The 47,888-nt window shown below is 55.4% G+C and carries 38 protein-coding genes, 3 tRNA genes and 1 pseudogene (1 of these 42 only partly in view); 27 read left to right on the forward strand and 15 right to left on the reverse strand.

What is annotated here, in order from left to right; all coding sequences use genetic code 11:
* A protein-coding gene (gene recD / locus M8370_RS08950; RefSeq protein WP_058650446.1) for an exodeoxyribonuclease V subunit alpha crosses the window boundary here: on the forward strand, nt 1–1,580 show its 3' portion. The gene continues 241 nt to the left of window position 1, outside the view; only the last 1,580 of its 1,821 coding nucleotides appear in the window; the start codon falls outside the window, past its left edge; the stop codon is at nt 1,578–1,580.
* 54 nt (nt 1,581–1,634) lie between these two features.
* Here recD and argA read toward each other — a convergent pair whose 3' ends face one another.
* Nucleotides 1,635–2,966 carry an amino-acid N-acetyltransferase gene (argA, locus tag M8370_RS08955; protein ID WP_013098542.1) on the reverse strand — a complete coding sequence of 444 codons (1,332 nt, stop codon included), beginning with the start codon at nt 2,964–2,966 and terminating at the stop codon, nt 1,635–1,637.
* Between the two features lie 227 nt (nt 2,967–3,193).
* Between argA and amiC the strand changes: the two genes are divergently transcribed.
* The gene (gene amiC / locus M8370_RS08960; protein WP_250020789.1) at nt 3,194–4,447 is read left to right on the forward strand and encodes an N-acetylmuramoyl-L-alanine amidase AmiC; all 1,254 of its coding nucleotides are present in this window, start codon (nt 3,194–3,196) and stop codon (nt 4,445–4,447) included.
* 88 nt (nt 4,448–4,535) lie between these two features.
* Here amiC and M8370_RS08965 read toward each other — a convergent pair.
* The 3 genes from M8370_RS08965 to M8370_RS08975 all read right to left on the reverse strand — a co-directional run bounded on the left by M8370_RS08965 (nt 4,536) and on the right by M8370_RS08975 (nt 4,833).
* Nucleotides 4,536–4,612 (reverse strand) — tRNA-Met (locus M8370_RS08965).
* Between the two features lie 33 nt (nt 4,613–4,645).
* Nucleotides 4,646–4,722: transfer RNA gene (locus M8370_RS08970), tRNA-Met, on the reverse strand.
* 34 nt (nt 4,723–4,756) lie between these two features.
* Nucleotides 4,757–4,833: transfer RNA gene (locus tag M8370_RS08975), tRNA-Met, on the reverse strand.
* A gap of 209 nt (nt 4,834–5,042) precedes the next feature.
* On the opposite strand from M8370_RS08975, the gene mltA reads away from it, so the two are divergent.
* The gene (gene mltA / locus M8370_RS08980) at nt 5,043–6,140 is read left to right on the forward strand and encodes a murein transglycosylase A (RefSeq protein WP_013098540.1); all 1,098 of its coding nucleotides are present in this window, start codon (nt 5,043–5,045) and stop codon (nt 6,138–6,140) included.
* 76 nt (nt 6,141–6,216) lie between these two features.
* Nucleotides 6,217–7,023, forward strand: coding sequence for a tRNA cyclic N6-threonylcarbamoyladenosine(37) synthase TcdA (gene tcdA / locus M8370_RS08985; RefSeq protein ID WP_014833111.1), 807 nt, complete (start codon nt 6,217–6,219; stop codon nt 7,021–7,023).
* Here the strand turns inward: tcdA and csdE are convergent.
* Nucleotides 7,014–7,460 (reverse strand): cysteine desulfurase sulfur acceptor subunit CsdE, encoded by a 447-nt coding sequence (gene csdE, locus M8370_RS08990; RefSeq protein ID WP_250020791.1) that lies wholly within the window; start codon nt 7,458–7,460, stop codon nt 7,014–7,016. The two genes, tcdA and csdE, sit on opposite strands and share 10 nt — an antisense overlap.
* Nucleotides 7,460–8,665, reverse strand: coding sequence for a cysteine desulfurase CsdA (gene csdA, locus M8370_RS08995; RefSeq protein ID WP_250020792.1), 1,206 nt, complete (start codon nt 8,663–8,665; stop codon nt 7,460–7,462). Before csdA ends, csdE begins: the two co-directional genes overlap by 1 nt.
* Before the next feature lie 192 nt (nt 8,666–8,857).
* Between csdA and M8370_RS09000 the strand changes: the two genes are divergently transcribed.
* From M8370_RS09000 to rlmM, 4 genes are all read left to right on the forward strand, one after another.
* A complete protein-coding gene (locus M8370_RS09000) occupies nt 8,858–9,085 on the forward strand; it encodes a YgdI/YgdR family lipoprotein (RefSeq protein WP_008499648.1) in 228 nt (75 codons plus the stop codon).
* Between the two features lie 349 nt (nt 9,086–9,434).
* Nucleotides 9,435–10,352 (forward strand): glycine cleavage system transcriptional regulator GcvA, encoded by a 918-nt coding sequence (gcvA, locus tag M8370_RS09005; RefSeq protein WP_023622031.1) that lies wholly within the window; start codon nt 9,435–9,437, stop codon nt 10,350–10,352.
* 39 nt (nt 10,353–10,391) lie between these two features.
* The gene (locus M8370_RS09010) at nt 10,392–10,787 is read left to right on the forward strand and encodes a DUF423 domain-containing protein (RefSeq protein ID WP_003862756.1); all 396 of its coding nucleotides are present in this window, start codon (nt 10,392–10,394) and stop codon (nt 10,785–10,787) included.
* Nucleotides 10,780–11,880: a 23S rRNA (cytidine(2498)-2'-O)-methyltransferase RlmM gene (gene rlmM, locus M8370_RS09015; RefSeq protein WP_013098534.1), complete on the forward strand. Its 1,101-nt coding sequence runs from the start codon at nt 10,780–10,782 to the stop codon at nt 11,878–11,880. Before M8370_RS09010 ends, rlmM begins: the two co-directional genes overlap by 8 nt.
* Before the next feature lie 42 nt (nt 11,881–11,922).
* Here the strand turns inward: rlmM and xni are convergent, their stop codons facing one another.
* The 5 genes from xni to queF all read right to left on the reverse strand — a co-directional run bounded on the left by xni (nt 11,923) and on the right by queF (nt 18,354).
* Nucleotides 11,923–12,678, reverse strand: coding sequence for a flap endonuclease Xni (gene xni, locus M8370_RS09020; RefSeq protein ID WP_094084744.1), 756 nt, complete (start codon nt 12,676–12,678; stop codon nt 11,923–11,925).
* 112 nt (nt 12,679–12,790) lie between these two features.
* Nucleotides 12,791–14,158: an L-serine ammonia-lyase gene (locus M8370_RS09025; RefSeq protein WP_020689323.1), complete on the reverse strand. Its 1,368-nt coding sequence runs from the start codon at nt 14,156–14,158 to the stop codon at nt 12,791–12,793.
* 65 nt (nt 14,159–14,223) lie between these two features.
* On the reverse strand, nt 14,224–15,519 hold the full coding sequence (locus tag M8370_RS09030; RefSeq protein WP_013098531.1) for an HAAAP family serine/threonine permease: 1,296 nt from the start codon (nt 15,517–15,519) through the stop codon (nt 14,224–14,226).
* Between the two features lie 511 nt (nt 15,520–16,030).
* The gene (gene ppnN, locus M8370_RS09035) at nt 16,031–17,395 is read right to left on the reverse strand and encodes a nucleotide 5'-monophosphate nucleosidase PpnN (RefSeq protein WP_013098530.1); all 1,365 of its coding nucleotides are present in this window, start codon (nt 17,393–17,395) and stop codon (nt 16,031–16,033) included.
* Nucleotides 17,396–17,511: 116 nt separating this feature from the next.
* Nucleotides 17,512–18,354, reverse strand: coding sequence for an NADPH-dependent 7-cyano-7-deazaguanine reductase QueF (queF, locus tag M8370_RS09040; RefSeq protein ID WP_040021633.1), 843 nt, complete (start codon nt 18,352–18,354; stop codon nt 17,512–17,514).
* A gap of 68 nt (nt 18,355–18,422) precedes the next feature.
* Here queF and syd point away from each other — a divergent pair, with 68 nt between their 5' ends.
* From syd to M8370_RS09080, 8 genes and pseudogenes are all read left to right on the forward strand, one after another.
* Nucleotides 18,423–18,968 (forward strand): SecY-interacting protein, encoded by a 546-nt coding sequence (gene syd, locus M8370_RS09045; RefSeq protein ID WP_013098528.1) that lies wholly within the window; start codon nt 18,423–18,425, stop codon nt 18,966–18,968.
* Between the two features lie 630 nt (nt 18,969–19,598).
* Entirely contained in the window at nt 19,599–19,928 is a 330-nt protein-coding gene (locus tag M8370_RS09050; protein ID WP_013098527.1) for a YqcC family protein, read from the forward strand.
* Nucleotides 19,925–20,706 (forward strand): annotated as a pseudogene (gene truC / locus M8370_RS09055) (tRNA pseudouridine(65) synthase TruC). Before M8370_RS09050 ends, truC begins: the two are co-directional and overlap by 4 nt.
* A 15-nt stretch (nt 20,707–20,721) precedes the next feature.
* Nucleotides 20,722–21,168, forward strand: a complete 447-nt coding sequence (locus tag M8370_RS09060) for a flavodoxin (protein ID WP_013098525.1) — start codon at nt 20,722–20,724, stop codon at nt 21,166–21,168.
* A 334-nt stretch (nt 21,169–21,502) separates the two neighbouring features.
* Entirely contained in the window at nt 21,503–22,858 is a 1,356-nt protein-coding gene (gene gudP, locus M8370_RS09065) for a galactarate/glucarate/glycerate transporter GudP (RefSeq protein WP_013098524.1), read from the forward strand.
* A complete protein-coding gene (locus tag M8370_RS09070; protein ID WP_013098523.1) occupies nt 22,858–24,198 on the forward strand; it encodes an enolase C-terminal domain-like protein in 1,341 nt (446 codons plus the stop codon). The genes gudP and M8370_RS09070 overlap by 1 nt, the downstream gene beginning before the upstream one ends.
* 15 nt (nt 24,199–24,213) lie before the next feature.
* Nucleotides 24,214–25,551 carry a glucarate dehydratase gene (gudD, locus tag M8370_RS09075; RefSeq protein ID WP_038420507.1) on the forward strand — a complete coding sequence of 446 codons (1,338 nt, stop codon included), beginning with the start codon at nt 24,214–24,216 and terminating at the stop codon, nt 25,549–25,551.
* A gap of 77 nt (nt 25,552–25,628) precedes the next feature.
* A complete protein-coding gene (locus tag M8370_RS09080) occupies nt 25,629–26,768 on the forward strand; it encodes a glycerate kinase (protein ID WP_040021628.1) in 1,140 nt (379 codons plus the stop codon).
* Between the two features lie 70 nt (nt 26,769–26,838).
* Here M8370_RS09080 and barA read toward each other — a convergent pair whose 3' ends face one another.
* Nucleotides 26,839–29,598, reverse strand: coding sequence for a two-component sensor histidine kinase BarA (gene barA / locus M8370_RS09085; RefSeq protein ID WP_013098520.1), 2,760 nt, complete (start codon nt 29,596–29,598; stop codon nt 26,839–26,841).
* 57 nt (nt 29,599–29,655) lie between these two features.
* On the opposite strand from barA, the gene rlmD reads away from it, so the two are divergent.
* The 5 genes from rlmD (at nt 29,656) to eno (ending at nt 37,336) form a co-directional block, all read left to right on the forward strand.
* Complete coding sequence (rlmD, locus tag M8370_RS09090; protein WP_013098519.1) at nt 29,656–30,954, forward strand: 23S rRNA (uracil(1939)-C(5))-methyltransferase RlmD; 1,299 nt, start codon at nt 29,656–29,658, stop codon at nt 30,952–30,954.
* 51 nt (nt 30,955–31,005) lie between these two features.
* A complete protein-coding gene (gene relA / locus M8370_RS09095; protein ID WP_013098518.1) occupies nt 31,006–33,237 on the forward strand; it encodes a GTP diphosphokinase in 2,232 nt (743 codons plus the stop codon).
* Nucleotides 33,238–33,303: 66 nt separating this feature from the next.
* Entirely contained in the window at nt 33,304–34,095 is a 792-nt protein-coding gene (gene mazG / locus M8370_RS09100) for a nucleoside triphosphate pyrophosphohydrolase (protein ID WP_058679587.1), read from the forward strand.
* A 223-nt stretch (nt 34,096–34,318) separates the two neighbouring features.
* Nucleotides 34,319–35,956: a glutamine hydrolyzing CTP synthase gene (gene pyrG / locus M8370_RS09105; RefSeq protein ID WP_013098516.1), complete on the forward strand. Its 1,638-nt coding sequence runs from the start codon at nt 34,319–34,321 to the stop codon at nt 35,954–35,956.
* A gap of 81 nt (nt 35,957–36,037) precedes the next feature.
* On the forward strand, nt 36,038–37,336 hold the full coding sequence (gene eno / locus M8370_RS09110; RefSeq protein ID WP_013098515.1) for a phosphopyruvate hydratase: 1,299 nt from the start codon (nt 36,038–36,040) through the stop codon (nt 37,334–37,336).
* A 53-nt stretch (nt 37,337–37,389) separates the two neighbouring features.
* Here the strand turns inward: eno and M8370_RS09115 are convergent, their stop codons facing one another.
* On the reverse strand, nt 37,390–38,499 hold the full coding sequence (locus M8370_RS09115) for an SDR family oxidoreductase (protein ID WP_028027975.1): 1,110 nt from the start codon (nt 38,497–38,499) through the stop codon (nt 37,390–37,392).
* 356 nt (nt 38,500–38,855) lie between these two features.
* The gene (locus M8370_RS09120) at nt 38,856–39,680 is read right to left on the reverse strand and encodes a MurR/RpiR family transcriptional regulator (RefSeq protein ID WP_013098513.1); all 825 of its coding nucleotides are present in this window, start codon (nt 39,678–39,680) and stop codon (nt 38,856–38,858) included.
* A 166-nt stretch (nt 39,681–39,846) separates the two neighbouring features.
* Between M8370_RS09120 and M8370_RS09125 the strand changes: the two genes are divergently transcribed.
* Genes M8370_RS09125 through queE form a run of 3 tightly spaced genes read left to right on the forward strand, consistent with a single transcriptional unit; the run spans nt 39,847 to nt 42,839 of the window.
* Nucleotides 39,847–41,406, forward strand: coding sequence for a maltose/glucose-specific PTS transporter subunit IIC (locus M8370_RS09125; RefSeq protein ID WP_250020793.1), 1,560 nt, complete (start codon nt 39,847–39,849; stop codon nt 41,404–41,406).
* On the forward strand, nt 41,406–42,113 hold the full coding sequence (locus M8370_RS09130) for an N-acetylmannosamine-6-phosphate 2-epimerase (protein ID WP_023620545.1): 708 nt from the start codon (nt 41,406–41,408) through the stop codon (nt 42,111–42,113). Before M8370_RS09125 ends, M8370_RS09130 begins: the two co-directional genes overlap by 1 nt.
* A 54-nt stretch (nt 42,114–42,167) precedes the next feature.
* Nucleotides 42,168–42,839 carry a 7-carboxy-7-deazaguanine synthase QueE gene (gene queE / locus M8370_RS09135; RefSeq protein ID WP_013098510.1) on the forward strand — a complete coding sequence of 224 codons (672 nt, stop codon included), beginning with the start codon at nt 42,168–42,170 and terminating at the stop codon, nt 42,837–42,839.
* Nucleotides 42,840–42,927: 88 nt separating this feature from the next.
* On the opposite strand, the gene queD is transcribed toward queE, so the two are convergent.
* Nucleotides 42,928–43,290, reverse strand: a complete 363-nt coding sequence (gene queD / locus M8370_RS09140) for a 6-carboxytetrahydropterin synthase QueD (protein ID WP_010434567.1) — start codon at nt 43,288–43,290, stop codon at nt 42,928–42,930.
* 306 nt (nt 43,291–43,596) lie between these two features.
* Here queD and cysJ point away from each other — a divergent pair, with 306 nt between their 5' ends.
* Genes cysJ through cysH form a run of 3 tightly spaced genes read left to right on the forward strand, consistent with a single transcriptional unit; the run spans nt 43,597 to nt 47,864 of the window.
* Nucleotides 43,597–45,402, forward strand: coding sequence for an NADPH-dependent assimilatory sulfite reductase flavoprotein subunit (cysJ, locus tag M8370_RS09145; protein ID WP_250020794.1), 1,806 nt, complete (start codon nt 43,597–43,599; stop codon nt 45,400–45,402).
* On the forward strand, nt 45,402–47,114 hold the full coding sequence (gene cysI / locus M8370_RS09150) for an assimilatory sulfite reductase (NADPH) hemoprotein subunit (RefSeq protein WP_020689304.1): 1,713 nt from the start codon (nt 45,402–45,404) through the stop codon (nt 47,112–47,114). Before cysJ ends, cysI begins: the two co-directional genes overlap by 1 nt.
* A gap of 15 nt (nt 47,115–47,129) precedes the next feature.
* Nucleotides 47,130–47,864, forward strand: a complete 735-nt coding sequence (gene cysH, locus M8370_RS09155; protein WP_020689303.1) for a phosphoadenosine phosphosulfate reductase — start codon at nt 47,130–47,132, stop codon at nt 47,862–47,864.
* The last annotated feature ends 24 nt before the right edge of the window (nt 47,865–47,888 follow it).

The following is a 47,888-nucleotide window of genomic DNA, read 5'->3' on the forward strand; positions in this document are numbered from 1 at the left end:
AGAGCGTTTTGCTAAGCTCTCCTGCTGTCAGCAGAGCTGATACCCAGACGCCCATGATCCTTATTGGCGACCGGTTGTACCTTAACCGGCTGTGGCGTAATGAACTGACGGTAGCGCGTTTTTTCAGCGAGACAAACGCGCCGCTTCCCTGTGAAGAAGCGCGGCTCCGGCAAACGCTGGATGCCCTGTTTACCTCAGATGAGGCGACAGACTGGCAGAAAGTGGCGGCGGCCGTCGCCTTAACGCGGCGGATCTCGGTGATCTCGGGCGGACCGGGCACGGGTAAAACCACCACCGTGGCAAAACTGCTTGCCGCGCTGATTCAGCTGTCGGGTGAGCAAAAATGCCGTATTCGCCTGGCGGCGCCCACCGGCAAAGCGGCGGCCAGGCTGACGGAGTCGTTAGGTGGCGCGCTGCAAAAACTGCCGCTCACGCAGGAACAGCTTGCGCTTTTCCCCAGTGAAGCCAGCACCCTGCACCGGCTACTGGGTGCCCAGCCGGGCAGCCAGCGCCTGCGTTACCACGCCGGAAACCCGCTGCATCTTGACGTGCTGGTGGTGGATGAAGCGTCGATGATCGACCTGACGATGATGTCGCGGCTGATTGACGCCTTACCTCCCCACGCGCGCGTAATTTTCCTGGGCGATCGTGACCAGCTTGCCTCGGTGGAAGCCGGGGCCGTGCTGGGCGATATCTGCACCTATGCGAGTCTTGGGTATACCGCGGAACGTGCTGAGGAGTTAGCCCGCCTCACCGGATGTTCGCTCGCAGCCGAAAGTCAGTCTCTCGCGGCGGCGCTGCGAGACAGCCTCTGTCTGCTGCAAAAAAGCTACCGGTTCGGGAGTGATTCCGGCATTGGCCAACTGGCGGCGGCCGTGAACAGAGGGGATCGGCATGCGACCAGTGCCGTTTTTGACGGCAGCTTCAGTGATATTGAGAAGAAATCGCTGCAAACCGGGGAAGAGTATCAGGCGATGCTGGATGATGCCCTGCTGGGCTATCAGCACTTCCTGACGAGCGTGCAGCAGCAACATACGCCTGCGCAGGTCATTGCCGCGTTTGGCGAATATCAGCTGCTGTGTGCGCTGAGAGAGGGGCCTTTTGGCGTCAGCGGCCTCAACGACAGGCTTGAGCAACTGCTTGCGCAAAAGCGCAAAATCACCCGCACGCCGCATTCACGCTGGTACGAAGGTCGGCCAGTGATGATCTCCCGTAACGATAGCGCGCTGGGGTTGTTTAACGGCGACATTGGCATTGCGCTTGACCGTGGACAGGGGCTGCGCGTCTGGTTCCTGATGCCGGACGGAAGCGTGAAGTCTGTGCAGCCCAGTCGCTTGCCTGAACATGAAACAGCATGGGCGATGACGGTACACAAGTCCCAGGGCTCGGAGTTCAACCATGCGGCGTTGATCCTGCCCACCCAGCTTTCACCCGTGATAACCCGCGAGCTCATCTACACCGCCATCACCCGCGCGCGTCAGCGCTTGTCGCTCTATACCGACGAGCGTGTGCTTGTGCAGGCGATTGCCACCCGTACAGAACGGCGAAGCGGCCTGAGCGCGATATTTGAGTCCCTCTGAATGAGGTGAGAAAGAGAGGCCGGGTCGGCGCAACGCCACCCGGCGAAGGATCTGTTATCCCAGGTCGGCCATCAGCACCTTTGAGCGGCGTTGATAGTTGTACATCTCTTTTTTACTTTCAGGCAGCAAATCAATATCCACAGGCGTAAATCCGCGCTCCTGGAACCAGTGAATGCTGCGCGTGGTCAGGACGAACAGCTTGCTCAGGCCCATCTGGCGCGCCTGAGCCGCCACGCGCTCAAGCAGCATCTCGCCGCGTGAAGAGCTGCGGTAGTCTGGATGGACGGCAACGCAGGCCATTTCGCCGATCTTCTCCTCCGGGAACGGATAGAGCGCGGCGCAGGCGATGGTCAGATTATCGCGCTGGATAATCGTAAATTTGTCGATCTCCATTTCCAGCTGTTCGCGGGAACGGCGTACCAGGATCCCTTGCTGCTCCAGCGGGCGAATTAACTCCAGAATACCGCCGATATCGTTAATGGTGGCGCGGCGGATCTGCTCCGCACTCTCCATTACAATCTGGGTGCCGATACCGTCGCGGGAGAACAGCTCCTGCAGAAGGGCACCGTCTTCCTGATAGCTGATCAGGTGGCTGCGACGCACGCCGCTGCGGCAGGCTTTCACAGCACCGCGCAGGAACCGGACGGTACCAGAGTAGTAATCTCCCTCGGCTTCCAGCGCTTCCACGCGGGCCTGGGCCTCATTCGGGAAGAGCTCTGGCACGATCACCCCTTCTTCGTTCACGACGCCCTGAGAGGAGCAAAACCCAATCATTTTCTCCGCCTTCAGTTTGATCGCCAGCTGGGTGGCAATCTCTTCTGAAGTGAGGTTAAAGCTCTCGCCGGTTACGGAAACGGCCACCGGCCCCATCAATACAATGGCCCCGCTGTCCAGCTGACGATGAATGGCTTCCTCATCAATACGACGAATGCGTCCGCTGTGGCAATAGTCCACCCCGTCGTCCACGCCAAGAGGCTGAGCAATGATGAAGTTACCGCTGACGACGTTGATATGTGCCCCCTGAAGCGGCGTGTTGTTCAGGCTCATGGACAGACGCGCGGTGATATCAAGCTGCAGCAGACCCGCTGCCTGTTTCACCAGCTCAAGGGTTTTGGCATCCGTAACGCGGGTATGCTTGTGATAAATCGGCTCGTGATGGTGTGCGGCCAGGTTCGCATCGATCTGCGGACGCGCACCATACACCACCACCAGGCGGATGCCGAGGCTGTGCAGCAGGCCAATGTCATTGACGATGCTGGAAAAGTTTTCATGCTCAATGGCTTCGCCGCCGAGCATGATGACAAACGTTTTTCCCCGATGGGCGTTGATATAGGGAACAGAATGGCGGAATCCCTGGACCAGTTCGGTTCTACGTTCCTTCACCATGGCACAACCCTTAATGAATGTTTATTCGTAATTTCTGTATTTTTATTCGATTGTAGCCGCATGTGCAAGCCTAAATTTTCTGCGACCCACAGAAAATAATAAGTAATCCGTGCGTTAACGTATGATTGTTTACCCTTTTATAGATGACAGTTTATGCGTCATTCGTTAAAGTTTTCGGTCAATTTTGATGTTTTGTCTGTCAATCAGATTTCTTGCTCGGGAGAAGCATGTCGGGATCCAATTCAGCAATAAGCCGCCGCCGTTTGTTAAAAGGGGCAGGGGCGATGTGGCTGCTCAGCGTCAGCCAGGTGGGTCTTGCCGCCACAAGTCAGGTGGTGGCGGTGCGCGTCTGGCCGTCGTCAACCTATACGCGCGTGACGGTGGAATCCAATCGGGTGCTGAAATATAAGCAATTTGCCCTGAGCAACCCTGAGCGTGTGGTGGTAGATCTCGAAGGCGTTAACCTGAACTCCGTTCTGAAGGGGGTGGCGGCGCAGATCCGCGGTGACGATCCGTTTATCAAATCGGCGCGCGTTGGGCAGTTTGATCCGCAAACCGTGCGCATGGTGTTTGAACTCAAGCAGAACGTGAAACCGCAGCTGTTCGCCCTTGCGCCTGTGGCATCGTTCAAAGAGCGTCTGGTGATGGATCTCTATCCGGCGAATGCAACGGACATTCAGGATCCGCTCCTGGCGTTACTGGAAGACTACAACCAGGGCAATCTGGAGAAACAGGTTCCGCCTGCGCAAAGTGGTCCGCAGCCCGGAAAAGCAGGGCGCGATCGCCCGATTGTGATCATGCTCGACCCTGGCCACGGCGGAGAAGACTCGGGTGCGGTAGGCAAATACCGGACGCGGGAAAAAGATGTGGTGTTGCAGATTGCCCGCCGTCTGAAGGCGTTAATCGATAGAGAGGGCAACATGCGCGCCTACATGACGCGTAATGAAGACGTCTTTATTCCGTTGAAAGTCCGCGTGGCAAAAGCCCAGAAGCAGCGGGCGGATCTCTTCGTCTCTATCCATGCTGATGCTTTTACCAGCCGTCAGCCGAGTGGATCGTCAGTATTTGCGCTCTCAACCAAAGGGGCAACCAGTACCGCGGCGCGTTACCTCGCGGACACGCAGAACGCCTCGGATCTCATCGGTGGTGTGAGCAAAAGCGGCGACCGCTACGTCGATCACACCATGTTCGACATGGTGCAATCGCTGACCATTACCGACAGCCTGAAGTTTGGTAAAGCGGTACTGGGCAAGCTGGGGCGGGTCAATAAGCTGCACAAAAACAGCGTCGAGCAGGCCGGGTTTGCGGTGCTGAAGGCACCGGATATTCCGTCTATCCTGGTTGAAACGGCGTTTATCAGTAACGTGGAAGAGGAGCGTAAGCTCAAGACGGCCAAATTCCAGCAGGAAGTGGCTGAGTCGATTCTGGCAGGGATCCGGGCGTATTTCTCTGACGGGGCGACGCTGGCACGACGTGGATAATGCTGAACGCCGGGTTAACCCCCGGCAAATTCACAAACGACAGATACAAAAAAACACCCTTAAGGGTGTTTATTGTTTTTAGAAGTATTGGTTGCGGGGGCCGGATTTGAACCGACGACCTTCGGGTTATGAGCCCGACGAGCTACCAGGCTGCTCCACCCCGCGGCACCGTACTGCTTTTACTTCATCAAATTTGATTGGTTGCGGGGGCCGGATTTGAACCGACGACCTTCGGGTTATGAGCCCGACGAGCTACCAGGCTGCTCCACCCCGCGTCACCGTACTGCTTATACTTCATCAAATTTTAATTGGTTGCGGGGGCCGGATTTGAACCGACGACCTTCGGGTTATGAGCCCGACGAGCTACCAGGCTGCTCCACCCCGCGTCCGTGGAAGCGCACTATACTCGGTTAGGTTTGTGATGCAACCCCTTTTTCACATAATTCATTAATTTTGTATGTAAATTGAACGACGTTGAAACCTTTGGACTATTTTTTGCTCAGAATTTGCCAAAGGGCATGTGATTCCGTTTCATTAGAACAGTGGGTTTGTTATCTTCATCACGCGGAAATGGGCAACTTAAAGACGAGATATAATGAAAGGACGTTGGGCAAAGTATCTGATCACGGGCGCAATGGTAGCCATTCTTGCGGCCTGTTCTTCTAAACCGACCGATCGCGGTCAACAGTATAAAGACGGGAAGTTATCCCAGCCTTTCTCTTTAGTTAACCAGCCGGATGCTGTCGGCGCACCGATCAACGCCGGTGATTTCTCCGAGCAGGTTTACCAGATCCGCAATGCGTCGCCGCGCCTGTATGGTGCCCAGAGTAGCGTCTATAACGCGGTGCAGGACTGGCTGCGCGCGGGCGGCGATACGCGCAATATGCGTCAGTTTGGTATCGACGCCTGGCAGATGGAAGGGGCGGACAACTACGGCAACGTGCAGTTTACCGGCTATTACACCCCGGTTATCCAGGCGCGACATACGCGTCAGGGCGAATTCCAGTATCCTATTTATCGTATGCCGCCAAAACGTGGTCGCCTGCCGTCCCGCGCAGAGATCTACGCCGGTGCGCTTAGCGAAAACTACGTCCTGGCTTACAGCAACTCCCTGATGGATAACTTCATCATGGACGTTCAGGGCAGCGGCTACATCGATTTTGGTGACGGTTCTCCGCTGAACTTCTTTAGCTACGCCGGTAAAAACGGCCATGCCTATCGCAGCATTGGTAAAGTGCTGATCGACCGTGGTGAAGTGAAAAAAGAAGATATGTCGATGCAGGCGATCCGCGAGTGGGGCGAAAAACACAGTGAAGCCGAGGTACGCGAGCTGCTGGAGCAGAACCCGTCGTTCGTCTTCTTCAAACCGCAAAACTTTGCGCCGGTGAAAGGGGCGAGCGCCGTGCCGCTGATTGGCCGTGCGTCGGTAGCATCGGATCGTTCCATCATTCCTGCGGGCACCACGCTGCTGGCAGAAGTGCCGCTGCTGGATAATAACGGTAAATTTAACGGCCAGTACGAGCTACGTCTGATGGTGGCACTGGACGTTGGTGGCGCGATTAAAGGCCAGCACTTCGATATTTATCAGGGAATTGGTCCGGATGCCGGTCACCGGGCGGGCTGGTATAACCACTATGGCCGCGTATGGGTGCTGAAGACAGCGCCTGGCGCCGGAAACGTATTCAGCGGCTGATTGTGGTATTCTGAGCGGAATACGGATTACTGTTCAGGGTGAGGAAAAACCTCACCCTTTTTACATCTGAGGTTTTATGTCTGTGGTAATCAGCGACGCCTGGCGCCAGCGTTTTGGCGGTACGGCACGTCTCTATGGTGAAAAAGCCCTGCAGCTGTTTGCGGATGCGCATGTCTGCGTCGTGGGCATTGGTGGTGTGGGCTCGTGGGCGGCAGAAGCGCTGGCGAGAACCGGTATTGGCGCAATCACGCTGATTGATATGGATGACGTGTGCGTCACCAATACCAATCGTCAAATCCATGCCCTGCGTGACAACGTCGGACTGGCAAAATCTGAGGTCATGGCAGAGCGTATCCGCCTGATCAACCCGGAATGTCGGGTCACGGTGATTGATGATTTTGTGACGGCGGATAATGTCGCAGACTATATGAGTAAAGGCTACAGCTACGTGATTGACGCGATCGATAGCGTGCGTCCAAAAGCGGCGCTTATTGCGTACTGTCGTCGTTACAAGGTGCCACTGGTGACCACCGGTGGCGCAGGCGGACAAATCGATCCCACACAGATCCAGGTGGCCGATCTGGCTAAAACCATTCAGGATCCGCTGGCGGCCAAGCTGCGTGAACGTCTGAAAAGCGATTTTAACGTGGTGAAAAACAGCAAGGGCAAGCTGGGCGTCGACTGTGTTTTCTCGACCGAAGCGCTGGTGTATCCGCAGGCGGACGGCTCGGTGTGTGCAATGAAAAGCACGGCGGAAGGGCCAAAAAGGATGGATTGCGCCTCAGGATTTGGCGCGGCCACTATGGTGACCGCCTCTTTTGGCTTTGTGGCGGTGTCTCACGCACTGAAAAAGATGATGGCGAAGGCGGAACGTCAGGCCTGAGCCTGACGGGCGGCGTCCTGCACCGCTTCGCTAAGGGCGACCAGGCCCTGACCGCGTGAGGCGCTCAGCTGCGCGCGCAGCCCTAACTCATCGAACAGAGCCAGCGGCGAGTGCGCCAGTAGCGTCGCCGCGCTTTTCCCTTCGATGGCGGTTAACAGCACTGCCAGCAGACCGCGCACGATACGTCCTTCGCTGTCGCCAAAGAAATGCAGTTTCTCACCGGATACGCTGAACCCAAGCCAGACGCGGTTTTCACAGCCCGCGATCTCTTTTGCCTGCGCTTTGAGATCGTCAGAAAGGGCCGGAAACTGCTTACCCAGCAGGATCAGTTGACGATATTTATCTTCCCATTGTGTGAGCGGCGCGAAGGTCTGTTTTAAAGTTTCTTCGGTGATCACTGTGCCAAACGGATGTCCGGCTAAAGCTGAGCTAGTCATTAATCCACCAGGAGTTCAAGGGCGCGGTCAACCGCGGAAATCAGCGCTTCGACATCGCTTTGGGTATTGTAAGGCGCAAACGAGGCGCGCAGTGTACCACTCACGCCAAGCGCTGCCAGCAGCGGCTGGGCACAGTGCTGCCCGGCACGCAGCGCAATGCCATATCCTGCCAGCAGGGTCACCATGTCGCTATGGTGTACGCCCGCAAAATCAAAGGCTAACAGGCTTGAATCCTGCACGCGGAACGAACGGAAGCCAGGGCGTTTTTTAAGCTCCTCTTCAGCCAGCGTCGCCAGACCCCGGCTCCAGCTCTCCGCCTGGACAATGTCCGTTTCGGCGAGCCATTCGAGCGCGGCGCTCAGGCCAATGACGCCCGCCACGTTTGGCGTACCCGCTTCCAGCCGGTAAGGGACGTCCTGGGTTTTAAAGCCCTCGAAAGAGACTTCCGCGATCATCTTGCCGCCACCGAGCCACGGCGTCATTTTTGCCAGCAGCTCAGGCTTACCGTACAGCGCCCCGATACCGGTTGGTCCGTAGAGCTTATGCCCTGAGAAGGCATAAAAATCGATATCCAGTTTTTGCACATCGGCCGGGAAATGGACCACGCCCTGCGCGCCGTCAACCATCACTATGACGCCGTTGGCATGCGCGATGCGGATAGCCTGCGCCAAATCCGGGCAGCCACCGGTGACGTTCGACATCTGTCCAAGCGCCAGAATGCGGCTGCGCGGTGTAATCAGCTCCGGTAACTGTGCTACGTCCGGCAGGTAATCTGTCCCCAGCGGGAGCTTCACCACCCGTGCCCCTGTTTGCTCTGCCACCATCAGCCATGGGACCAGGTTGGCGTGATGTTCCGCTTCACTGACGATGATCTCGTCTCCGGGCTGAAGCAGTGGGCGGGCATAACACTGGGCCACCATGTTTATGGCTTCGGTGGTACCCCGCGTCCAGACGATGTTTTTCCCGCTTTCGGCATTGAGCAGACGAGCAACCTGATCGCGTGCCGCTTCGTAGCGTGCGGTTAAGCGCTGGGCCTCGGCAAACTGGCTACGATGCACATTGCCTGCGCTCAGGCTATAAAACTGCTGCGTTGCCTCAATAACCGCCTGCGGCTTTAAGGCTGTGGCAGCGCTATCGAGATAAATACCGGCATCGGCCAGCGCCGGAAACTGTGCGCGAAACTGCGCAGGACTGAAAGCGTTCATGGAATTCCTCATTGCATTACTGAGATCGTCGCGCAATTTCAGCGGCAGGGCAAGGAGGTTGATATCTATCAGAATTGTCTGCTTATCCCAACGCCCCTGAAAAAGCAGGTTATGCTAAATAGTGTTAGGCGGATGTTTTAGCCTGTTATAAATCGAGGTTTGAATAGCATTAATTGCTAAAGGAGAAGAATCATGAATAAGACAGCTGCAATCATTTCTGCCTGTGCGTTTACTTTTGCCCTGAGCGCCTGTTCTGGTAACAACTACGTCATGCACACTAACGATGGTCGTTCCATTGTTTCGGAAGGGAAACCGACAACCGATAACGATACCGGGATGATTTCATACAAAGATGCTAACGGGAACAAGCAGCAGATCAACCGCACGGACGTGAAAGAGATGAAAGAGATCGAGCATTAACAGATCGCTAAGCAAAAAAAAGCACCGCAAATTGGCGGTGCTACATTAATCACTATGGACAGACAGGGTAAATGTACAGGAAGTGAAAAATTGGTAGCGTTGCTACCGTGGTCTGAATCGCAGACCAATTGCAAACACAACAACACAACATCACAACCGTAAGCCAAAAGCTCTTCAGAACACGCATTCCAAAAAAAGCTTCTCGTTCCGGCTCAGGAAGTGCCGCCACTATAGGTATTTGCTGGTAGTTCCTCAACGGACAAATTATAATGGCTCAGATAAAAAAAACTAATAGGTTAAACGTTGTTTCCTGTTTGTTAAATCTCGTTAACATCTAAGCCAGATAACCATGTCCAAGCGATTGCCACCCCTAAATGCATTACGTGTTTTTGATGCAGCAGCACGTCATCTAAGCTTCACCCGCGCAGCAGATGAGCTTTTTGTGACACAGGCCGCAGTAAGTCACCAAATCAAGTCCCTGGAGGATTTTCTGGGCCTCAAGCTGTTTCGCCGACGCAACCGTTCGCTGTTGCTGACGGAAGAGGGGCAGAGCTATTTTCAGGATATTAAAGAGATTTTTTCCCAGCTCACGGAAGCCACGCGCAAGCTGCAGGCCAGGAGTGCAAAAGGCGCACTGACGGTCAGTTTATTGCCCAGTTTTGCCATTCAGTGGCTGGTGCCCAGACTCTCAAGCTTTAACTCAGCTTATCCGGGAATTGATGTCAGGATCCAGGCGGTGGATCGTCAGGAAGACAAACTGGCGGACGATGTGGACGTTGCCATTTTCTATGGGCGTGGTAACTGGCCGGGCTTGCGTGTCGAGAAATTATACGCAGAATATCTGCTGCCAGTCTGTTCACCGCTGCTTTTGACAGGCGATAAAGCGTTAAAAACGCCCGCCGATCTGGCACAACATACGCTGTTACACGATGCTTCTCGCCGCGACTGGCAAACTTATACCCGTCAATTAGGTCTTAATCATATAAACGTGCAGCAGGGCCCCATCTTTAGCCACAGTGCGATGGTGCTACAGGCTGCCATTCACGGACAGGGCATTGCGTTGGCGAACAACGTCATGGCGCAGTCCGAAATTGAGGCCGGCCGTCTGGTTTGCCCTTTTAATGATGTACTGGTCAGCAAGAATGCGTTTTATCTGGTTTGTCATGACAGTCAGGCAGAACTGGGTAAAATAGCCGCTTTCCGGCAGTGGATACTGGCGAAAGCGGCGAGCGAGCAAGAAAAATTCCGCTTCAGGTATGAACAATAACTTTTGTGTGCCGGGCACGCATTACTTTAGGACTGAAACATGACCAGCCGATTCATGCTGATTTTTGCCGCGGTGAGTGGCTTTATTTTTGTTGCACTGGGCGCGTTTGGCGCACATGTCTTAAGCAAGTCTTTGGGTGTGGTGGAGATGGGCTGGATCCAGACCGGCCTTGAATACCAGGCGTTCCATACGCTGGCTATTTTTGGGCTGGCGGTAGCGATGCAGCGCCGCATCAGCATCTGGTTTTACTGGAGCAGCGTTTTCCTGGCGCTGGGTACGGTGCTGTTCAGCGGCAGCCTTTACTGCCTTGCGCTCTCGCATTTGCGCCTGTGGGCGTTTGTTACACCTGTCGGCGGCGTCAGCTTCCTGGCAGGGTGGGTATTAATGTTTATCGGAGCTATCCGTCTGAAACGCAAGGGCGTTGTTCATGAATAAGGTTGTTTTATATTGTCGCCCGGGGTTTGAGAAAGAGTGCGCCGCGGAAATTACGGATAAAGCGGCGAAGCGAGAAGTCTTCGGTTTTGCGCGCGTTAAGGATAATGCGGGCTATGTGGTGTTCGAATGCTACCAGCCTGACGATGCGGATAAGCTGGCACGCGAGCTGCCGTTCAGTTCACTGATCTTTGCGCGCCAGATGTTCGTCGCGGGTGAGCTGCTGAAAGATCTCCCGCCAGAAGATCGCATCACCCCGATTGTGGGCATGCTGCAGGGCGTGGTCGAGAAGGGGGGCGATTTGCGCGTTGAAGTGGCCGACACCAACGAAAGCAAAGAGCTGATGAAGTTCTGCCGTAAGTTCACCGTACCGCTGCGCGCGGCGCTGCGTGATGCCGGCGTGCTGACAAACTACGAAACGCCAAAACGTCCGGTCGTGCATATCTTCTTTATTGCCCCGGGCTGCTGCTACGCCGGTTACTCTTATACCAACAACAACTCTCCGTTCTTTATGGGGATCCCACGCCTGAAGTTCCCGGCTGATGCGCCGAGCCGTTCAACCCTGAAGCTGGAAGAGGCGTTTCACGTCTTTATTCCGGCGGATGAGTGGGATGAGCGTCTGGCCAACGGCATGTACGCGGTCGATCTCGGTGCGTGTCCCGGTGGCTGGACCTATCAGTTGGTGAAACGCAACATGTGGGTGTCGTCTGTTGATAACGGCCCGATGGCGCAAAGCCTGATGGACACCGGGCAGGTCACGTGGCTGCGTGAAGACGGTTTCCGCTATCGTCCAACCCGCAATAACATCTCCTGGATGGTATGCGATATGGTGGAAAAACCAGCGAAAGTGGCGGCACTGATGGCCTCCTGGCTGGTGAACGGCTGGTGCCGTGAGACTATTTTTAACCTCAAGCTGCCAATGAAAAAGCGCTATGAGGAGGTCTCTCAGAACCTGGCCTATATTCAGCAGCAACTGGATGAACACGGCATTAACGTGGAGATCCAGGCGCGTCAGCTGTATCACGATCGCGAAGAGGTGACGGTGCATATTCGTCGCTGGTGGGCGGCCGTGGGCGGGCGTCGCGACGAGCGATAGGCCCCTCACCCTAACCCTCTCCCCAACGGGGAGAGGGGACGCTTAACGCTCTAACCTCAACTGCTGCAAATTCCCGTCCAGCTGTAAATCCGTCTGTAACGTCGCCACATTCCGGCAGATAAAGGCCATCTCTTTATGGGCCTCCAGCTTCTTACGCCATTTTTCCGGAACTTCATCGAGCCGGGCGTAGATCCCTTCCAGGTTCTGAAAATCCGTCAGCAGCTGTGCGGCGCTTTTAGGCCCAATACCGGCAACGCCCGGCACTTTAGAGCTGCTGATCCCCGCCAGCCCCCAGTAGTCAGGAAGTTGCTCAGGTGAGACGCCAAATTCACTGGCAATAAACGGGGCGTCGAGCCAGCGTTTCTGGAAGTAATCACGAATGCGGATAGTGGGTGAGAGCAGCTGGCAGTAGCCTTTATCCGTCGACACAATGGTTGCCTGATGCCCGGCGCTGGCCACTTTGACCGCAAGCGTCGCCGCGAGATCGTCCGCTTCATTGCCCTGGGCGCCCCAGCAGGGCACGCCGCGCTTTTCGAATGCCGAGCGAATCATCGGCATTTCTGAATGCAAATCGTCCGGCATGGGGGCGCGTCCGGCTTTATAGTCTGGCAAACGCTGATGTCGCCAGCCGGAATTACGCGCCTCGTCATCAAATACGGCCACGACATGCGTCGGTTCGCTGTGGCGAATAAGTTGCTCCAGCGCGTGCAAACAGGTGTCCTTACAGGGCGTGCCTTGCACTGCATGGATCCGGCGAATCAGGTTGAGCGCGTCGACGATAAGCAAATGAACAGCCACAGATAATCTCCCTTCTGTCTCATGAAGGAAGGGTAACACTGTCAGCGGTATGAAACTATGCGCGGCGGGGAAAACAGGAAGAAGCCTCGCAAAACGAGGCTTCCTGAGAGGCTTAATCGCAGGTCACGATCTTCATTGCCAGACCACCGCGAGAGGTTTCACGGTATTTGGCGTTCATATCTTTACCGGTTTCGTACATGGTTTCGATAACCTTATCGAGGCAGACGCGTGGCTCGCTGGTGCGGCGCAGCGCCATTCGTGCGGCGTTCACTGCCTTCACGGAGGCGATCGCGTTACGTTCGATACACGGCACCTGAACCTGTCCGGCAACCGGGTCACAGGTCAGCCCCAGGTTATGCTCCATGCCGATTTCGGCGGCGATGCAAACCTGCGCCGGGCTTGCGCCTAACAGCTCTGCCAGACCCGCAGCGGCCATGGAACAGGCCACGCCCACTTCACCCTGACAGCCCACTTCCGCGCCGGAAATGGAGGCGTTCATCTTATACAGAGAACCAATCGCACTGGCGACCAGCAGGTAGCGCGCCAGCGAGTTGGCATTCACTTCACGGATAAACTTGTCGTAGTACGCCAGTACGGCCGGAACGATACCGCAGGCGCCGTTGGTTGGCGCCGTGACCACGCGCCCCCCTGCGGCGTTCTCTTCGTTCACCGCCAGGGCGAACATGTTGATCCAGTCTACGACGGCCATTGGGTCGGTGGTCGTTTTATCGGTGCTCACCAGCATACGGCGCAGCGCGGCCGCACGACGCGGTACGCGAAGCTTACCGGGCAGAACGCCTTCGGTGGTGATCCCGCGTTCAATCCCGCCGCGCATCACCTCCCAGACGTTAGCAAAGTGCTGTTCCAGCTCCGCTTTGCTGTGCAGGGCCAGCTCGTTTTTCATCATCAGACCGGAGAGGGAAAGCCCCGTCTCCTGACAGTGACGCTGGAGATCGGCCGCAGTTTTGTACGGATACGGCACGTCAACAGATGAGGTGCTGGTTTGACCAAAGTGGTCTTCGTCGACGATAAACCCGCCGCCGATAGAGTAATAGGTCTGGCTGTAAACCGCAGTGTCGCCGGCCAGCGCGGTAATGCGCATGCCGTTTTCGTGCAGCGACAGGTTGTCCGCATGGAAATTCATGCAATGGTCAACCGGGAATTCCACTTCGTGTTCGCCGTTTGCCAGCAGCAGGCGACCGTGGGTGTTTACGTCCTGGATAAAGCCAGGGATCGCATCAATATCAACGGTATCCGGCAGGTTTCCCGCCAGGCCCATGATAATGGCGATATCGGTATGGTGGCCTTTCCCGGTCAGGGAAAGCGAGCCGTACACATCGACAACCACGCGGGTGATGTCGTGCAAGATGCCGCGTGCAATCAAGTCATCCGTGAACTGCTTACCGGCTTTCATTGGTCCGACAGTGTGAGAGCTGGAAGGACCAATACCGATTTTGAAGATATCGAATACGCTAATCATGATGCGTCCATTGCTTTCAGTCAGAGAGGAAGGAGTGCGCCGTCCGGGGACGGCGCGGGTGATAATCAGAACATGGTGTACAGGGAGTAGAAGATCGCAGAGATAGCGATAAGCCCCATGATGACCACAAAGATGTTGCTCACATGACCGCTGTACTTACGCATAGCAGGGACTTTCTGAATTGCGTACATCGGCATCAGGAACAGAATCATCGCGATAACCGGACCGCCCAGGGTTTCAATCATGCCCAGGATGCTTGGGTTCAGCGTAGCAACGGCCCAGGTGGTAAGCAGCATGAACAGTGCAGTGATTTTGTTCAGCTTGCTGATTTCAATGCTCTTGCCTTTACCGCGCAGAGATTTGATCACCATACCGTTAAAACCTTCACGTGCGCCCAGGTAGTGGCCGAGGAAGGATTTGGTGATGGCGATAATGGCGATGATCGGTGCCATCCACGCAATAATCGGTGCGTTAAAGTGGTTCGCCAGGTAAGACAGAATGGAGATGTTCTGCTCTTTCGCTGCTGCCAGGTCCGCCGGGGAGAGGCTCAGTACGCAGCTGAAGACGAAGAACATTACGGTCAGCACCATCATGATGTGTGCACGTGCCAGGATGCTGGAGCACTTCTTCTCTGCGCCTGCGCCGTACTCTTCACGCTTCGCCACGGCGAAGGAAGAGATGATCGGGGAGTGGTTAAAGGAGAAGACCATTACCGGAATCGCCAGCCACAGGGTCATCATCAGGCCGTTACCGGTTGCAGATGCGCTGCTCAGGGAGAGGGTTTCCAGCGCCGCACCGTTCCACTGTGGGATCAGGTAGCAGGCCAGCACCATCAGTGCGGCAACAAACGGGAACACCAGAACGCTCATCGCTTTAACGATCATCTGCTCGCCGAAGCGCACGATGGTCATCATACCGACGATCAGGATCAGGGACAGAATGGCACGCGGTGGCGGCGTCATCTGCAGCTGGTGCGTCATGAAGCTTTCAACGGTGTTGGTGATCGCCACGCTGTAAACCAGCAGAATCGGGTAAATGGCGAAGAAGTAGAGCAGGGTAATCAGTTTCCCTGCGCCAACGCCGAAATGCTCTTCAACCACTTCAGTGATGTCTTCGCCCGGGTTTTTACCGGACAGCACGAAGCGGGTCAGACCGCGGTGTGCGAAGAAGGTCATCGGGAACGCGATGATGGCCATAATGATCAGCGGGATCAGACCGCCGACGCCTGCGTTGATAGGAAGGAACAGTACACCAGCGCCGATTGCTGTGCCGTAAAGGCCAAGCATCCACATGGTATCCGTTTTGCGCCAACCACTTCGGGATTCAATCGAAGCAACGGTGCTGGTTTGAGTGGTTTCCATCTGTATCTCCTGGAGGAAGCAAATTGTCAGGTTTGTAGTCAAATCCGATGAAAAAATGCCTGACGGTAATATGAAATTCGTTCAGTGACGGTTTTTTAATAATTTTCACCCGTAACTATTGGCGGGCGGAAAGATACATTCTACTTATGAATGTATCAGTGATCGCGATCCCAAATGCAATAATCCACTCATGATGTGGGTATATTTAGACCATTTCTCTGTTAAAAAAACATCAAAGAGAATTTACGGGCGCGAAGGCTACCATTAACAACATATGTCCGGAAAGAGCGGCCCCGAAGATAGGTGTCTTGCGCTGTAAAGATGGTGGGTTTTAGGATTTTCTGATGAGTAATTTGCTTTAAAGCTGATAATTTATGGTTTTAAAATCCAGGTAATCGTTTGCGTTGGCGTGCAGTTTATAAATTCTATAAGCGATAACTATGAATTGATGCGAAAAAAAGGCCGGGTAACGACAGAACGCGCCCCGGCCCTCAGAAGAACGATTAACGCCTTATGTGCAGATTTCGTAGCAAGGAATATACGCCGAGCCCGGCAGCTTCATACGGTGTTGGGCGACAAAGCCTTGCAGCATGTCGTCCATGCGGCGCATCATCTCCGGGTCACCGTGGATCTTATACGGGCCAAACTGCTCGATGGCGCGGATCCCCACCTCTTTCACGTTACCCGCCACAATGCCCGAGAAGGCGCGTCGCAGGTCGGCGGCCAGCACTTCTACCGGCTGGTCAGGATAGAGTTTCAGGTTCGCCATATTCTCATGCGAAGGCTCGAACGGGATCTGCAGATCCGGCGCAATACGGATTGACCAGTTAAAGCTGTAGGCATCACCGGTATCACGACGGTTCTCTTTCACCAGCGGCATCGCTTTTTTCATCTGACGCGCCACTTCTGCTGCATCGTCAATGATAATGCGATAGTGACGACGCGCGGCTTCACCCAGCGTATGCACGATAAACTCGTCCAGCACGCGGAAGTAGTCGGCACTCTCTTTCGGCCCGGTCAGGATCAGCGGCAGAACCTGATCTTTGTTGGCCGGGTTCATCAGGATCCCCAGCAGATAGAGCAGCTCCTCTGCCGTACCCACGCCGCCCGGGAAGATGATGATGCCGTGAGCGATACGGACAAACGCTTCCAGGCGCTTTTCGATATCCGGCATGATAATCAGCTCGTTGACCAGCGGGTTAGGTGGCTCAGCGGCGATGATCGACGGCTCGGTCATGCCGATAAAGCGCCCCTCTTTATAACGCTGCTGGGCATGACCCACGGCGGCACCTTTCATTGGCGCTTCCATCGCGCCTGGGCCACAGCCGGTGCAGATATTCAGCTCACGCAGGCCGAGCTGGGTACCCACCCGACGGGCGTACAAATATTCGGTTTCGTTAATGGAGTGACCGCCCCAGCAGACGACCATATTCGGTGCTTCGCCAACGTGCAGGGCACGGGCGTTACGCAGAATAGAAAACACCAGGTTGGTGATATGAACCGAGCTTTCCAGGTCAAGATGCTGGAAGCGGCCCGCGTTGTGGATCTGCCCGTTAACAAACAGGATGTCACGCAGCACGGCAAACAGGTTGGCCTGCAGGGAACGAATAATCCGCCCGTCGACGAAGGCCTCTTCCGGCGGGTTGATCACTTCAAGTTTTACGCCGCGCTCGCGGCGCAGCACGTTGATATCAAAGCTTTCGAAGCGGGATAACAGTTCTTTACTGTTGTCTGTCAGGCTTCCGGAGTTCAGTACGGCAAGTGAACAGTTACGAAACAGTTGATAAAGATCGCTGCTGGCCGTGCGTTTAAGCATGTCCACTTCCAGCTGCGACAACATATCCATTGAGCCAAGCGGGCTAATATGTGTAATCAAGTGAGCTCCTTATGGGACGATTATCGTCATTCCCTGCTGATTACAATAGCCCTGCCGCGTGACGTTTCACAACCTAAAGCGCTGCATTACCCGCGCATATTGTGAAAATATTTATATTACTGACGCACCAGTCGGCCCGTTGCAGGTACAAAATCGGTATTGGTGCGCCACGGGTTAATGTCCAGCCCGCCACGACGGGTGTAGCGCGCGTACACGCTCAGCGTTTCTGGCTGGCACAAGCGCTGAATATCGCTGAAGATGCGCTCCACGCACTGCTCGTGGAATTCGTTGTGATGGCGGAACGACACCAGATAGCGCAGCAGCTTTTCCCGGTCAATTTTGGGGCCGCGATACTGGATTTGCACAGAACCCCAGTCCGGCTGGTGGGTGATCAGGCAGTTGGACTTCAGCAGATGGCTGACGAGCGTCTCTTCCACGATCTTCCCGCTTGCCGCATTTTCCAGGTACCCGGCGCTGAACTCGTAGTTATCCACCTCGATATCCTGATCGTCGATGCAGGTGCCGTTAAAATGGGCGACAGGTTGCCCTTCCAGTTCATTCAGGCGATACAGCGCAACGGTCACGTTGCCCTGGGCGCAGGCGCGTAAATCACGCTCCAGCGTGTGCTGAACCTCTTCCAGGCTGGTGAATTTGGTCTGATTAAAACTGTTGAGATACAGCTTGAAGCTTTTGGATTCCACCAGGTTAAGGCTGGCATGATCCAGCTCAACCTGGCCTACCGCCACCTGCGGCAGACCGCGAGCATTCAGCCAGGAGAGCTCATACAGCGTCCAGATATCACCGCCGACAAACGGCAGCGCGTCTGCACGCAGCCCTAAAGGATCGCGGTTAAGGCTGCGCGGAACGCCCTGCAGCAGGCTGGCATCGTAGGTGTCGCGGTAATCGGTCGATTTACCCAGCGTTAAGCCACTTAACGCCTGATGATTTTCGTAAGACATGTTTCATAGTCACTTTACAGGTACACTTAGGGCTGAGTTTATCCTGTCTTACCAGAAGAGAGAAATCGGTGGATATCGAAACTGCAAATGCCCTTAAGACCTTCACGACCCGTTACTGCGACGCATGGCATGACACCCGGGGCACCTGGCCGCAAAGTGCTGATCTCTATGGTGTGCCTTCGCCCTGCATTATCTCTTCGGTGGACGACTACGTTATCTGGCAGCCGCAGCCCTGGTCTGTCGAGGAGAATGTAAATGCGGTTGAACGGGCAATGGACATTGTGGTACAACCAGCGGTTCACGCGTTCTACACCACGCAGTTTGCAGGGGATATGCCTGCCCGCTTTGGTGAGGTAACGCTGACGCTGTTGCAGACCTGGAGCGAAGACGATCTGCAGCGTGTTCAGGAAAACCTGATTGGTCATCTGGTCACGCAAAAACGCCTTAAGCTTTCTCCGACACTCTTTATTGCCACGCTGGACAGTGAACTGGATGTTATTTCCGTCTGCAACCTGTCTGGTGAAGTGATCAAAGAGACAATCGGCACCCGCAATCGCGAGACCCTCGCCCCCTCACTTGCGGATTTCCTTACCCGACTTGAGCCGCTTCTGTAATCCATCATGCTACAGCGCGTGTGAGAGATCTCTTACACGGTTTGTGAGAGATCGCCGCAACGATCAGTATTACCTTACGTAATTAAGAAAAATATTATGATAATTATCAAGGAATTAATAAAATTCTGACGCAGCAAACCCGCTTTTCAGAGGCTGACAACGCTTACAGGGTTGGTTGTAAGACGAAGCGGAATAGCGGATTCTATCTCTGTCAACAGGACGCCGACACGAGAAACGAACATCAGGATGATGGCGCTTCTCACACAGGACACGTCAGGATGGCGCTGCAGGAAGGCTTCAGGATGAAGCAAAGGATCACGCAGGACGCGTAAGGGACACCTCCAGGAAGGAGAACGAGAGCCGCTCAGGATGATCGGTGGGTCAGGATGGCCAGGACGTTTCAGGATGAAACAGACACATCAGGACGATGTGTGCAGGATGCAAACAGTTTACGGATGAACAGGCCTTCGGGCTTCAGGAAAAGTTGTCACGGAAGAGCAGGGAGCATAAATTGTAGCTGGAATGCTGCGAAACGAACCGGGAGCACTGTTTTTACAGTGCTCCCTTTTTTTATTTCTGCTGCCTGCAATGCTATGCTGCGCGCCGTTCATTTTTTCAGTTGAGGTTACTATGACGCAACACGATAGCGTTCGTGCCCGGTTGCACGCCATTGAAGCTCTTTTGCGCCAACATCAGCTGTGGCAGGAGACCGCGCCGCAGCCAGAGGCGTTCGCAAGTACCCAGCCGTTCTGCCTGGATACGCTGGCACCGTTTGAGTGGCTCCAGTGGGTGTTAATTCCCCGTATGCATGCGCTGCTGGAGGGTGGTCATCCGCTGCCGCAGGCGTTTGCGGTCTCGCCTTACTATGAAATGGCGCTGGAGGCCACCCACCCGGCGCGTGCTGTCATGCTGGCTGAGCTGGAAAAGCTGGATGCGCTGTTTGCTGGTGATGACGCATGACGCTTGAGATCCTCTATCAGGATGAGTGGCTGGTGGCAGTGAACAAACCGTCGGGATGGCTGGTGCACCGCAGCTGGCTGGATCGTGACGAGAAGGTGGTTGTGATGCAGACCGTGCGCGACCAGATTGGTCAGCATGTGTTTACCGCCCATCGCCTGGACAGACCCACCTCCGGTGTATTGCTAATGGGACTGTCCAGCGAAGCGGGTCGTCTGCTGGCGCAGCAGTTTGAGCAGCATCAGATCCAGAAACGCTACCACGCGATCGTGCGTGGCTGGCTGACAGAAGCCGCGACGCTTGACTATCCTCTGGTGGAAGAGCTGGACAAAATCGCCGATAAATTTGCCCGTGATGACAAAGGTCCGCAACCTGCGGTAACCGAGTATCGCGGTATGGCGACGACTGAAATGCCGGTGGCAACCAGCAAATTTCCCACCACTCGCTACAGCCTGGTTGAGCTTTTGCCCAAAACCGGGCGTAAACACCAGCTCCGCCGACACCTGAAGCATTTGCGACATCCGATTATCGGTGACAGCAAGCATGGCGATCTGCGCCAGAACCGCAGTGCGGCTGAACATTTTGGTTGCGATCGTCTGATGCTGCACGCAAGCGAACTGAGCCTGACGCATCCGTTTACCGGCAAACCTCTGACGATCCATGCGGGGCTGGATGATGTCTGGATGCAGGCGCTGTCACAGTTTGGCTGGGGCAACTCCCCAAAAATGAAAGGGTTGAGTTTGTACCGGGCAACGTTCAGGATGAACGGCAAGCGCAATAATTTAGGGAACATATCATGGCTGAAGTAGGCATTTTTGTCGGCACAATGTACGGCAACTCGCTGCTGGTTGCGGAAGAGGCGGAAGCGATACTCACAAGCCAGGGTCATAAAGCCACGGTTTATGAAGACCCGGAACTAGCAGACTGGGAAAAGTATAAAGATAAATACATTCTGGTGGTCACCTCCACCACCGGGCAGGGCGATCTGCCGGACAGCATCGTGCCGCTTTTCCAGGGCATTAAAGATATTGGCTACCAGCCGGACGTTCACTACGGCATCATCGCCCTGGGCGACAGCTCTTACGCCAATTTCTGCGGCGGCGGCAAGCAGTTCGACGCACTCCTGCAGGAACAGAGCGCCCAGCGCGTGGGCGACATGCTGCTGATTGACGCCGGTGAACACCCGGAACCCGAAAGCGAATCAAACCCGTGGGTTGAGAACTGGGCCACACTGCTTAAATAACATCCTGCCCGGCGGCGCTTCGCTTGCGCGGGCCTGCGGGTTATCCAGGCCGGGTCAGGCGTTGCCGCCACCCGGCGATAACTTCCGCACCAAACGCCAATTCCGTGAACCATCTTCCATTCTTTTAGGCTTTTGCCACAAACAACCTTTCTCATGCCCCTTAATGTTGTGTTTTTGCACGGTGAGAGAACGTGTCACTCCTTCATATACTTTCCCGGTCACAATAAAACGGCTTCAGGCCGTACCAAAACGACAAACACAAATCTCATTCTGATTACCCTACCGGTGCTGTACAGAGTGAACCAGGCGAAAGCTATGTTTCAGGAGTGCAACAATGAGTACATTAAGCCACGCGGCGAGCAGTGCGGAGAAGCGCACTAACGCTCGCTACTGGATAGTGGTGATGCTGTTTATCGTCACGTCCTTTAACTATGGTGACCGCGCCACGCTGTCGATTGCCGGCTCTGAAATGGCAAAAGACATTGGGCTTGATCCGGTTGGCATGGGGTATGTTTTCTCCGCATTTTCATGGGCCTATGTTATTGGACAGATCCCGGGTGGCTGGCTGCTCGATCGTTTTGGATCCAAGCGAGTCTACTTCTGGTCCATCTTTATCTGGTCGATGTTTACCTTGTTGCAGGGCTTCGTCGATATCTTCAGCGGCTTCGGTATTATCGTCGCGCTCTTTACTCTCCGCTTCCTGGTGGGGTTAGCAGAAGCGCCATCCTTCCCGGGTAATAGCCGCATCGTGGCCGCCTGGTTCCCGGCGCAGGAGAGGGGAACGGCGGTGGCGATTTTTAACTCTGCCCAGTATTTCGCGACGGTGATCTTTGCGCCAATCATGGGCTGGCTGACGCATGAAGTGGGCTGGTCACACGTCTTCTTCTTCATGGGCGGATTGGGGATCGTCATCAGCTTTATCTGGCTGAAAGTGATCCACGAGCCGAACCAACATCCGGGCGTGAACAAGAAAGAGCTGGAGTACATTGCGGAAGGCGGGGCGCTGATCAACATGGATCAGAAAAGCCAAAAAGCAAAAGTCCCGTTGAGCCAGAAATGGGCGCAGATCAAGCAGCTTGTCGGTTCGCGCATGATGATTGGCATCTACCTGGGGCAGTATTGCATTAACGCCTTAACCTACTTCTTTATCACCTGGTTCCCGGTCTATCTGGTGCAGGCACGCGGTATGTCGATTCTGAAAGCAGGCTTTGTCGCCTCCGTACCGGCTATCTGTGGCTTTGTGGGGGGCGTACTGGGTGGGGTGATTTCCGACTGGCTGATGCGTCGTACCGGTTCGCTGAACATCGCCCGTAAAACGCCAATTGTGCTCGGCATGTTGCTTTCAATGACCATGGTGTTCTGTAACTACGTCAGCGCGGAGTGGATGATCATCGGCTTTATGGCGATGGCTTTCTTCGGGAAAGGGATTGGTGCGCTGGGCTGGGCAGTGATGGCGGATACCGCGCCAAAAGAGATCAGCGGCCTGAGCGGCGGTCTGTTTAACATGTTCGGCAACATCTCCGGGATTGTCACCCCGATTGCCATTGGCTACATCGTCGGGACCACGGGCTCATTCAACGGTGCGCTGATTTATGTGGGTGTGCACGCCCTGGTGGCGGTCCTGAGCTATCTGGTGCTGGTGGGTGATATCAAACGCATTGAACTCAAACCTGTAGCGGAGCGTGGCTGATGACAACACAATCGAGCCCGGTTATTACCGACATGAAGGTCATCCCGGTGGCCGGCCAGGACAGCATGCTGCTTAATATTGGCGGCGCGCATAACGCCTGGTTTACCCGCAATATCGTGGTGCTGACCGACAGCGCAGGGAACACCGGCGTTGGGGAAGCGCCGGGCGGTGAGGTAATTTTCCAGACGCTGTCAGACGCCATTCCGCAGGTGGTCGGCCAGGAGGTCGCCCGTCTGAATAAAGTGGTCCAGCGTGTTCACAAAGGCAACCAGTCGGCGGACTTTGACACCTTCGGCAAAGGCGCATGGACGTTTGAGCTGCGCGTCAATGCCGTCGCCGCGCTGGAGGCCGCCCTGCTCGATTTGCTCGGTAAGGCGCTGAACGTTCCAGTCTGTGAACTGCTGGGGCCGGGCAAACAGCGTGACGCGGTGACGGTACTCGGCTACCTGTTTTATGTTGGCGATCGGCAAAAAACCGATCTGCCTTATCTGGCGCACTCGCCGGGCCACCATGAGTGGTATCACCTGCGTCACCAGGAGGCGCTCTCCAGTGACGCGGTGGTTCGGCTGGCCGAGGCGGCACAGGACCGCTACGGTTTTAAAGACTTCAAACTCAAAGGCGGGGTATTACCCGGCGAGCAGGAGATTGAAACCGCGCGTGCGCTCAAGAAACGTTTTCCGGATGCCCGCATTACCGTTGACCCTAACGGAGCCTGGCTGCTGGATGAGGCTATCGCCCTGTGCAAAGGGCTGGGCGATGTCCTGACCTACGCGGAAGATCCGGTTGGGGCTGAACAAGGCTTCTCGGGTCGCGAGGTGATGGCGGAATTCCGACGTGCCACCGGGCTACCGGTCGCTACGAACATGATCGCCACCAACTGGCGTGAAATGGGCCATGCGGTCATGCTGAATGCGGTCGATATTCCGCTGGCGGACCCGCACTTCTGGACGCTTTCAGGCGCCGTGCGTGTGGCGCAGCTGTGTGATGACTGGGGGCTCACCTGGGGTTGTCACTCCAATAACCATTTCGATATTTCGCTGGCGATGTTTACCCACGTTGGCGCGGCGGCACCGGGTCACCCAACCGCTATCGACACACACTGGATTTGGCAGGAGGGTGAGGCCCGCCTGACGAAAAATCCGCTGGAAATTAAAAACGGCACCATCGCGGTACCGGATGCGCCGGGATTGGGCGTGGAGCTTGACTGGGATCAGGTCCACAAGGCGCATGAAGCGTATAAAAAACTGCCGGGCGGCGCGCGTAATGACGTCGGGCCGATGCAGTACCTGATCCCTGGCTGGACATTTGACCGTAAGCGCCCTGTTTTTGGACGTCACTGATAAAAGGATTGCACCATGAGCACTTTTACCACCCCTGTTGTTACTTCCATGCAGATCATTCCGGTTGCCGGCCATGACAGCATGCTGATGAACCTGAGCGGCGCACATGCGCCGTTTTTCACCCGCAATATTGTCATTATTAAAGATAACGCCGGGCATACCGGCGTGGGGGAAATCCCGGGCGGTGAGAAGATCCGCAAAACGCTTGAAGACGCCATCCCGCTGGTGGTGGGAAAAACGCTGGGCGAATATAAAAACGTCTTAAATACCGTGCGGAATACCTTTGCCGATCGCGATGCGGGTGGCCGTGGGCTGCAAACGTTTGATCTGCGCACCACCATCCACGTGGTGACCGGTATCGAAGCCGCCATGCTGGATCTGTTAGGTCAACACCTGGGGGTTAACGTTGCTTCCCTGCTGGGTGAGGGGCAGCAACGCAGTGAAGTGGAGATGCTGGGCTATCTGTTCTTTGTTGGCGACCGCAACCTGACGCCGTTGCCATACCAGAGCCAGCCGGACGAGCGATGTGACTGGTACCGACTCCGCCACGATGAAGCGATGACGCCGGATGCGGTGGTGCGCCTGGCGGAGGCCGCGTACGAAAAATATGGTTTTAATGATTTCAAACTGAAGGGCGGCGTGCTGGCCGGAGAAGAAGAGGCCGAAGCTATCTCAGCCCTGGCTAAACGATTCCCGCAGGCGCGCGTCACGCTGGATCCGAACGGGGCCTGGTCGCTTGATGAAGCGATCGCCATCGGCAAGCAGCTGAAAGGCGTGCTGGCCTACGCGGAGGATCCGTGCGGGGCAGAACAAGGTTTCTCTGGCCGTGAAGTGATGGCGGAGTTCCGCCGCGCCACGGGTTTACCTACCGCGACCAACATGATCGCCACCGACTGGCGTCAGATGGGGCACACCTTGTCCCTGCAGTCTGTCGATATTCCGCTGGCGGACCCGCATTTCTGGACGATGCAGGGCTCGGTACGCGTGGCGCAGATGTGCCATGAGTTCGGTCTGACCTGGGGCTCGCACTCCAATAACCACTTCGATATCTCGCTGGCGATGTTCACCCACGTGGCCGCTGCCGCGCCGGGCACGATTACCGCGATCGACACCCACTGGATCTGGCAGGAAGGCAATCAGCGCCTGACGAAAGCGCCGTTTGAAATCAAAGGGGGGATGGTGCAGGTCCCGTCCACACCGGGTCTGGGCGTGGAACTGGATATGGATCAGGTGATGAAAGCCCATGAGCTGTACCAGAAACATGGGCTGGGTGCGCGCGATGACGCGATGGCGATGCAGTATCTGATCCCAGAGTGGACATTCGACAATAAACGTCCGTGCATGGTACGATAAACGCATTGGGACCGCTCCCATGGGCGGTTCTTTACGTGGTGTATGCTTAACGTAACGACTATGCGTAAGGATGGCTTATGAAAATTGTTATCGCACCGGACTCGTATAAGGAAAGTTTGAGTGCGCTTGAGGTTGCGACAGCGATAGAGCAGGGTTTTCGCGAGATCTTTCCTGAGGCGGTTTACGTCAAACTGCCGGTCGCGGACGGCGGTGAAGGCACCGTCGAAGCGATGATCGCGGCAACGCAGGGACGCATTGTGCATGTTCCGGTGACCGGCCCTCTGGGCCATCGCGTGGAAGGGTTTTACGGGATATCCGGCGACGAGAAGAGCGCCTTTATCGAAATGGCGGCGGCCAGTGGTCTTGAGCTGGTTGCACCTTCGCAGCGCGATCCTCTGAAAACGACCTCCTGGGGCACGGGTGAACTTATCCGTCACGCGCTGGATGCGGGCGTTAAGCATATCATCATCGGCATCGGGGGCAGCGCCACCAATGATGGCGGTGCAGGAATGGTGCAGGCGCTGGGGGCCAGGCTGCTGGACGACCGTGAACAGCCGCTGGGGCAGGGCGGAGGCGAGTTGGGCAAACTTGCCCGTATCGACCTGAGCGGGCTGGACAAACGTCTGGCCGAGTGCCGCATAGAAGTGGCCTGCGATGTGACGAATCCGCTTACCGGTAAGCTGGGCGCATCAGCGGTTTTTGGCCCGCAAAAGGGGGCCACACCTGAGATGATCATTACTCTGGACAATGCGCTTGCGCACTATGCGCGGATCATTGCCCGGGATCTTGATATGGATGTGCTCAACCTGGCGGGCGGCGGTGCGGCAGGTGGAATGGGGGCGGCGCTGTACGCCTTCTGCGGTGCGCAACTGCGCCAGGGCATTGAGATCGTCACCGATGCGCTACATCTGGCTGACCAGATTGCCGATGCGGATTTGGTGATAACGGGTGAAGGTCGCATCGACAGCCAGACGATCCACGGCAAAGTGCCGGTTGGGGTGGCGAAGGTAGCCAAACGCTTCAACAAGCCGGTTATCGGGATTGCAGGCAGTCTGACGGCGGACGTTGGCGTCGTGCACGATCACGGCATCGATGCGGTGTTTAGCGTGATTTACACCATCTGCTCGCTGGAAGATGCGCTGGAAAATGCCAGCGAGAACGTCAGGATGGCCGCAAGAAATATCGCGGCGGTACTGAAACTCGGGCAGGGGATGTAGTTCTCCCTTACCCAGTGGGAGAGGGGTGAGGGTGTAGGCCCGGTAAGCGTCGCGCCACCGGGCATTTACCTCAATTTCCTAACACCTTCATCGCTTCCCGCGTCACGTTATCCATCTCATCCAGCAGCTCAAGGAACTCCGGTTCCAGTTCAGATTCTGGTGTCCCTGCGCGTAGCTGCTGCTCCAGCAGCTGGCAGAGGTTTTTCAGGCGGGGCACGCCGCTGTAACCACAGCTACCGTGCAGCTTGTGGATAGCCTGCAGCAGCTCCTCCGGGTTTTCGCCCACCAGCTGTTCTTCTACCTTATTGCGAATTTCCGGCAGAAACGCGACCAGCATCTGTAGCATCTCGCGGGCTAAATCAGGTTTCCCCGCCGCCTGGCGTAACGCAAGCTGCCAGTCAAAAGTGGCGTTCTGATTCACGCTAATCTCAACTGGTTCTGCTGATAAGGTATACGTACCGCCGATATGCCCCGGCTTATAGCGCAGCAGCAGGTTATGCAGTTTCTCTTCGTCGATAGGTTTCGCCAGATAATCGTTCATTCCGGCGCCGAGCAGCTTCTCTTTCTGTCCGGCCATCGCATGTGCGGTCACGGCAATGACCGGCGTTTGCTGTTGATGAGGTAGCTGGCGGATGAGCTCGCAGGCGCGAATGCCATCCATACCCGGCATTTGAATATCCATCAGAATCAAATCGAACTGCATCTGTTTGGCCAGTTCAACCGCCTCAGCACCGCTGGTGCAGAGCTCAACATGCTGAACCTGATCCTCAAGCAGCACGCCAATCAGCTTCAGGTTTGCCGGGTTATCATCCACCGCCATCACGCTCATCGGCAGCCTCTGCTCGTCATTAATCAGTGCCACGGCATGCTCATTCAGGCGGCAGTAGGCCGTCAGAGCAGGCAACAAGCGTGTGGCGGTGAGCGGTTTAAGCAGACAGGCGGCCGCCCCGTCGTTTTTCAACTCTTCGGCATTGATTTGCGCATGGCACGGCAGCGCCAGCAGCAGGTAGTCGGTCATTGATGCGGCTTTCGCCAGCCGTTCCTGCTGCATGGTGAGCTCCCCGGTGAAGGTGACCGGGATCCCCATCAGCAGGATGTCGTAATGCTCAACGGTAAGCGCAGAGAAGGTCGGGCTGTAGACCACCTCCAGCGGCGTGGTGCTTAAGATGTCCAGCGTGCACTGGGCAGCGGCGGCGTTCGGCTCCACGTAAGCGAGGCGCTTGCCTTTCAGGCAATCCGTCACCGGGCCGTCAGTCAGCACGTTCGGGTTAAGATCCAGGTTAATATGGAACCAGAACGTCGACCCCCGGTTTGGCTGGCTGTGGAAAGAGATATCGCCGCCCATCTCTTTAACCAGTTTTTGCGTGATAACCAGCCCCAGGCCCGTACCACCGTGACGCCGTGAAATACTCGCATCCGCCTGACGAAACGCCTGGAACAGACGGGATTGATCCCGTTCGGGAATGCCAATGCCGGTATCGCGGATCTGAACTTCAATCTGTACTTTGTTATTACTGATGGCACGTTTTTCCACCAGAATGTCGATGTTGCCGCTTTCGGTAAATTTGATGGCATTACCGACAAGATTGGTAATGACCTGCTGCAGGCGCAGCGGATCGCCGATGACGTTATCCGGCACGTCGTTTTTAATGTTCAGCGTCAGCTCAAGCCCTTTGTCGTGCGACGAATGCGCCAGCAGCGTAACCACCTCATCAAGCGTACTGCGCAGCGGGAACGGAATGCTCTCCAGAATCAGCTTGCCCGCCTCCAGTTTGGAGAAGTCCAGCACGTCATTAATGATCGCCAGCAGATTGTTGGCCGAACGTTCAATGGTGTGCAGGTGATCGCGCTGGGTGGGGTTAAGCTCGCTCTTCAGGGTCAGGCGGGTAAAGCCAATCACGCCATTGAGCGGCGTACGCAGCTCGTGTGACATATTGGCAAGGAACTCCGATTTAATGCGGGCAGCCTCCTGGGCACGCTTTTTCGCCAGATCCAGCTCGACGTTCTGGATCTCCATCTGTTCCAGCGTTTCGCGCAGATCCGAAGTAGCCTGATCCACGTTATGCTGCATCTCTTCGTGATAGGCCGCCAGCGACATCGCCATCGAGTTGATGCCGTTTTTCAGCATGTCCAGTTCGCCCAGCATAAACCCTTCCACGCGGCTATCGAGCTGGCCACGGCGAATGCGGTCAACGGTGTTGACCATATTGCGGATGGGCCCGGTCACATCGCGCATCAGTCGCCAGCCAAAGATAAGTGCAATGCCGATACAGAACAGCATCATCACGCCGGAGATAAAAATCTCTTTGTACTGCTGCAGTCGCACCGACTTGAGGTCCAGCTCCAGCGCCACATATCCGAGCATATTGCTGCTGGACTTGGCGTCGGATTGCGCGGACTCATCGGGGGAATAACTTTCCGAAATAATCGGTGTGCGCAGGATCATAATATCGCCCCGTCGCATCACCGTGAGATGGCGCGGGAAGGGCGAACCGTCGGGAATTTTTAACGCTGCCGGATCAAGATGAAAATTAGAGGTGACGAACAGCCGGTTATGCTCGTCATAGACGGAGATCGCACGCACAATATCCGAGTGGCGGCGATGCAGCACACTGATTAACTGACCAATCGATTCGCGGTTTTGCAGGTTCATCCCGTATTCGCTGGACACGGCCAGGGGTTCGATGATGCTGGCTCCGGCATCTTCCAGCTGTCGCTGCAGGTCGTTATAGCGGTGCACAACGAAGAAGATGCTCAGCAGCAAACCGATGAGAACGGTGGGGGCGAGGATCAAAATCATCATGCGCGCGCGCAGGCTGTAGTTGGTCATGGCGTTCCGTTATGGGACAATTAAGATAATTATGTATTTTTGAGAAAATTCCCGGCGATGGCGCAATTCTACTCTGCAAAGCGACGCGTGACGACGCGTCAGATCATCACTGTCGAAGCCACGGACCTTGACCCTTTTGGTCAGGGCGTCGCGCATCACAATGGTAAGACACTGTTTATAACAGGTTTACTGCCCACAGAACGAGCAGAAATTACGCTGACGGAAGATAAACGCCAGTACGCACGCGGGAAGGTGAAGCGCCGTCTGACCACCAGCCCGGAGCGCACAGAGCCACGCTGCCCGCATTTTGGCGTCTGCGGAGGCTGCCAGCAACAACATGCCAGCGTAGTTTTACAGCAAAAAAGTAAGAGTAATGCCCTGGCACGCCTGCTCAGGCATGACGTTGACGACATCATTGCCGACCAACCCTGGGGCTATCGTCGTCGCGCGCGGCTGAGCCTAAGCTATCAGCCCAAAAACGAGCGGCTGGAGATGGGGTTTCGCAAAGCGGGCTCCAGCGATATCGTCGATATCAGGCAGTGCCCCATTTTGGTGCCCCGTCTTGAGGCATTGCTCCCGGACGTGCACGCATGCCTGTCCGGGCTGGACAGTGTTCGCCACCTCGGGCATGTGGAACTGGTCCTGGCAAACAATGGTCCGCTGATGGTGCTGCGCCATACCGCGCCGCTGTCCAAAAAAGACCGCGAAAAACTGGAACGCTTTTCGCATTCCCACGAGCTGGCGCTTTTTCTCGCCCCACAAAGCGAGATACTGGAGCAGGTTACAGGTGACGCGCCCTGGTATGCGTCAAACGGACTACGCTTAACGTTCAGTCCGCGGGATTTCATCCAGGTTAATGACGGTGTTAATCAGCAGATGATCGAAACCGCGCTGACGTGGCTGGATGTCCAGCCGACCGACCGCGTGCTTGATCTCTTCTGCGGCATGGGCAATTTCACGCTGCCGCTGGCCCGTAAAGCGGCGAGTGTTGTGGGGGTAGAAGGCGTCGACGCGCTGGTGGCGAAAGGCCAGGAGAATGCGCAACAGAACGGCTTGCAAAATGTGACATTCTTTCATCAAAATCTGGAGGAAGATGTCACGCAGCAGCCCTGGGCAAAACAGGGCTTTGACAAAATCCTGCTCGACCCGGCACGGGCAGGCGCACCGGGCGTGATGCAGCATATAATTAAACTCGCCCCGAAACGCGTGGTCTACGTTTCCTGTAACCCGGCAACGCTTGCCCGGGATAGCGAGGCATTACTCAGCGCGGGTTACCAGATTCAGCGTCTGGCAATGCTGGACATGTTCCCGCACACTGGGCATCTGGAATCAATGGTGTTGTTCGAGCACATCTAATTAGTTTGGCTTGTCGACTTCGACAGGCCCTGGTCCCTAAAGGAGAGGACGATGGTTGCGGTAAGAAGTGCACATCTTAATAAAGCTGGTGAGTTTGACCCTCAAAAATGGATCGCAAGTCTGGGAATTTCCAGCCAGCAGTCGTGTGAACGCTTAACCGAAACCTGGGCCTATTGTCAGCGCACCACGCTGGGGCATCCGGACGCCGAGCTGCTGCTGTGGCGCGGCGTGGAGATGGTCGAAATCTTATCCATGCTCAATATGGATATCGAAACGCTGCAGGCCGCGCTTCTGTTCCCGCTTGCCGATGCGGATGTCGTCACGGAAGACGTGCTGCGTGAAAGCGTCGGAAAATCGGTCGTGGCGCTGATCCACGGTGTCCGCGATATGGCGGCCATTCGTCAGCTCAAAGCCGCGCACACCGATTCCGTCTCCTCTGAACAGGTCGATAACGTTCGCCGGATGCTGCTGGCCATGGTGGATGATTTCCGCTGCGTGGTCATCAAGCTTGCTGAGCGTATCGCCCACCTGCGTGAAGTGAAGGACGCGCCGGAAGATGAGCGCGTACTCGCCGCCAAAGAGTGTACAAACATTTATGCGCCGCTGGCGAACCGCTTAGGCATTGGTCAGCTCAAATGGGAGCTGGAAGACTACTGCTTCCGTTATCTGCACCCGGCGGAATATAAGCGCATTGCGAAACTGCTGCATGAACGCCGTATCGACCGCGAACACTATATTGAAGAATTTGTCAGCGGGTTGCGCCAGTCGATGAAGGAAGAGAACGTCCGTGCCGAAGTGTACGGTCGGCCAAAGCATATCTACAGCATCTGGCGCAAAATGCAGAAGAAACACCTCGCCTTTGACGAGCTGTTCGACGTGCGTGCCGTGCGTATTGTGGCGGAGCGTCTGCAGGACTGCTACGCCGCACTGGGGATCGTGCACACGCACTTCCGCCATCTGCCGGATGAGTTCGATGACTATGTCGCCAACCCGAAACCTAACGGCTACCAGTCTATTCATACCGTGGTGCTGGGCCCCGGCGGTAAAACGGTTGAAATTCAGATCCGTACCAAACAGATGCACGAAGACGCCGAGCTGGGTGTCGCCGCGCACTGGAAATACAAAGAGGGCACCTCGGGCGGAGCGCGCACCGGTCACGAAGACCGCATTGCCTGGCTGCGTAAGTTGATTGCGTGGCAGGAAGAGATGGCCGACTCCGGCGAGATGCTCGACGAAGTGCGCAGCCAGGTCTTCGACGACCGGGTGTACGTCTTTACGCCGAAAGGGGACGTTGTCGACCTGCCTGCCGGGTCAACGCCGCTCGACTTTGCCTATCACATCCACAGCGATGTCGGGCACCGCTGCATTGGTGCGAAAATCGGCGGGCGCATTGTGCCGTTTACCTACCAGCTGCAGATGGGCGATCAGATTGAAATCATCACCCAGAAGCAGCCAAACCCGAGCCGTGACTGGCTGAACCCGAACCTGGGGTATGTCACCACCAGCCGCGGACGCTCCAAAATTCACGCCTGGTTCCGTAAACAGGATCGTGACAAGAACATCCTTGCCGGTCGCCAGATCCTGGATGACGAGCTGGAGCATATAGGCATCAGCCTGAAAGAGGCGGAGAAGTTCCTGCTGCCGCGTTACAACTTTAATGAGCTCGATGAGCTGTTAGCGGCCATTGGCGGCGGCGATATTCGTCTCAACCAGATGGTGAATTTCCTGCAGGCGCAGTTCAACAAGCCAAGTGCGGCAGAGCAGGATGCGGCGGCGCTGAAACAGCTGCAGCAGAAAACCTACGCACCGCAGCAGCGCAGCAAAGACAATGGCCGCGTGGTGGTGGAAGGCGTCGGCAATCTGATGCACCACATCGCCCGCTGCTGCCAGCCTATCCCGGGGGACGACATCGTCGGCTTTATCACCCAGGGGCGTGGGATTTCGATTCACCGCTCAGACTGTGACCAGCTTGCTGAGCTGCAGTCGCATGCGCCGGAACGCATCGTTGAAGCCGTCTGGGGTGAAAGCTACTCTGCCGGCTACTCGCTGGTGGTGCGCGTCACCGCCAACGACCGCAGCGGTCTGCTGCGCGACATTACGACCATTCTTGCCAATGAGAAGGTCAACGTGCTGGGCGTTGCCAGCCGCAGCGATACCCGCGAGCAGCTTGCCACCATCGATATGACCATCGAAATCTACAACCTGCAGGTGCTGGGCCGCGTGCTTGGCAAACTGAACCAGGTCCCGGATGTGATTGACGCGCGTCGTCTCCACGGCGGTTAAACATCCTCTTCTGTAAGCCGGGTAAGGCAACGCCGCCACCCGGCATTTTTTCATCAGGACAGTACTATGACTCAAATCGACCGCCTGCTCGGCATCATGAAACGCCTGCGCGACCCGGAAAACGGCTGCCCGTGGGATAAAGAGCAGACTTTCGCGACTATCGCCCCGTACACCCTCGAAGAGACCTATGAAGTACTGGACGCCATTTCACGTGAGGACTTTGACGACCTGCGCGGCGAACTCGGTGACCTGCTGTTCCAGGTGGTGTTCTATGCGCAGATGGCGCAGGAAGAGGGACGTTTTAATTTTAACGATATCTGCGCCGCCATTAGCGACAAGCTTGAGCGCCGCCATCCGCATATCTTTGGCGATGCCACGGCGGGCAACAGCGCGGAAGTGCTGGCGCGCTGGGAGCAGATTAAAAGCGCCGAAAGGGCTGAAAAATCCCAACACTCCGCGCTGGATGACATCCCGCTGAGTCTGCCCGCCCTGATGCGTGCCCATAAGATCCAAAAACGCTGCTCGGCAGTAGGGTTTGACTGGCACTCGCTTGGCCCGGTACTGGACAAAGTCCATGAAGAAATCGACGAAGTGATGCACGAAGCGCAGCAGGCCGTGGTGGATGAAGCAAAGCTTGAAGAAGAGATGGGCGATCTGCTGTTTGCCACCGTCAACCTTTCGCGCCACCTGGGTGTAAAAGCGGAAACGGCCCTGCAAAAAGCCAACCTTAAGTTCGAACGACGCTTTCGCGAAGTCGAGCGCATTGTGGCCTCGCGCGGTCTGGAAATGACCGGAATTGACCTCGATGTGATGGAAGAAGTCTGGCAGGAAGTAAAACGCCAGGAATCTGATCTCTAACGGAATTTTGCGATCAAGCGCAATTTGTGTGATTTTTTAAATGACAAGCGCTTGATTTGCGTCAAAAACATTTACCCAAAAGGGGCTATTTTCTCACTCCTTATGTTTGTCATGGCCTGGAATGGAGACGGAGAATGAAAGTTTGTGGCGCTCGCCGTGTTCGGGTATACTACTTTCCCGTCCTGGTTATTCCATCGTTTCACCCTAACTTCTCAGGTTCAGCATGACAACGAACTATATTTTTGTGACCGGCGGGGTCGTATCCTCTCTGGGTAAAGGCATTGCCGCAGCCTCCCTCGCAGCCATTCTTGAAGCCCGTGGCCTCAATGTGACCATGATGAAACTGGATCCGTACATCAACGTCGATCCTGGCACCATGAGCCCAATCCAACACGGGGAAGTGTTCGTTACTGAAGACGGCGCTGAAACCGATCTGGATCTTGGCCACTACGAGCGTTTCATTCGCACCAAAATGACCCGTCGTAATAACTTCACGACTGGTCGTATCTACTCCGACGTTCTGCGTAAAGAGCGCCGTGGTGATTATCTGGGTGCAACCGTTCAGGTTATCCCGCACATCACTAACGCTATCAAAGAACGCATCATTGCGGGTGGCGAAGGCCACGACGTGGTGCTGGTTGAAATCGGCGGTACCGTGGGGGATATCGAATCCCTGCCGTTCCTGGAAGCGATTCGCCAGCTGGCGGTTGATATCGGTCGTGAACACGCGCTGTTCATGCACCTGACGCTGGTGCCTTACATGGCAGCCGCAGGTGAAGTGAAAACCAAACCGACTCAGCACTCCGTGAAAGAGCTGCTCTCCATTGGTATTCAGCCTGACATTCTGGTTTGCCGCTCCGATCGCGCGGTTCCGGCGAACGAACGTGCGAAAATTGCATTGTTCTGTAACGTGCCTGAAAAAGCCGTTATTTCAATGAAAGATGTCGATTCCATTTATAAAATCCCGGGCCTGTTGAAATCACAGGGCCTGGACGATTATATTTGTAAACGATTCAGCTTGAACTGTCCGGAAGCTAACCTGTCTGAATGGGAACAGGTTATTTATGAAGAAGCCAATCCGGCTGGTGAAGTGACTATCGGTATGGTCGGCAAGTACATCGAACTGCCGGATGCCTATAAGTCCGTTATCGAAGCGCTGAAACACGGAGGTCTGAAGAACCGCGTCTCCGTGAACATCAAGCTGATTGATTCGCAGGATGTTGAAACACGTGGCGTCGAAATTCTGAAAGATCTGGATGCGATTCTCATCCCTGGCGGCTTCGGCTACCGTGGTGTAGAAGGCAAGATCGCCACTGCACGCTATGCGCGTGAAAACAATATTCCATACCTCGGCATCTGCCTGGGTATGCAGGTTGCGCTAATCGAATTTGCGCGCAACGTAGCGGGAATGGAAAACGCGAACTCTACGGAATTTGTGCCAGACTGTAAGTACCCTGTAGTGGCGCTTATCACTGAATGGCGCGACGAAGACGGTAACGTCGAAGTCCGTACCGAGAAGAGCGATCTGGGTGGCACTATGCGTCTTGGCGCACAGGCCTGCCAGCTGTCTGACGATAGCGTGGTTCGTAAGCTGTATGGCGAACCGGTCATCACCGAGCGTCATCGTCACCGCTATGAAGTCAACAACATGTTGTTGAAACAAATTGAAGCTGCGGGTCTGCGTGTTGCGGGCCGCTCCGGGGATGATCAGTTAGTCGAGATCATCGAAGTGCCAAACCACCCGTGGTTTGTCGCCTGCCAATTCCACCCGGAATTTACTTCAACGCCACGTGACGGGCATCCGCTGTTTGCAGGTTTCGTGAAAGCCGCCAGCGAGTATCAGAAGCGTCAGGCGAAGTAAAAAAGTTAGAACGGCAACGCGTACCTCCGGTACGCGTTGTTTGTCTGGAGTTTTAGTTTAACTTGTACTGAGGAAAATCTAATGTCCAAAATCGTTAAAGTCATCGGTCGTGAAATCATCGACTCCCGTGGTAACCCGACCGTTGAAGCCGAAGTTCATCTGGAAGGTGGTTTCGTCGGTATGGCAGCTGCTCCATCAGGTGCTTCTACTGGTTCCCGCGAAGCGCTGGAACTGCGCGATGGCGACAAATCCCGTTTCATGGGCAAAGGCGTACTGAAAGCTGTTGGCGCTGTAAACGGTCCTATTGCTCAGGCAATCATTGGCAAAGACGCTAAAGACCAGGCTGGCATCGACAAGATCATGATCGATCTGGACGGTACTGAAAACAAATCTAACTTCGGTGCGAACGCAATCCTGGCGGTTTCCCTGGCGAACGCCAAAGCCGCTGCGGCAGCGAAAGGTATGCCACTGTTCGAGCACATCGCTGAACTGAACGGCACCCCAGGCAAATACTCCATGCCTGTACCAATGATGAACATCATCAACGGTGGTGAGCACGCAGACAACAACGTTGATATTCAGGAATTCATGATTCAGCCAGTTGGCGCGAAAACCCTGAAAGAAGCAGTACGTATGGGTTCTGAAGTGTTCCACAACCTGGCTAAAGTTCTGAAAGCAAAAGGTATGAACACGGCTGTGGGTGACGAAGGTGGCTACGCGCCAAACCTGGGTTCTAACGCAGAAGCACTGGCTGTTATCGCTGAAGCAGTAAAAGCCGCTGGCTATGAGCTGGGCAAAGACATCACTCTGGCGATGGACTGCGCAGCGTCTGAATTCTACAAAGACGGTAAATACGTTCTGGCTGGCGAAGGCAACAAAGCGTTCACCTCTGAAGAGTTCACTCACTTCCTGGAAGACCTGACCAAACAGTACCCAATCGTTTCTATCGAAGACGGTCTGGACGAGTCTGACTGGGATGGTTTCGCATACCAGACTAAAGTACTGGGCGACAAAATTCAGCTGGTTGGTGACGATCTGTTCGTAACCAACACCAAGATCCTGAAAGAAGGCATCGAGAAAGGCATCGTGAACTCCATCCTGATCAAATTCAACCAGATTGGTTCTCTGACCGAAACTCTGGCTGCGATCAAAATGGCGAAAGACGCTGGCTACACCGCTGTTATCTCTCACCGTTCTGGCGAAACTGAAGACGCTACCATCGCTGACCTGGCTGTTGGTACCGCTGCAGGCCAGATCAAAACCGGTTCTATGAGCCGTTCTGACCGTGTTGCTAAATACAACCAGCTGATTCGTATCGAAGAAGCGCTGGGCGAAAAAGCACCATACAACGGTCGTAAAGAGATCAAAGGCCAGGCATAATTGCTTAAGCCTTAAAATGAAAATGCCAGTCGAAAGACTGGCATTTTTTTTGGTTATTTGAAATCAACCGCCATTTGCTCCGGGATGCTCAACCCCCGGGTAGTTTGTACGCAGCGGGCAATATAGTCCGTAAAACGCGGCGGTTTAGGCATGCCCATACTGAGCAGCTTGTCGTTGCTGAAACGTACATTCAGCGTGGCAAAGGCCCCGTACAAGCGCATTGCTCTCAGCATCAGCCGTTCGTTGCAGGGGCCAAAAATATCCTTCAGCTCACGGCGCATTCTGACCAGCGTTTCGTAACTTACCTGGGCATACTTATCACCGACCGGGGCTTTCTCCAGCGCCTGTGCCATCGCATTATCAATATCCGCAAAGCGCACGCTGTTCTCTTCTCCGGCAGAAATATGTACCACTTCTCCCGGCTGCGCAGTGCTGTTAAGCAGCATCAGCAGCGCATCGGCACAGTAATCCACCGGGACGACATCTATTTTGTCTTCCATTGAGCACATGAATTTTTGCAGCATTAGCCCCATGCTGAAGACCCAGAAAATACTGCTCGACGGCGTACAGCCATGACGGGTATGGCCGACCACGATGGACGGACGGGCGATGAGCAGCGGCAGGTTGGGACAGTGCTGGCGCATCAGTTGTTCAATGGTGGATTTCGAATACGTATATTCCACCAGATGCTCGGCGTTTTCTCTGAACTCCGCGCTTTCGGCGACCAGCGAATCCTGCTCCGGCGTGCACGACATGGCTGTTCCCACATGCAGAAAGCGCTGTAAACCGGCAACCTGGTTCATGCGTCTGGCGAGCGCCAGCGTCCCCTCCACATTCACTTTCCAGATCAGCGGATTGTTACCAAATGACGCGACGGCCGCGCAGTTAAGAACATGCGTCACCTGTTCCAGACGCGGGTCGTTCAGGAATCCCTCCGGCTGGCTGAGATCGCCGATAAGGATATTCTCCTCACTCAACGCGGCCAGCGTCTCCTCTGAAACCTTGAATTTACGCATGTTGTCCCGCACGCGTTCCAGCCCTTGTTGCGGGTCACTGGCGCGCGCAAGCAGCAGTAATTTTACTGAACTATTGCTGGTCAGTATTTTTTCAAGTACTGCACCGCCCAGAAAACCAGTCACGCCTGTAATAAATAACATATTAATCTATACCGTCTCATAATGATTGATGAGGCGGATTGTAGGCAGGGAAAAGTAAACGGCATTTAAATAGAAAAATGGCAAAGCTGACGGCGTCTTAAGCTTATTTTAAGGTAAGGAATTCAGGTGGAAATATTGGACACTAGCGGAGTAAGAAAAATTCAATTTATAAATCAAATAATTTTAACATGCTGATTTTGTTCTATTATTTATGCGATTTTATTGCTTTTAACACTCATTGAATATGTAATAAATAAAATAATTTGTTACACCATTATGCCGCGCACGAAATAACCGTATCAGCACTTAAATGGAATCGACATCACGCCGTGCAGGCTATTTTATTTAGCCTGCAAAGGGTTTTAAAGTAATAAAGGCAGCGTTGCGCTCGCGGTTTGCTGGCTAACTTCACCGTAATGGCTATCAATCGCAATCAGGGAAGTTGTAAGCAATTCAACCAGTAACATTACGCCCACTTTAGCATTGAGCGCGCCTGCGCTGAGTGGTCCTTCCGGTTTTGCGGCGACCAGCTGCATATCGCTAAGCGAAGCCAGCGGGCTGCGGGGCGTATTGCTAAGGGATAACACCTTAACGCCGCGTTTGCGTGCAAGTTTTACGACGTGGAGCAAATCCCGCGTTGAACCGGAACTGGAAATGGCCACCACCAGCGTCCCTTCTGAAAGCGTTGCTGCATTCATGGCCGCACGATGCATATCGCTAAAAAGCTGTGCAGGTTTGCCGAGTCGCAACAGTTTGTAATGTAAATACTCACCGAGGATCGCGCTGGCGGCCACCCCATATATTTGTACGGCTTGCGCCTGATGCAGTGCCTGAGCGGCCTTTTCCAGCAGTGCTCTGTCGAGCAGTCTGGCGGTATCCTGCAGCGCCTGAACAGACTCATCGACGACGTTATCAATTTCGTCCCCGGCCACGCGTGCGGGCTGACCCTGCTGAATATCCAGCGCCAGTGCCATCTTGAATTCGTTATAGCCTTTGCAGCCGAGCGTCCGGCAAAGACGCGTCACGCTGGCTTCACTGGTGTGGCTTTCCCGTGCCAGTTCGGTGATCGTCAGGTAGAGCACCCGGGCCGGATCGTTGAGAACAAACTCTCCCAGTTTTTTTTGCGTGGGGCTGTACCCGGAAGCCTCCTGGCGCAGCTTCAGCAGCAGGTTTTCATGGTCTGACATGCTAGATCCTTAATGCGTTTCTCTGCGTCCTAGTGTGGCGGAAAGCGGGGCAGGGATGCCAGTCATTTCGAAAAAGTATGATCGTCCTCCTGGTTTTTGATGGTAATTTTCACTATTGAATATAATTATGGTAAAAATTTTCATCGTTAACTAAGGGGATGAAAAAATGATGCAAATATTCAGTGGTGCTTCGTCCGGCGGATGGTTTGAAAAAGCGCAGCGCTTTGGCAAATCCTTTATGTTGCCCATTGCCGTACTGCCTGCGGCGGGTCTGCTGCTGGGGATAGGCGGCGCGTTATCGAATCCCAATACGCTTACGGCATATCCGTTTTTAGATGTGGACTGGTTACAGGCTATTTTCACCATCATGAGCAGCGCCGGTTCGATTGTGTTCGCGAATCTGTCGGTGCTGTTTGCCGTTGGGGTTGCCGTCGGGCTGGCAAAAAATGATAAAGGTACGGCAGGGCTGGCGGCGTTACTCGCGTTTCTGGTCATGAATGCCACCATTAACGCACTGCTGATCCTCACAGGAAAACTGGCGCACGAGAATCCCGGGGCGGTCGGGCAAGGCATGACGCTGGGGATCCAGACGCTGGAGACCGGCGTATTTGGTGGGGTGGTCATTGGTCTTGTGACCTGCGCACTGCATCATCGGTTTAATAAGATCGCGCTGCCACAATTTCTGGGTTTCTTTGGCGGGTCACGCTTTGTGCCGATTATCAGCTCACTGGCTGCGATCCTGGTCGGAGCCTTAATGACCGTAGTCTGGCCACATTTCCAGAAGCTGATCTTTGGTCTGGGCGGGCTGGTGGATGCGACCGGTTATCTGGGAACACTGCTGTACGGCTTCATTTTGCGCATGCTGGGCCCGTTCGGTTTACACCACATCTTCTACCTTCCGTTCTGGACCACCGCGCTTGGCGGCAGCGAGATTGTCAACGGGCAACTGGTTGAAGGTACGCAGCGGATCTTCTTCGCTCAGCTGGCCGATCCCACGACGCGCCAGTTTTATGAAGGGACGTCGCGCTTTATGTCCGGGCGCTTTATCACGATGATGTTTGGTTTGCTCGGGGCCTGCCTTGCGATGTATCACACGGCTAAACCGGAGAACAAAAAACGCGTCGCGGGGTTGTTGCTTTCAGCGGCATTAACTTCCTTCCTTACGGGGATCACCGAGCCCATCGAGTTCTCCTTCCTGTTTATCGCGCCGGTGCTGTACGTCATTCACGCATTTTTTGACGGGCTGGCGTTTATGCTCGCGCATATTTTACACATCACCATTGGGCAGACCTTCTCCGGCGGTTTTATCGACTTTGTGCTGTTCGGCATTTTGCAGGGGGAGGCCAAAACCCACTGGATGTTAGTGCCGCTGGTGGGCGTACCGTGGTTCTTCCTCTACTACTTCACGTTCCGCTATCTGATTAATCGCTTTGATTTTGCCACGCCGGGTCGGGAAAAGGAGGCGGTGGCCAATGACGTGACGTTCGCCCAGAACGAACGCGCAAGTGCGGTGATCGCCGGACTGGGCGGAAAAGACAATCTGGAAGAGGTGGACTGCTGCGCCACGCGTCTTCGCGTCACGGTTAAAGACGGCAGCAAAGTGAATGACGCGGCGCTGAAAGCCACCGGTGCGCGCGGCGTGATTGTGCGTGGGAATGGCGTTCAGGTCATTTATGGTCCGCATGTCACGATTATCAAAAACGAAGTGGAAGAGATCTTATCGTAATGAAAACTGTACTGGATACCCTGAAGGGAAAACTGGTCGTCTCCTGTCAGGCGCTTGAGAACGAACCGTTGCATAGCCCGTTTATTATGTCGCGGATGGCGCTGGCGGCGCGTCAGGGAGGCGCCGCGGCCATCCGTGCTAACAGCGTGGTGGATATCGAGGCGATTAAAGAGCAGGTTACGCTGCCGGTTATTGGCATCATCAAGCGGGAGTACCCCGACAGCGAGGTGTTTATCACCGCGACGATGAAAGAGGTGGATGAACTGATGACCGTCTCCCCGGCGATCATTGCGCTTGATGCGACCGACAGGGCGCGGCCTGGCGGGGAATCTCTGGCAACGCTGGTTACGCGCATTCGTACCCGTTACCCCTCGGTGCTGCTTATGGCTGATATAGCCACTGTTGATGAGGCCGTCACGGCGCAGGCGCTGGGGTTTGATTGTGTCGGGACCACGCTTTACGGCTACACCGCGCAGACCGCCGGACACGCCTTACCCGATGATGACTGTCAGTTTCTGAAAGCGGTACTGGCAGCCGTCACGGTACCGGTGGTGGCCGAAGGTAACGTGGACACCCCGGAACGCGCCGCCAGATGTCTGGCGCTGGGGGCGCATATGGTGGTGGTGGGTGGGGCAATCACCCGCCCGCAGCAGATTACGGAACGCTTTATGGCGGCAATTGACGCGCAAAGCACCGATCGAGCATGACCATCTCACGGGGATCTGCGATACTTATCGTTTATCCCCTTAACTGAGATGACTATGCAGTACCCGATTAACGAGATGTTCCAGACCCTGCAAGGCGAGGGTTACTTTACCGGCGTTCCCGCAATTTTTATTCGTTTACAGGGATGCCCGGTTGGCTGTGCCTGGTGTGATACCAAACATACGTGGGATAAACTCGCAGATCGGGAAGTGTCGCTGTTTAGCGTTCTGGCGAAAACCAAAGAGAGCGATAAGTGGGGTGCTGGCAGCGCGGAAGATCTGCTGGCCATTATTGGTCGTCAGGGCTGGACGGCGCGCCATGTGGTCATTACCGGGGGCGAACCCTGCATCCACGATCTGACGCCGCTGACCGAACTGCTCGAAAAGAACGGCTACAGTTGCCAGATTGAAACCAGCGGTACGCATGAAGTGCGCTGCTCCCACACCACCTGGGTAACGGTATCGCCTAAAGTAAACATGCGCGGCGGCTACGACGTACTGTCTCAGGCGCTGGAACGTGCTGATGAGATTAAACACCCGGTAGGGCGAGTACGTGATATCGAAGCGCTGGATGAACTGCTGGCGACGCTGACGGATGAAAAACAGCGTGTGATTGCGCTGCAGCCTATCAGTCAGAAAGAAGACGCCACGCGCCTGTGCATTGAAACCTGTATCGCGCGTAACTGGCGCCTGTCGATGCAGACGCACAAATACCTGAATATTGCCTAAAAAAAAGCCCGGTGGCGCTAGCGCTTACCGGGCCTACGGTTCCAGGCTTTTGTTGGCCGGGTAAGGCGAAGCCGACCCCCGGCAAGCATCACTCGCCGCGATACACGCAGCCTGCCGTACAGGTCTCTTTGATCATCACTGCGCTCAGCAGCGGCACCAGCGGTTTCATCTGATCCCAAATCCATTTTGCCAGCACTTCGCTGGTCGGGTTTTCAAGGCCCGGGATATCGTTCAGGTAATAGTGATCCAGACGATCGTAAGTCGGCTTAAATGCCGCCTTCAGCTCAGCAAAGTCCATGATCCAACCGGTATGCGGATCAACTTCACCGGTGATCTCAAGACGCACCATAAACGAATGCCCGTGCAGACGGCCGCATTTATGTCCTTCAGGAACATGCGGAAGGTGGTGGGCGGCTTCGAAGGTGAAATCTTTAAACAGTGTGGTGGACATGATCGCTCTCAGTAATGCGGAAAAAACCGCCGCATAGTACCGGAAAGCACAATTTTTAGCATTAACTAAAACGGCCTTTACCTTCATTGCAGCAAAAAAGCCGTCGCTTTGTGATTTATATCCTTATTTTACAGTCGGTTAGTTTATCGCTTTTACCGTTAAGAACGATAACTAAAACAGGTTAGTCCATTTGGTTATTTATTATTTCCATCCCTTCTTTAATTGTTATTATCCTCGCCGTTAACCTTATCTTCAGTTTGGATTTATTCGCTTAAAGTCCGCTTGGCTACTGGAACATAACGACGCATGACAACACAGGCCCCACCTTCAAATTTGCTTCCCCTGAACCCGGAGCAACTGGCGCGCCTTCAGGCTGCCACCTCTGATTTTTCTCCCACCCAGCTTGCCTGGGTCTCTGGCTATTTCTGGGGAATGCTCAACCAGCAGCCTGGCGCTGTGGCTGCGGCTCCGGCAACGGCGGTAGAAATGCCTGCCATTACGCTTATCTCCGCTTCGCAGACGGGCAATGCCCGCCGCGTGGCAGAAGCGCTGCGTGACGACCTGCTGGCCGCCAAACTGAACGTGAACCTGGTGAACGCCGGGGATTATAAATTCAAACAGATCGCGTCAGAAAAACTGCTGGTGGTTGTGGCCTCAACGCAGGGCGAGGGTGAACCCGCTGAAGAGGCGGTCGCGCTGCATAAATTCCTGTTCTCGAAAAAAGCGCCCAGACTCGATGGCACTGCGTTTGCCGTGTTCGGCCTGGGCGATACCTCTTATGAATTCTTCTGCCAGTCCGGTAAAGATTTCGACAGCAAGCTGGCGGAGCTGGGCGCAGAGCGCCTGCTGGACCGCGTTGATGCAGATGTGGAATACCAGGCTGCCGCTGCAGAGTGGCGTGCGCGCATTGTTGACGTGCTGAAAGCACGCGTACCGAAAGAGACACCAGCCCAGGCTGCGATCACCGCGACCGGCGTGGTCAACGACATTCACACCAGCCCGTACACCAAAGAGGCGCCGCTGTCTGCAAGCCTGTCGGTTAATCAAAAAATTACCGGCCGCGACTCTGAAAAAGATGTGCGCCATATCGAGATCGATCTGGGCGACTCGGGTCTGCGCTATCAGCCTGGCGATGCGCTGGGGGTCTGGTATCAAAACGATCCGGCGCTGGTCAAGGAGCTGGTCGAACTGCTGTGGCTGAAAGGCGACGAGCCTGTCACCGTCGAAGGCAAAACGCAGCCGCTCACTGAAGCGCTGCAGTGGCACTTCGAGCTGACGGTAAATACCGCCAATATCGTTGAGAACTATGCCACCTTAACGCGCAGCGAATCGCTGCTGCCGTTAGTGGGTGATAAGGCAAAGCTGCAGCATTACGCGGCGACCACACCGATTGTCGATATGGTGCGTTTTTCGCCGGCACAGCTGGATGCCGAGGCGCTGATCGGCCTGCTGCGTCCGCTCACGCCGCGTCTGTACTCCATTGCCTCATCGCAGGCTGAAGTCGAGAGCGAAGTGCACATCACCGTGGGCGTGGTGCGGTACGACATCGAAGGCCGTGCCCGCGCGGGCGGTGCCTCCAGCTTCCTGGCCGATCGCGTGGAGGAAGAGGGCGAAGTGCGCGTCTTTATCGAGCACAACGACAACTTCCGTCTGCCGGCGAACCCGGAAACGCCGGTAATCATGATTGGCCCGGGTACCGGCATTGCGCCGTTCCGTGCCTTTATGCAGCAGCGTGCGGCGGACGAGGCACCGGGTAAAAACTGGCTGTTCTTCGGCAACCCGCACTTTACCGAAGATTTCCTCTATCAGGTTGAGTGGCAGCGCTACGTGAAAGAAGGGGTGCTGACCCGTATCGATCTGGCCTGGTCGCGCGATCAGAAAGAAAAAGTATACGTACAAGACAAACTGCGCGAACAGGGCGCAGAGCTGTGGCGCTGGATCAATGACGGTGCCCACATTTATGTCTGCGGTGACGCCAATCGCATGGCGAAAGACGTTGAGCAGGCACTGCTGGAAGTGATTGCCGAATTCGGCGGTATGGATGCCGAAGCGGCGGATGAATTTTTAAGTGAGCTGCGCGTTGAGCGCCGTTATCAGCGAGATGTCTACTAATGAGCGAAAAACATCCAGGACCCCTGGTGGTCGAAGGTAAACTGTCAGACGCCGAGCGCATGAAGCTGGAAAGCAACTATCTGCGCGGCACCATTGCTGAAGATCTGAATGACGGTCTCACCGGCGGTTTCAAAGGCGACAACTTCCTGCTGATCCGTTTCCACGGCATGTATCAACAGGACGACCGCGACATTCGCGCCGAGCGTGCTGAACAGAAGCTGGAGCCGCGTCACGCGATGCTGTTGCGCTGCCGTCTGCCGGGCGGAGTGATCACCACGACACAGTGGCAGGCGATTGATAAATTCGCCGGTGAAAACACCATTTATGGCAGCATTCGTCTGACCAACCGTCAGACCTTCCAGTTCCACGGCATTCTGAAGAAGAACGTGAAGCCGGTACACCAGATGCTGCACTCCGTCGGACTGGACGCGCTGGCGACGGCCAACGACATGAACCGTAACGTGCTCTGCACCTCGAACCCGTATGAGTCCGAGCTGCACGCTGAAGCCTATGAGTGGGCGAAGAAGATCTCCGAGCACCTGCTGCCGCGTACCCGCGCCTATGCGGAGATTTGGCTCGATCAGGAAAAAGTTGCGACCACCGATGAAGAACCAATCCTCGGTCAGACCTATCTGCCGCGTAAGTTCAAAACCACGGTGGTGATCCCGCCGCAGAACGACATCGATCTGCACGCCAACGACATGAACTTTGTGGCAATTGCCGAAAACGGCAAGCTGGTGGGCTTTAACCTGCTGGTGGGCGGCGGTCTGTCCATTGAACACGGTAACAAGAAAACCTATGCCCGCACCGCGAGCGAGTTCGGCTTCCTGCCGCTGGAGCATACGCTGGCCGTGGCGGAAGCGGTGGTCACCACCCAGCGCGACTGGGGTAACCGTACCGACCGTAAAAACGCGAAAACCAAATACACCCTGGAGCGCGTGGGCGTTGAGACGTTCAAAGAGGAAGTGGAGCGTCGCGCGGGGATCAAATTTGAGCCGATCCGCCCTTACGAATTCACCGGTCGCGGCGATCGCATCGGCTGGGTAAAAGGCATCGACAATAAATGGCACCTGACGCTGTTTATCGAAAACGGCCGTATTCTGGATTACCCGGGCCGTCCGCTGAAAACCGGCCTGCTGGAAATCGCGAAGATCCACAAAGGTGAGTTCCGCATTACCGCCAACCAGAATCTGATTATTGCTGGTGTGCCGGAAAGTGAAAAGGCGAAAATTGAGGCGCTGGCGCGTGACCATGGGTTGATGAATGCGGTCAAACCGCAGCGCGAAAACTCGATGGCCTGCGTGTCGTTCCCGACCTGTCCGCTGGCGATGGCGGAAGCGGAACGTTTCCTGCCGTCATTTACAGACAAAGTGGAAGCGATTCTGGAAAAACACGGTATTCCGGACGAGCATATTGTTATGCGCGTTACCGGCTGTCCGAACGGCTGTGGCCGCGCGATGCTGGCCGAGCTTGGGCTGGTGGGGAAAGCGCCGGGTCGCTATAACCTGCACCTGGGCGGTAACCGTATCGGCACGCGTATTCCGCGTATGTTCCGCGAGAATATCACTGAGCCAGAAATTCTCGATTCCATCGACGAGCTTGTCGGGCGCTGGGCGAAAGAGCGCGAAGCGGGTGAAGGCTTCGGCGACTTTACGGTGCGTGCGGGCATTATTCGCCCGGTGCTCGATCCCGCAAGGGATTTCTGGGAGTAACCACGAGAGGTAATTATGTCCGTACTCGATCTAAACGCGCTTAACGCATTGCCAAAAGTCGAACGCATTCTGGCACTCGCAGAAACCAACGCCCAACTGGAAAAGCTGGACGCCGAAGGGCGCGTGGCGTGGGCGCTGGAAAACCTGCCGGGTGACTACGTACTGTCGTCGAGCTTTGGCATTCAGGCGGCGGTCAGTTTGCATCTGGTGAATCAGATCCGCCCGGATATTCCGGTGATCCTCACCGATACCGGCTATCTGTTCCCGGAAACCTACCAGTTTATCGATGAGCTGACGGACAAGCTTAAGCTGAACCTGAAAGTGTACCGCGCGGAGCAGAGCGCGGCCTGGCAGGAGGCGCGCTACGGCAAACTCTGGGAGCAGGGCGTTGAGGGCATTGAGAAATACAATGAGATCAACAAGGTCGAGCCGATGAACCGTGCGCTGAAAGAGCTGAACGCTCAAACCTGGTTTGCCGGTCTTCGCCGCGAGCAGTCCGGCAGCCGGGCCACGCTGCCGGTGCTGGCGGTGCAGCGCGGCGTGTTTAAAGTGCTGCCGATCATCGACTGGGATAACCGTACGGTGTACCAGTATCTGCAAAAGCACGGGCTGAAATACCATCCGCTGTGGGATCAGGGCTACCTGTCCGTGGGGGATACCCACACCACGCGCAAATGGGAACCGGGAATGGCGGAAGAAGAGACGCGATTCTTTGGGCTGAAGCGCGAGTGCGGGTTACACGAAGGGTAATGATCTTTCCTCCCTCTCCCGGTG

Source organism: Enterobacter cloacae complex sp. OE43NF (assembly GCF_023544405.1).
Taxonomy (GTDB): domain Bacteria; phylum Pseudomonadota; class Gammaproteobacteria; order Enterobacterales; family Enterobacteriaceae; genus Enterobacter; species Enterobacter cloacae.

Excerpts from the sequence above, each read along its gene's own strand:
- M8370_RS09080 (WP_040021628.1), top strand. The coding sequence starts at position 25,629 with ATGAAAATTGTTATCGCACCGGACTCGTATAAGGAAAGTTTGAGTGCG.
- M8370_RS09125 (WP_250020793.1), top strand. The coding sequence starts at position 39,847 with ATGATGCAAATATTCAGTGGTGCTTCGTCCGGCGGATGGTTTGAAAAA.
- gudD (WP_038420507.1), top strand. The coding sequence starts at position 24,214 with ATGAGCACTTTTACCACCCCTGTTGTTACTTCCATGCAGATCATTCCG.
- queE (WP_013098510.1), top strand. The coding sequence starts at position 42,168 with ATGCAGTACCCGATTAACGAGATGTTCCAGACCCTGCAAGGCGAGGGT.
- M8370_RS09070 (WP_013098523.1), top strand. The coding sequence starts at position 22,858 with ATGACAACACAATCGAGCCCGGTTATTACCGACATGAAGGTCATCCCG.
- relA (WP_013098518.1), top strand. The coding sequence starts at position 31,006 with ATGGTTGCGGTAAGAAGTGCACATCTTAATAAAGCTGGTGAGTTTGAC.
- pyrG (WP_013098516.1), top strand. The coding sequence starts at position 34,319 with ATGACAACGAACTATATTTTTGTGACCGGCGGGGTCGTATCCTCTCTG.
- M8370_RS09030 (WP_013098531.1), bottom strand. The coding sequence starts at position 15,519 with ATGGAAACCACTCAAACCAGCACCGTTGCTTCGATTGAATCCCGAAGT.
- cysJ (WP_250020794.1), top strand. The coding sequence starts at position 43,597 with ATGACAACACAGGCCCCACCTTCAAATTTGCTTCCCCTGAACCCGGAG.
- M8370_RS09130 (WP_023620545.1), top strand. The coding sequence starts at position 41,406 with ATGAAAACTGTACTGGATACCCTGAAGGGAAAACTGGTCGTCTCCTGT.
- M8370_RS09060 (WP_013098525.1), top strand. The coding sequence starts at position 20,722 with ATGGCTGAAGTAGGCATTTTTGTCGGCACAATGTACGGCAACTCGCTG.
- M8370_RS09120 (WP_013098513.1), bottom strand. The coding sequence starts at position 39,680 with ATGTCAGACCATGAAAACCTGCTGCTGAAGCTGCGCCAGGAGGCTTCC.
- gudP (WP_013098524.1), top strand. The coding sequence starts at position 21,503 with ATGAGTACATTAAGCCACGCGGCGAGCAGTGCGGAGAAGCGCACTAAC.
- cysH (WP_020689303.1), top strand. The coding sequence starts at position 47,130 with ATGTCCGTACTCGATCTAAACGCGCTTAACGCATTGCCAAAAGTCGAA.
- cysI (WP_020689304.1), top strand. The coding sequence starts at position 45,402 with ATGAGCGAAAAACATCCAGGACCCCTGGTGGTCGAAGGTAAACTGTCA.
- M8370_RS09010 (WP_003862756.1), top strand. The coding sequence starts at position 10,392 with ATGACCAGCCGATTCATGCTGATTTTTGCCGCGGTGAGTGGCTTTATT.
- queF (WP_040021633.1), bottom strand. The coding sequence starts at position 18,354 with ATGTCTTACGAAAATCATCAGGCGTTAAGTGGCTTAACGCTGGGTAAA.
- eno (WP_013098515.1), top strand. The coding sequence starts at position 36,038 with ATGTCCAAAATCGTTAAAGTCATCGGTCGTGAAATCATCGACTCCCGT.
- barA (WP_013098520.1), bottom strand. The coding sequence starts at position 29,598 with ATGACCAACTACAGCCTGCGCGCGCGCATGATGATTTTGATCCTCGCC.
- queD (WP_010434567.1), bottom strand. The coding sequence starts at position 43,290 with ATGTCCACCACACTGTTTAAAGATTTCACCTTCGAAGCCGCCCACCAC.
- M8370_RS09050 (WP_013098527.1), top strand. The coding sequence starts at position 19,599 with ATGACGCAACACGATAGCGTTCGTGCCCGGTTGCACGCCATTGAAGCT.
- csdE (WP_250020791.1), bottom strand. The coding sequence starts at position 7,460 with ATGACTAGCTCAGCTTTAGCCGGACATCCGTTTGGCACAGTGATCACC.
- M8370_RS09000 (WP_008499648.1), top strand. The coding sequence starts at position 8,858 with ATGAATAAGACAGCTGCAATCATTTCTGCCTGTGCGTTTACTTTTGCC.
- mazG (WP_058679587.1), top strand. The coding sequence starts at position 33,304 with ATGACTCAAATCGACCGCCTGCTCGGCATCATGAAACGCCTGCGCGAC.
- tcdA (WP_014833111.1), top strand. The coding sequence starts at position 6,217 with ATGTCTGTGGTAATCAGCGACGCCTGGCGCCAGCGTTTTGGCGGTACG.
- rlmM (WP_013098534.1), top strand. The coding sequence starts at position 10,780 with ATGAATAAGGTTGTTTTATATTGTCGCCCGGGGTTTGAGAAAGAGTGC.
- M8370_RS09025 (WP_020689323.1), bottom strand. The coding sequence starts at position 14,158 with ATGATTAGCGTATTCGATATCTTCAAAATCGGTATTGGTCCTTCCAGC.
- csdA (WP_250020792.1), bottom strand. The coding sequence starts at position 8,665 with ATGAACGCTTTCAGTCCTGCGCAGTTTCGCGCACAGTTTCCGGCGCTG.
- rlmD (WP_013098519.1), top strand. The coding sequence starts at position 29,656 with ATGGCGCAATTCTACTCTGCAAAGCGACGCGTGACGACGCGTCAGATC.
- gcvA (WP_023622031.1), top strand. The coding sequence starts at position 9,435 with ATGTCCAAGCGATTGCCACCCCTAAATGCATTACGTGTTTTTGATGCA.
- argA (WP_013098542.1), bottom strand. The coding sequence starts at position 2,966 with ATGGTGAAGGAACGTAGAACCGAACTGGTCCAGGGATTCCGCCATTCT.
- amiC (WP_250020789.1), top strand. The coding sequence starts at position 3,194 with ATGTCGGGATCCAATTCAGCAATAAGCCGCCGCCGTTTGTTAAAAGGG.
- mltA (WP_013098540.1), top strand. The coding sequence starts at position 5,043 with ATGAAAGGACGTTGGGCAAAGTATCTGATCACGGGCGCAATGGTAGCC.